The sequence below is a fragment of the Streptomyces sp. 63XJN7_1_ISO-PGPR-S23-121 genome, assembly GCF_056173025.1.
Genome location: NZ_CM149653.1, coordinates 4,823,674 through 4,877,911 on the forward strand (window position 1 = coordinate 4,823,674; position 54,238 = coordinate 4,877,911).

A 54,238-nucleotide genomic window follows, 5' to 3' on the forward strand; every position below is an offset into this window, starting at 1 on the left:
GCGACGATCTCCGAGTCGTTCACGCTCAAGAGCTTCAAGTCCGGCGCCGCGCGCCTGGCCCAGGAGGCCGGCGTTCCGCTGGTGCCCATGGCGTTGTGGGGCACGCAGCGGCTGTGGACCAAGGGGCACCCGCGCAACTTCAAGCGCAGCCACACCCCGGTCACCATCCGGGTGGGCGAGGCGATGGAGGCCTCCCGCGAGCAGTACGCGGGCGCCATCACCCGACGTCTGCGCGAGCGCGTCCAGGAACTCCTGGAGGCCGCCCAGCGCGCCTACCCGGTGCGCCCCAAGGGCGCCGAGGACACCTGGTGGATGCCGGCCCACCTCGGCGGCACCGCGCCGACGCCCGAGCAGCTGCGCACGGCCGAGGCCCACTGAGCCGGGCGCGTCCCCGGCGTCACGCCGGGAGGGCGGCGGGCAGCGTCGCCCAGAGGTGCGCGCGGTCGGTGGCCGCCCGCAGCGCGTTCAGCACGGCCGGATGCGGGGCCGCGTAGAGCTCCGGGCAGTCCGCCTCGCCCGCTGCGGGGTCCGGCACGAAGGCCAGCCGCTCCCGCCCGAGGGAGAACCGCGCGTCCACCCCGGGCTTGTTGCCGCGCGGGTCCTGGCGGTGCCAGGCGCCGTCGAACCGTACGGCGACCAGCCCGTGCACCACGTCGAAGCGCTGGTAGCACAGGGCCGTCGGGATGTCCTCGGCGCGCAGCAGCGCCGTCAGCGCGTGTGCCTTGGCGTAGCAGATGCCGGTGCGCTGCCGCAGGACGTCGGAGGCGCGCCAGGTGACGCGCGGATCGCCGGCGTCCTGCGAGTGCGGGATGGTGTCCCGCACGAACTCGAACGCCAGTCGCGCATAGTCATACGAGTCCTCCGCCTCCTTGGCGAGGCGTCCGGCCACGTCCCGTACGTACGGGTGGTCATGGTCGATGACCTCGTCGGCGGCCAAGTAAGCGGACAGGTCAGGGTTCTTCTGGATGAGCTCCATGCGCCGGAGCATAGGAATGCGATCACCCGTAAGTCAATGACCTTTCAGGTGACCGCATACCTATGCATCACTGCCTAGCGCGCCATCTCCTCCTTGAGCGCGGCGACGAAGGCGTCCACGTCGTCCTCCGTGGTGTCGAAGGCGCACATCCAGCGCACGTCGCCCGCGGCCTCGTCCCAGAAGTAGAAGCGGAAGCGCTTCTGCAGGCGCTCGCTCACCTCGTGCGGCAGCCGCGCGAAGACCGCGTTGGCCTGCACGGGGTAGAGGATCTCGACGCCGTGCACGGCGCGTACGCCCTCGGCCAGACGCTGGGCCATCTCGTTGCCGTGCCGGGCGTTGCGCAGCCACAGGTCCTTCGCGAGCAGGGCCTCCAGCTGCACCGACACGAAGCGCATCTTCGAGGCGAGCTGCATCGACAGCTTGCGCAGGTGCTTCATGTGGCGCACGGCGTCCTGGTCGAGGACGACGACCGCCTCGCCGAACAGCGCACCGTTCTTGGTGCCGCCGAGCGAGAGGAGGTCCACGCCGACCGCGTTGGTGAACGTCCGCATCGGGACGTCCAGGGAGGCGGCGGCGTTGGCTATCCGGGAGCCGTCCAGGTGCACCCTCATGCCGTGCGCGTGGGCGTGCTCGCAGATGGCCCGGATCTCGTCGGGCGTGTAGAGCGTGCCGAGTTCGGTGCTCTGGGTGATCGAGACGACCTGCGGCATCGCGCGGTGCTCGTCGTCCCAGCCGTACGCCTGCCGGTCGATCAGCTCGGGGGTGAGCTTGCCGTCGGGTGTCGGCACGGTGAGCAGCTTCAGGCCGCCCATCCGCTCGGGCGCGCCGCCCTCGTCGACGTTGATGTGCGCGCTCTCGGCGCAGATCACCGCCCCCCAGCGGTCGGTGACCGCCTGGAGCGCGACGACGTTGGCGCCGGTGCCGTTGAAGACCGGGAAGGCCTCCGCCGTCGGCCCGAAGTGGCTGCGGATCACCTGCTGGAGGTTGGCCGTGTAGTCGTCCTCGCCGTACGCCACCTGGTGCCCGCCGTTGGCCAGGGCCAGGGCGGCGAGCACCTCCGGATGGGCGCCGGCGTAGTTGTCGCTGGCGAATCCGCGGACCTCGGGGTCGTGGTGGCGACGCGCGTCGGTCTTCGGCGGGTTCACGGCTTGTCGGTCAGCCACAGACGGTTTCCGTTCACTTCCGCGGCGGGCTTCTCCCAGACTCCGGCGACCGCCTCGGCCAGGTCCTTGACGTCCGTGAAGCCCGCGAACTTCGCGTTGGGGCGCTCGGCGCGCATCGCGTCGTGCACCAACGCCTTGACCACCAGGATCGCAGCCGCGGAGGTCGGCCCCTGCTCGCCCCCCGCCTTGCGGAAGTAGTCGGCCATGGCCAGCGTCCACGCCTCGGCCGCGGCCTTGGCGGCCGAGTAGGCGGCGTTGCCCGCGGTCGGATGCGACGCTCCGGCGGCACTGATCAGGACGTAGCGGCCGCGGTCGCTGCGCTGGAGCGCCTCGTGGAACGCGAGGGTGGTGTGCTGCACGGTGCGGACCAGCAGCTTCTCCAGCAGGTCCCAGTCGCCGAGGTCGGTCTTGGTGAAGGTCTGGCTGCCGCGCCAGCCGCCGACGAGGTGGACCAGGCCGTCGACGCGCCCGAACTCCTTCTCCGTGCGGTCCGCCCACGCCCGGGCGGAGTCGAGGTCGAGCAGGTCGACCGTCTCACCGGTGACCGTGGCACCGCCGTGCGCATAGCGCGCCGCGTCCACCGCCTCCGCCAGCCGCTCCGGGTCGTTGTCCGAGCCGACGACGGTCGCGCCCGCCTCGGCGAGCCGCAGCAGCGCGGCCCGTCCCGCGGGTCCGCCCGCTCCGGCCACCGCGATCACCGCGCCGTCGAGCGCCCCGTTCCCCATGGTCCTCGCCTCCCGAGCCTGTACTGCCTGCTGTGGTTCCCGCGTGCCGCCGCCGTCGCTCACGCGGCGGCCCGCTCGGCGCCGTCCGCCGTGATGCCCTTCGTGGAGGCGATCACATTCTTCAGCTTCTTGGACAGGGCCTCGTAGAACATGCTCAGCGGAAACTCGTCCGGAAGCACGTCGTCGACGAGCTTGCGCGGCGGCAGGGTCAGGTCCAGGGCGTCGGGGCCCTTGGCCCACTTCGAACCCGGGTGCGGGGCCAGGTAGGCGGAGACCAGCTCGTACCCGGCGAACCAGTGGACGATCTTCGGGCGGTCGATGCCGTCGCGGTAGAGCGTCTCGATCTCGCCGCACAGCTGGTTGGTGACCTGCGGGGCGCGCTGCCAGTCGATGAAGAGCTTGTTGTCCGTCCAGCGCACGACGTCGTGCTTGTGCAGGTAGGCGAAGAGGAGCTGACCGCCGAGGCCGTCGTAGTTGCGCACGCGCTCGCCGGTGACCGGGAAGCGGAACATGCGGTCGAAGAGCACCGCGTACTGCACGTCACGGGCCTGCGGGACGCCGTCCGACTCCAGCTTCACGGCCTCCTTGAAGGCGGTGAGGTCGCAGCGCAGCTCCTCCAGGCCGTACATCCAGAACGGCTGGCGCTGCTTGATCATGAACGGGTCGAAGGGCAGGTCGCCGTGGCTGTGGGTGCGGTCGTGGACCATGTCCCACAGGACGAAGGCCTCCTCGCAGCGCTTCTGGTCGTGCACCATCGCGGCGACGTCCTCGGGCAGCTCCAGGCCCAGGATGCCCACGGCGGCCTCGGTGACGCGGCGGAAGCGGGCGGCCTCGCGGTCGCAGAAGATGCCGCCCCAGGAGAAGCGCTCGGGCGCCTCGCGCACGGCGATGGTCTCCGGGAAGAGGACGGCCGAGTTGGTGTCGTACCCGGCCGTGAAGTCCTCGAAGGTGATGCCGCAGAACAGCGGGTTGTCGTAGCGGGTGCGCTCCAGTTCGGCCAGCCAGTCGGGCCAGACCATGCGCAGCACGACCGCCTCGAGGTTGCGGTCCGGGTTGCCGTTCTGCGTGTACATCGGGAACACGACCAGGTGCTGAAGGCCGTCCGCGCGGTTCGCGGCGGGCTGGAAGGCCAGCAGCGAGTCGAGGAAGTCGGGCACCTGGAAACCGCCGTCGGCCCAGCGGCCGAGGTCCTTGACCAGCGCCTCGTGGTACGCACGGTCGTGCGGCAGCAGCGGGGACAGCTCGCGCACGGCCTCGGCGACACGGCGGACCGCGTCCTCGGCGGCGGTGCGCTCCGGGGCGCCGTCGGCGTCGAAGTCGATCGACCCGTCCTTGGACTGCCATGGCCGGATCCGCTCCACGGCATCCTTGAGCGCGGGCCACGCCGGGTGCTCCACCACCCTGCTCGCCGGAGGAACCTTCTCCCCCGCACCCACCTGCACAAGAATTTCCGTCATGTCCCATCCTCCACGGGAGAAGCTTGCGTCACGACACCGTATGCATACGAGGTTTCTCCCAGCAAGGGGCACTCCCGTAAATTATCCTGCCTCACCCGGCCTCTCGCCGCATTTTTTCCTGTGGGGTACCGAGATCCGTATACCACGCGCGGCTGTGGGGAAACGGTCCCGCAGGGCTGCCGGGCTGCCGCCCCGCACGCCGACGTCGACGAAAGCGAGTCGAGCCTTGAACTTTCTCACCATCGGTCACCGCGGAGTCATGGGTGTCGAACCCGAGAACACCCTGCGCTCGTTCGTCGCCGCCGAGCAGGCCGGCCTCGACGTCGTCGAACTGGACCTGCACCTGAGCAAGGACGGCGCACTCGTCGTCATGCACGACGCGGAGGTGGACCGCACCACGGACGGCACCGGGGCGATCGCCGACATGACGCTCGAGGATCTGCGCGCGCTGGACGCGGGCCGCGGGGAGCGGATCCCGGTCTTCGAGGAGGTGCTGGACGCCGTCTCGGTGCCGTTGCAGGCCGAGATCAAGGACGCGGCGGCGGCGCGGACCCTGGCCGAGGTGATGCGCCGCCGGGATCTGGTGGACCGGGTGGAGGTCATCTCGTTCCACGACGAGGCCATCACCGAGATCGCCCGGCTCGTGCCCGGGGTGCGGACGGCCCTGGTCGCGCAGTACTACGGGCCCGACGTCGTGGACCGGGCCGTCGCGGCGGGCGCCGCGACCCTGTGCCTGGACATCAACCGGATCACGCTGGAGGTCGTGGAGCGGGCCCGCGGGGCGGGCCTGCGCGTCTTCTCCTGGACGGTGAACACCCAGGACCAGCTGAGGCTGGTGCGCGCCCTGGGGCTGGACGGCGCGACGACCGACCACCCGGAGATCAAACGCACCGGCCGCTTCACGGCGTGAGGTTCAGACCAGCGGCTTGACCAGCAGCTCGAACCGCAGGTCGGCACGCTGCGGGACGCCGAAGCGCTCGTCGCCGTACGGGAAGGGGGTCATCTCTCCCGTGCGGCGATAGCCGCGCCGCTCGTACCAGGCGATCAGGTCCTCGCGCACGGAGATCACGGTCATGCGCATCTCGCCGACGCCCCAGGTCGCGCGGGCCTGGCGCTCCGCCTCCGCGATGATCGTCCTGCCGAGCCCGGCGCCCTGGAGCGCGGGACTGACCGCGAACATCCCGAAGTACGCGTGGTCGCCGCGGTGTTCGAGCTGGCAGCAGGCGACGATCCGGCCCTCGCGCTCGACCGTCAGCAGCCGGCTGTCGGGCGCCTTGATGACCTCCAGCACCCCCTGCGGGTCGGTCCGCTGCCCCTCGAGGATGTCCGCCTCGGTGGTCCACCCGGCCCGGCTTGAGTCCCCCCGGTACGCCGACTCCACGAGCGCGACGATGTCGTCCACGTCGGCGTCGGTGGCGTCGCGGAAGGCCGGAGCGGCGTCGGTGGCGGATTCCATGGGCGGGTTCCCCCTCTGTCGTGTGCGTCTTCGTCTGTGCGTCTTCGTCTGTGCGTCTTCGTCGGGCACGTCTTCGTCGTGTGCGTCGGCTTTCGGCGTGGCCGGAACGGGGTCGAGCGTATCCCGGCCGCTACCCTCGCCCGCATGGTGCATGTACTGAGCAGCCGCGTCCTGCTCCGCCCCACCGACCCGGACCGCTCCCGCGCCTTCTACGGCGAACAGCTCGGCCTCGCCGTCCACCGCGAGTTCGGCACGGGGCCGGAGCGCGGCACCGTCTACTTCCTGGGCGGCGGGTTCCTGGAGCTCTCGGGCCGTGCCGACGCGTCCCCGGCCGCCTCCCGTGGGGTTCGGCTGTGGCTCCAGGTCGAGGACGTCACCGCGGCGCACGAGGAGCTGGCGGCCGCCGGTGTCGAGATCGTCCGTCCGCCGGTCCAGGAGCCGTGGGGGCTGATCGAGATGTGGATCGCGGACCCGGACGGGACGCCGCTCGTCCTGGTCGAGATCCCGGCCGGACATCCGCTGCGGTACCGGCCGGGCATCTGACCGCCGGTCGTCCGGTCGCGCGCGGCGGCGGGAGCGGACGACGAGCGCGGCACGGAACGCGTCCGGGCGGGTACCCGCGGGGCCTCACGTGCGCAGGGCGCCCAGGCGTCCCTCCAGCTGCACCAGCAGCTCGCCGAGCAGGCCGGCGAGCTCTCCGAGTTCCGGGGCGTCCAGGCCGGACAGCACGGCGCTCTCGTAGGCGAGCTGCGCGGGCAGGATGCCGTCGACCGTGTCGCGTCCCGCGTCGGTCAGCCGGACGTGGGCGACCCTGCGGTCGCGGGCGTCGCCGCGGCGCTCCACCAGCCCCCGTTCACCGAGCTGCTTGAGGCGTTTGGTGACGGCGGCGCCGGAGGAGAACGTCTCGCGGGCCAGCTCGCTCGGGGTCAGCTCGTGGCCGGTGCGGCGCAGCGCGCCGAGCAGGTCGAACTCCGCGCGGGACAGCCCCGCCCGGCGCAGGGGGGCGTCCTCCGCCTGCTGCAGCAGGGCGGCGCAGCGGTTGATGCGGCCGATGACCTCCATGGGCCCGGTGTCGAGCCCCGGGTGGACGGCCCGCCACTGCCCGACGACCATGGCGACGGTGTCGCCCCGGCGGTCGGGCGGGGACGCACCGCCGGACCGGGGCTCTTCGTCGCCGGTCGCCGATGATTGCGCGGTCGCCGTCATGGCCGTACGTCCTCCGTGTCCGTGCCGGGGGCCGCGAGCGTTCCCCTGCGTCGTACCGTCGCCGCGAGCGTACGGTGTGCCGCCTGCTCGGCGAGCACCACCCGCTCCTGCGGCAGTGCGCGCTGCCACCATTCTCCGGCCGCGGCGTCGGCGGCGCCCCGCAGGTCGACGACCGCGGAGGCGAGGTTCCGGCGGGCGGACTCCAGGGCGTCGGGGGCCGCCTGCGGGTCGGCCAGCAGACGGGCGGCTCGCTCCCGGGCGTGGCCGACGGCGTCGAGCGCCCGCTCCACGCGCCGGCCCGCCCGCCGGTTGGTGACGGCCACGGCGGCGACGAAGCCGACCAGGGCGCCGATCAGGGTGTCCACCACGCGGTCGGTCACCAGGTCGCCGGTCGGCTGGTGGCCGGGAAGCTCGGTGACGAGCAGGGCCAGCGGGGTCACGCAGACACTGCCGAGCCAGTAGTTGCGGCCGATGAGCGCCTCGGCGCCGAAGTTGCAGACCAGGATGCACAGGACCAGGGCGAGCGGGCCGAGGTGGGCGATCGGGGTGATGGCCGCGAAGAGCAGGACGCCGACCAGGTTGCCGACGACGCGCTGCACGGCCCGGCTCCAGGTGAGCGTGATGTTGGCCTGGTAGAGCGAGGCCGCGGTGACCAGCGCCCAGTAGGGGCGGCCCACGCCGAGGGCGAGGGAGGCGTAGCCGGCGAGCGCGCAGCCGAGCGCGGTGCGGACGGCGATCGGGGCGAGCGGTCCGAGCCTGCTCCACAGCGGACGCGGCGCGGTGGCGCGTTCCGCGGCCACGCCCAGCAGTTCGCCGGCGTCCGCGCGGGAGTCGTCGGTGTGCGGGACCGGTCCCGTGCCGCGAAGGGCTCGGGCCCAGTCCCGCAGGCGTCCGGGGTCGGAGTCGGCCGGCGCGGCGAGTGTCACCTCGGCGCGGACGATGAGCCGTTCGAGGGCGCGGCGGGTGTCCGAGGGACGGTTCCCGGCCGCCAGCAGTGTCTGCCAGGCGGCCTGGACGGCGGCGTAGGCGGCGGACCGGGGCCCCGGGGCTCCCTCGCCGTCACCGTCGCCCGCAGCCTCGGCGTACGCGGCACTGGCGTTCAGCGCCTGGGCGGTGGCCCGGCGCTCCGGGCCGTGCCGCCGGACCAGTGCGGGGGCCATGCCGACCAGCCAGGCCCACGCGCCGGCCGCGGCGGCGAGCGCGAGGTGGCCGGGGACCTGGCCGAGGGTCTGCGGGACGAAGAGCGAGGCCGAGCTGACGAAGGTGAGGATCACGTTGGCGGGCGGCCCGACGCGAGTGGCGTCGCACAGCACCTTCTGGACGGCGGCCAGCACGGCGCCGACGGTGACCAGGACGACGGCTTCGTCGCTGAGGGACGCGGCGACCAGGGCCACCGCGAGACCGCCCAGCATGCCGAGCACCACGTACGCCAGCGTCCTGCCCCGGGCCGCGTACGGGCGGTTGTGGGCGTACAGGGCGCACAGGGACCCGGCCATGGTGTACGCCGCCAGGTCCAGCCGGCCGAGCGCCACCAGGAGCAGGCTGGGCGGCGCGACCGCGGCGACCACGCTGAGGGCCGGCTTGAACCAGATGTCGGAGGGTCGCCCGAGGCGCAGCGCACCGGCGACCGGGAGGCGCCGGGAACGTGTGGGGGTGGGGTTCGTACTGCTCATGAAGAACCATGTTAACAGGTGTTTTACTAGTAAAGGATTCTGTCCGGTCGGTCGCGCTCCCCCGAACGCCCCCTGAGTACCCCCTCGCGCTCGCGTGCACGCCGCCGTGCGGGGGCATCCCTTGACCGACCGTCGGAGCGGATCGAGGGGGATCGCGTGCACGGACCGGCGTCGTCCGGCTGGCTGCTGGTCGCGCTCTGCGCGGCGAGCGGGGCCTACTGCCTGCTGCGGATGCGCAGCAGCGTCGAGGAGCAGCGCCGCGCCGCGGGCGGTGAGGCGCTCATGGGCTTCGGCATGGCCGCGATGGCCGTGCCGGCGGCCGCATTCGTCCCGCCCTCGTGGGCCTGGCCCGTCTACGCGGTGGTGTTCGGCGCGGCCGGGCTGCACGCGCTGTGGACGGCCCGTACGAACGCACGTCACCTGCACCACCTGGTCGGGGCCGGGGCCATGGTCTACATGGCCGTGGTGATGGCCGCCTCCTCCGGTCACGCGCACGGCGGCTCGGGCGCTCCCCCGCTGACCGGGGCCCTGCTGCTCTACTTCACCGGATACGTGCTGGTGACGGGGGTCAGGCTGGTGCCCGTGCCCGCCGTGCCCGCCGTGGCGGGCACGGGCGGGTCCGCCCGGTGGGGCGACCGGCCGGAGCTCGCCCGGGCCTGCCGGCTCTCCATGGGGCTGGCGATGGTGGCGATGCTGCTGACGATGTGAGGCCGGGACACGGCGGGCCGGGGCGGGACCGTTGGCTGCGTCACTTCGCCCGAAGGTCCGTACCCCCGCGCGCCACCCCCCTCGTAGGCTGCCCCCATGCTTCTCCCCGCGGCACTGCTGCTGCTCGGCGCCCTGACCGCCGTCGCCGCCCCCCGGCTGCTCGCCCGGGCCGACTGGCCGGACCGCGAGCCGGTGGTCGCCCTGTGGGTGTGGCAGTGCGTGGTGGCGGCCGTGCTGGTGTGCTGCGCGCTGTCGATGACGCTCAGCGCGGCGGCGGCCTGGCACGCGGTCGGCGGTCATGTCTTCGCGACGGCGCCGCGCGCGGTGGCGGAGGCCTACGCGCTCGGCACGGCCGGCCTCTGGGCGGCGACGACCGCCGTCGCGCTGGCCTGCGGCGGACTCTGGAGCGCCGCGATGCTGGCCCGCGAGGTCGTCCGGGCGCGGGCGCGGCGCCGGCTGCGCCGGGCCGGACTGCGCGACCGGGCACCGCTGTTGCCCGGCGAGGCGCCGGGGCGCGACCGGCTCGTCGTGCTGGAGAGTGAGCGCGCCGACGCCTGGTGGCTGCCCGGCACTCCCCCGCAACTGGTCGTCACCACCGCCGCGTTGCGCCGCCTCCAGGGCCGGCAGCTGGACGCGGTGCTCGCCCACGAGCAGGGGCACGCCCAGGCACGGCACGACTGGCTGCTCCACTGCTCGGCCGCGCTGGCCGAGGGCTTCCCGCGGGTCCCGGTGTTCGCCGCGTTCCGCGACGAGATGCACCGCCTGGTCGAACTCGCCGCCGACGACGTGGCCTCCCGGCGCTTCGGCCGGCTGACGACCGCCCTGGCGCTGGTCGAACTCAACGAGGACCGCGGCGTGTTCGGGCCCTGCCCGGCCGCGCACGCCGATGTGCCGCGGCGGGTGCACCGGCTGCTCGCCCCGCGGAACCGGCTGACGGCGGCCCGGCGGCTGCGACTGACGGCGGCGGGCGCGCTGGTGCCGGTGGTGCCGGTGCTGGTGGCGTTCGTGCCGGGGCTGCGGGCGCTGGGCTGAGGCCTGGGCGGCTCCCCGCCCCCGACACCCCTGGCACACGGATCACTTGCGGAGGGAGTGGCCCCCCGCCCCCCGGGTCGGCGAGTATCGCAGCATGCACTCGCCGCCCGTCGACTCCCCGCCCCGTCCGCCGCAGCCCCGTACCGTCGTCCGCACGGCCTGGGGCCTCGCCCTGTGCTCCGTGGTGCTGCTCGTCCTGGTCGCCGCCGAGTGGCGCCCGTTGACCGGTCTGGACGCCGACATCGCGCGGACCACGCACCGCTGGGCGGTCGACGAGACGGGCGTCACGCATGTCATGCGCGTCCTCACCGACTGGGTGTGGGACCCCTGGACGATGCGCCTGTTGTGCGCCCTGGTGGTGGTGTGGCTGTGGTGGCGGCGCGGGGACCGGCGCACGGCCGTCTGGCTGGCGGTGACCTGCGCGCTGGGCAGTCTGCTCCAGCAGGTGCTGAAGGCCGCGGTGGACCGTCCCCGCCCCGTCTGGCCCGACCCCGTGGACTCCGCGCACTACGCGGCCTTCCCGTCTGGCCACGCCATGACGGCCGCCTTCGTGTGCGGCCTGCTGGTGTGGCTGCTCCACCACTACGGCGCCCCGCCCGGTCCGCGCCGGACCGCACTGGCGGTGGCGGTGGTCTCGGTGGCCGGCGTCGGCGTGACCCGGGTGTGGCTGGGCGTCCACTGGACGACGGACGTCGTCGCGGGCTGGCTCCTGGGCGCACTGGTGGTGGCCCTCGCGGTACTCGCGCAGGGGCGGTGGACGCGGTGAGCGCGAAGGCCGCCCGCGGGCACCGCACGGCCCCGTAGCATCGGCCCATGGCTGCCGTTCTGTTCGACTTCTCCGGGACCCTCTTCCGCATCGAATCCGCCGCGGCCTGGCTGCGCACGGTGCTGGACGACCGGGGAGTGGCGCTGTCCGGCGAGGAGTCGGCGAGGACGGCCCTGGCGCTCGAGGCGGCCGGCGCGCTGCCGGGCGGGGCACCTCCGCTGCGGGTGCCCGAGGAGCTCGCCGGTGTGTGGGAGGTGCGGGACGAGAGCGCCGCGCTGCACCGGGCGGCGTACACCGGGCTGTCCCGTCAGGTGCCGCTGCCCGATCCCGGGCTCCACGACGCGCTGTACGACCGGCACATGGCGCCGGGCGCCTGGAGCCCCTACCCCGATGCCGTCGAGGTGCTGAGCGCGCTGCGCGAGCGCGGGATCGCCGTGGGGGTGGTCAGCAACATCGGCTGGGACCTGCGCCCCGTCTTCCGCGAGCACGGCCTCGACCGGTACGTCGGCACGTACGTCCTGTCGTACGAGCACGGCGTCCGCAAGCCCGATCCCCGGCTGTTCGCGACGGCCTGCGCGGCACTCGGCGCCGATCCGGCGCGGACGCTGATGGTCGGCGACGACCGGCGGGCGGACGGCGGCGCGGCGGCCCTCGGATGCGGTGTGCACTTCGTGGACCACCTGCCGGTGGCGGAGCGGCCGGACGCGCTGCGGGCGGTGCTGGACCTGGTGCGCTGATCCGCCGGCGGTCTCATCCCCGCTCGCGCAGGTAGGCGTCGAGCTCGGCGGCTCCGGCCAGCATCGCCCGCCCGCGCGCGGACAGCCGGGCGTGCCAGTCGCCCAGTGCGCCCTCCAGCGGCTCCAGACCGCCGGCCGCCCGCACCTGGGCGATCAAAGGGGCGATCTGCTCCAGCAGGTAGCCGCCCCGCCTGAGCTGGTGGGCCAGCCGGGCGTCCCGTACGGCGGCCTCGTCGTAGACGCGGTACCCGGTCTGCGGGTCGCGGCGCGGGTGCACCAGCCCGGCGTGCTCCCACTTGCGCAGTGTCGCGGGCCGGATGCCGAGCCTTCGCGCCAGCGGCCCGATGAACATGTCGCCGGGCCCGGACGCCGCCGGTCCGGGTGCCGGGGCGGGTCCCAGGTCGCGGAGGGCGCCCTCGACGGCCTGGAGGGTCCGCCGGTCGTCGAGGAGCTGGGCGTGGCTCTCGTCGACGAGGCGGAACGCCGCGTCGTCCGCGCCCCGGTTGACGGCCTGCATGACCGACGTCGCCGTCCGGTGGCCGTGACCGGGCACCAGGGCCAGGAACGCGCGCAGGGCCCCCGCGTGCAGCGGGGTGTAGGTCCGGTAGCCGTGGGGCGTGCGTCCGGCGGCCGGAAGGATGCCGGCCTCCTCGTAGTTCCTGATCGCCTGCGTGGACAGTCCGTGCCGACGCGCGAGGTCGACCGGCCTGAGCCGTTCACCGTTTTGAAGGTTTCTCCCCATGGGCCGACGATATCGCGGGAGAAGTTTCCATCGAAAGTTCAACGATACGGTTGAATCCATGGCTACTGACATCGAGGACACCGTCCATGCCGTCGAGGCCGCCGCCCTCATGGGGCTGCTCACGTCCCGGCCGCGGTTGCTCGCGCTGGGCGAACCGACCCACGGGGAGGACTCCCTGCTCACCCTGCGCAACGAGCTCGTGCGGCAGCTGGTCGAGGAGGAGGACTACCGGACGATCGCGATCGAGAGCGACTGCATGGCGGCCCTGGCCGTGGACGAGTACGTCACCACGGGCACGGGCTCCCTCGACGAGGTCGTGGAGCGCGGGATCAGCCATGGGTGGGGCGCGTTTCCGGCCAATCGTGAGCTCGTGCGCTGGATGCGCGCCCACAACGCCGGCCGGCCCGCGTCCGAGCGGCTCCGCTTCGCCGGTTTCGACGGCCCGCTGGAGATCACGGCCGCCGCGAGCCCGCGGCAGGCGCTCACCGCGCTCCACGGCCACCTCGCCGCCCGGGTGGAGACGGAGCTGCTCCCCTGCACCCTGGAGACGCTCGACCGCCTGCTCGGCGCCGACGAGCGGTGGACCGATCCCGCGGCGATGACGGACCCGGCCGCGTCCGTGGGGCGGTCGGCCGACGCCGGCCGGCTGCGGCTGCTGGCCGACGACCTGGCGGCGCTGCTCGACACGGAGCGGCCCCGCCTGAGCACGACGGGCTCGCGGGACGACTGGGACCGTGCGTGCCTGTACGCGCGGACGGCGACCGGTCTGCTGCGCTACCACCACTGGATGGCCGACACCTCCCCGGCCCGCATGAGCCGCCTGCTGGCCGTGCGGGCGCAGATGATGGCCCACAACCTGTTCGCCCTCGCCGAACGGGGCCCGGCCCTCGTCCACGCCCAGAACGCCCACCTCCAGCGGGAGAAGAGCTCGATGCGGATGTGGCAGGGCCCGGTGGAGTGGTGGAGCGCCGGTGCGCTGGTGAGCGCCCGGCTGGGCGAGGAGTACGCCTTCGTGGCCACGGCACTCGGCACGCTGCGGCACCGGGGGGTGGACGCGCCGCCGCCGGACACCGTCGAGGGGCTGCTGTACGCGCTCCCGGAGGACCGCTGCCTCGTCGACGCCGCGCGGCTGACCGGCGCCCTCGGCGGCACCCTGCCCGGGCCCCGCGAGTCCCCCTGGTTCGGCTACGCCCCGCTCGACCCGGCCCATCTGACGGGCATCGACGGCATCGTGTTCGTCAAGGATGTCCCGCGGGGCTGAGGCCGCGGTGACGTGTCGGCCATGGGCGCCGGCGGGGCGGTAGCCCGAAGCAACCATCACTAGCGTCCGCCCGCCTTGGGCGATCCCCCGTGTCGCCCAAGGCAGACGGTAGCCGGACGGACCCCCGCCGGGGGCCGGTCCGTCTGCGCTGAGTATAGTTGGCTGTCCGCCAGTCAACGCAGGAGTACAGCATGTCCCCGCGCAGCGCCTCGGTCAATGAAGAGTTGCGGAGGCGTTCGAAGGAACGGCTCCTGCAAGCCGCGGTGGAGCTGGTGGGTGAGCGCGGATACGACGCGACGACGCTCGGCGACATCGCCGACCGGGCGGGGTCCGCACGCGGTCTGGTCTCGTACTACTTCCCCGGCAAGCGCCACCTGGTGCAGTCCGCGGTGCACCGGCTGATGCACCGCACGCTGGAGGAGGCCCTGGAGCGCGAGCCGCGCACCCCCGAGGGGCCGGAGCGGATGGCGCGGGCCATCGACGCGATCCTGGGGCTCGCCCGGGACCGGCCGGTGCTCATGCGCCAGCACATGGCGGGCCTGCTCCAGGCGGAGGGGTTCGTGCCGTGCCCCGAGCAGCGGCGGCTGGCCGAGCTGCTGCGGGACACCGTGGCCCGGCACGGCTCCCGGGACGTCGACAACGACTATCCGATGCTGCGGGCGCTGCTGATGGGCGCCGTCTTCGCCGCGCTGGTGCCGGGGGTGCCGATGCCCGTGCCGGCACTGCGCGCCGAGCTGTTCGAGCGCTACCGGCTGGACTGGGAACTGGGTGTCCCGCCGGAGGCCGAGGCCCCCGGCGGGACGTGCGACACGGATCTGTCGCGGTTCTTCGCGACCGGCGCGGCACCGAGGTGCCCGCCCCCGGCCGGCCCGACGGATCAGTCGGATCAGTCGGAGCGGCCGGATCAGTCTGCTCAGTCGAAGTAGTTCGGCTGCGTCTGCACGTTGAGCTCGCGCAGGTGCACCCGCTTGGCGGGGTCGGTGCGCCGGTCGCCGAGCTTCAGGACGTCGAAGCCCTTGGCGATGTCGTTCGAGTAGATGTAGCCGTTGTAGTAGTACGCCGACCAGGAGCCGCCCGTGGCGAGCGACGTGGTGCTCAGCGGGCCGCGCTCGAAGTAGGCGATCTCCTTCGGGTGCGCGGAGTCGGTGAAGTCCCACACGGAGACGCCGCCCTGGTACCAGGCCTGCACCATGAGGTCCTTGCCCTTGACCGGGATCAGCGAGCCGTTGTGGGCCACGCAGTTCTCGGTGTCCGCCTGGTGGCGGGGGATCTTGAAGTAGCTGCGGAAGACCAGCTTGCGGTGGTCGCCCTTGCCGACGATGTCGTAGATGCCGTCGGCGCCGCGGTTCGGGCCGATCTCCGCGTTGCAGGTGGGCGCGCCGCCGCCGCCCAGCTCGTCGGTGAAGACGACCTTGTCGGCCTTCTGGTTGAAGGTCGCCGAGTGCCAGAACGCGAAGTTGACGTTGTCCTGGACCCGGTCGATGACCTTCGGGTTCTCGGGGTCCTTGATGGAGAGCAGGATGCCGTCGCCCATGCAGGCGCCCGCGGCCAGGTCCTTCGAGGGCAGGACCGTCAGGTCGTGGCAGCCGGTGGTCTTGGAGACACCCGGGTTGGTGGGTCCGCCCGGGTTGCCGCCGCCGTCGGGGCCCTCACCCGGGAACAGCACCGGGAAGTTCACGACCGCCGCCCGCTCGGGCGCGTTGCGCGGCACCTTGATGACCGAGACGCCGTCGTGCGGCGGCCGGCAGTCGGGGTAGGCGGCGTTCGGGGAGTACGAGGAGACGTAGACGTAGACGTTCTTGCGCTCGGGCACCAGCGTGTGGGTGTGCGAGCCGCAGGCGGTCTCGACGGCCGCGACGTACTTCGGGTTCCGCTTGTCGCTGATGTCGAAGACCTTCATGCCCTCCCAGGAGGACTTCTCCGTCGCGGGCTGGGTGGTGCTGTCGCAACTGCTGTCGCTGCGCGAGGAGTCGGTCGACAGGAACAGCAGGTCGCCGGAGACCGACACGTCGTTCTGCGCGCCCGGGCAGAGGACCTGCGCGACGGTCTTCGGCTTCTTCGGGTTGCTGAGGTCGAAGATGCGGAAGCCGTCGTAGTTGCCGGCGAAGGCGTACGTGCCCTGGAAGGCCAGGTCGGTGTTGAAGCCGGGCAGCGCGTCCTTCGGGATGTTGGCCAGGTGCTGGATGTTGCCGGAGTGGACGACTTCGTCCTGGCCGGGGATCTCGCCGCTCGCGATGGCGTCGCGCGCCTCGGCGCGCGCACTCGAGGAGACCTCCTTGGACGAGGCCGGGCCGTCACCCGGGTCGGGGATCGCCGCGGCCGGGCCGGCCGTGAGCAGCGCTGCCATGAGTCCGGCGGCGGCCGCCGCGACTCCCAGGCGTCTGCGCCGTGTTCGCGGGTCGCTCAACAGGGTCACTGTTACCTCCCTACGTCCGTTCCGGTTGGAACGGTTCACGCACCTCCGCAGTATCGTCTTCGCCATGCACATACCAATAGGGGCGCAACAAAGTCGTCACGAAGTTTCTTGATCAGTAGGGCACGAAAACGTGCTAGGACGGTCATCCCACGCACGAGGTGTTCCGTGCCCCGCCCACCACAGGAGGTTGCCGTGCTCATTCGTCCCGCCTCGACACGGGCATCGCTCGTCACGGCGTCGCTGACCGCACTGGCCGTCCTCGGACTCGGGGCCTGCGACTCCGGATCGGACGCCGACTCGGCGGCGGCGGCCGGGCCTTCGGTGATCGTCCCGGGCGAACCCGGCGAGGCCAACCGCACGATCTCGGCCGAGGAGGCCGAGCGTCGGCGAGCCGACGACGACTCCCCCAACTCGGCGGACGTCGCCTACGCGCGGATGATGATCCAGCACCACGCCCAAGCGCTGGAGATGACCGAACTCGTGCCGGAGCGCGCCGAGTCCGGGCAGGTGAAGAAACTCGCCGAGCGGATCTCCGCGGCCCAGGGACCGGAGATCACCGCCATGAGGGGCTGGCTGACGTCGCACGGCCGCGAGGAGACGGGCGGCGGGCACGAGCACGCCACGATGCCCGGCATGGCGACCGAGACGCAGCTCGCGAAGCTGCGCGCGGCCGACGGCAAGGCCTTCGACCATCTGTTCCTCACACTGATGATCACTCACCACGAGGGGGCGATCACCATGGCCACCGACGTGAAGTCACAGGGGAACAACGTGCAGATCGAGGAGATGGCCGACGACGTGGTCGCCCAGCAGACGAGCGAGATCTCCCGCATGCGCGGGATGCTCTGACGGGTCTTCGGCGAGGCGTCAGCGGCGCGCGCGGCGCGGGGTCAGGAAGCCGTCGTCACGTGCCTGGCCGATCAGCCTGAGCGACTTGCGCCGGCTGTGCCCGGTCACGCGCATCACCGCGAGGACGGGGTCGGCACCCTCCTGCCGGGCCGCCCGGTACTCCTGCGCGACGAGCCGGCGTTCCTCGCTCCCGCGCGGCCGGGCGGGGCGGGCCCGCCGCGGGGCCGGATCGCGGTCCGCCGGGGGCCGCACACAGGCCTCGAAGAGCGGGTTCTCCAGCCACTCTGCGAGCACGGACAGGTCGTCGAGGGACAGGGCCGGCTCCGCCCGCACGTCCTCGACCCGGACCCCGTCACCGCAGAGCACGGCGAGCGCGTCGATGCGGGCGCCGTCGGGGAACATCCACCGGACGTCGAACCACGACGTGGTCGTGTCCCCCACCCGCACCGCCCATGTGTGCCGCACGGACATATCACCGTCGTCCGGACAGCGATCGGAAAGCTGAAGAGAACGATCAACAAAGGATGCTTCGAGCACATCCGCAACGTAACCGCACGATCACATTCCCCAGCAGCGACACACGCGCCCTCCCCCTCGGGCGGCACCCCGTCAGCGCAGCCGCGCACGCCCGAGGGGTGTGCCGGTGCTACGAGGGACCTACGGGCGATCCGCCCGGCCCGCTCCGCCCGCCGTCCGCCCGGACCCGCCCGGCCTGCTCCCGCTGGTAGTCGGTGTACGCGTCGCGCAGGGCCGCGCCCGGCCAGTCGGGCGGGAGGAGTTCCGGCGGCAGGACCGGGTCGGCGAGCAGATGGCGCACGACGGCCGCGAACGCGGTGAGCCGGCCGGCCGGCCCCTGCGCCCCGTCGACGTGGGCGAGCAGCGCCCGGGCCGTCGCGGACCAGGCGTCCAGCGGCCACAGCTCCGCGGCGAGCTCGCCGGGTGCCCGCTCGGGGCGGGCGGTGCAGCGCTCGGCGACCCCGTCGAGGGCGCCGGGCAGCGGGCGGCCCAGGTTGGCGGGGCGCAGCCACACGCCCTCGCGGAGCTCGGCCAGGCGCAGGCCCGCCAGCCGGGTGCGCAGCGCGGCACGTTCGGCGGGGCCGCGTCCGGTCGCGGTGATCACGACCATCTCCCAGTCGCCGTCCCACGCCCGCGTGTGCGGGCGCACGGCCTCGTCCTGGCGTCGCTGCCGCTCCAGCAGCCGCTCGCTGAGGCGGTAACCGGTGTCCGTGCGCCGCAGGTCACCGGCGCCCACCATCCGGCTGAGCGCCGCCCGCACGGTGGAGCCACCGACGCCGAAGCGCTCCACGAGCCGCGCCAGGTCCTTCACCGGCAGCTCGGCCGGGTGCGTGCCGAGCAGCAGGCTCAGCACGACCGACCGCGCGGACAGCGGACGCAGCGCGAGCCCGCCCGGGGGCACAGGGTCGTTCATCCGCGTGGACACGGCACGTACTGTACGTGCGCGCGCGGGCTGTTGCACTATTGCTACGGTTGTAGGAATGGTGCAACACTCATCCCATGACGACACTCGCGCAGGAGCCGTACGAGCACGAGGGAACCGCGGGCCGACGCGGGGGTTGCGCCACGCACGACGTCGTGAACCAGCCGCCACCCGCGGCGCCGTACGACGCGTCCGAGGACGCGGCCCTGCTGGAGGGGCTGCGGCGGGAGGGCGCGGGCTGGGCCGAGGAGGGGCTGCGGCGGCTCGGCCTGCGGGCAGGCAGCGCCCAGGCGCAGGAGTGGGGCGAGCTCGCCAACCGCCACGAGCCCGTACTGCGCACCCACGACCGCTACGGGAACCGCGTCGACGAGGTCGAGTACCACCCGAGCTGGCACCACCTGATGAGCGTGGCGGTCGGCGAGGGCCTCGCCGCCTCGCCCTGGGCTGACGACCGGCCGGGCGCCCATGTGGCGCGGACCGCGGGCGGACTGGTCTGGGGGCACACCGAGGCCGGACACGGCTGCCCCACCTCCATGACGTACGCGGCCGTGCCCGCGCTGCGCCGGCAGCCGGAGCTTCGCGAAGGTCTACGAGCCGCTGCTGACGAGCCGGGAGTACGAGCCGGGACTGCGCACGCCGGCGGAGAAGCGGGGCCTGCTGGCCGGCATGGGGATGACCGAGAAGCAGGGCGGCTCGGACGTCCGGACCAACACCACCTCGGCCGCCCCGACCGCCGAACCCGGCGTCTACACGCTGCGCGGGCACAAGTGGTTCACCTCGGCGCCGATGTGCGACGTGTTCCTGGTGCTGGCCCAGGCGCCCGGCGGACTCTCCTGCTTCCTGGTGCCGCGGGTCCTGCCCGACGGGACCCGTAACACCTTCCGCATCCAGCGGCTGAAGGACAAGCTCGGCAACCGGTCCAACGCCTCCTCGGAGCCGGAGTTCGACGGGACGGTCGCCTGGCTGGTGGGACCCGAGGGCCAGGGCGTCAAGACGATCATCGAGATGGTCAACTGCACCCGGCTCGACTGCGTGATGTCCTCGGCGACGCTGATGCGCAAGACGCTCGTCGAGGCCGGTCACCACGTACGGCACCGCAGCGCGTTCGGCGCCCGGCTGATCGACCAGCCGCTGATGCGCAACGTCCTGGCCGACCTGGCGCTGGAGTCGGAGGCCGCGACGACCCTCACCCTGCGGCTGGCCGGCGCCGCCGACCGGGCGGTGCGCGGGGACGCCGGGGAGGCGGCCTTCCGGCGGATCGCCACCGCCGTCGGCAAGTACTGGGTGACCAAGCGGGGTCCCGCGTTCACCGCGGAGGCCCTGGAGTGCCTGGGCGGCAACGGCTACGTGGAGGAGTCGGGCATGCCCCGCCACTACCGGGAGGCACCGCTGCTGTCGATCTGGGAGGGCTCCGGGAACGTCAACGCCCTCGACGTCCTGCGGGCGCTCGGCCGCTCGCCGGACACCGCGCACGCCCTCTTCGGGGAACTGGCCCTCGCGCGCGGGGCGGACGCCCGGCTGGACGCGGCCGTGGCCCGGCTGGAGACGGGGCTGACCACGGCGTCCGAGACCGGCGCCCGCCGCCTGGTGGAGCTGATGGCCCTCACCCTCCAGGCGTCCCTCCTGGTCCGGCACGCCCCGCCCGCCGTCGCCGACGCCTTCTGCGCGAGCCGGCTGGGCGGCGACTGGGGCCACGCCTTCGGCACGCTGCCGGACGGTGCCGACCTCGGCGGCATCCTGGGGCGGGCACTGCCGGGCGACGGCTGAGCGGCGCCGCCCGGGCGGGGCGTCCGGGCATCTCACCGGACCCGACACCACCGCTGCGACCTGCGGCGGAGCCCTTTCCGGAGGTGACTGTCAGTGGCGGGGTGCAGACTGGCCGGTGTCCGGGACGAAGGCGTCGACGACGACGCCGCGGAGGTGATCGGCATGACCGAGGTTCTGCTCGCCGTGGGCACCCGCAAGGGCCTGTTCATCGGGCGCCGGCGGGGTGGCACCTGGGAGTTCGACGAGAGTCCTTACTTCAACGCACAGGCCGTCTACTCGGTCGCCGTCGACACCCGCGGCGACACCCCGCGGCTGCTGGCCGGCGGCGACAGCGCGCACTGGGGCCCGTCGGTGTTCCACTCCGACGACCTGGGCCGGACGTGGACGGAACCGGCGCAGCCGGCCGTCAGGTTCCCGCAGGACACGGGTGCCTCACTGGAGCGCGTGTGGCAGTTGCACCCGTCGGCGGCAAAGCCGGACGTGGTGTACGCGGGCACGGAACCGGCCGCGCTGTACCGCTCGGAGGACCGTGGGGTGAGTTTCGAGCTGGTCCGGCCCCTGTGGGAGCACCCCACGCGGTCGCGGTGGGTGCCGGGCGGCGGCGGTGAGGGGCTGCACACCGTGCTCACCGACCGGCGGGACCCCCGGGCGGTGACGGTCGCCGTGTCCACCGCCGGCGTCTTCCGCACCACCGACGGCGGTGCGAGCTGGGCGCCGTCCAACTCGGGTGTCTCCGCGGTGTTCCTGCCGGACCCCGACCCGGAGTTCGGCCAGTGCGTGCACAAGGTCGCGCGGGACGCGGCCACCCCGGACCGGCTGTATCTGCAGAACCACTGGGGGGTGTACCGCAGCGACGACGCGGGTGGGCACTGGACGGACATCGGCGAGGGGCTGCCGTCCACGTTCGGTTTCGCGGTGGCCGCCCATCCGCACCGCGGCGACACGGCGTACGTGTTCCCGATCAACGCCGACGCGGACCGGGTCCCGGCCGACCGCCGCTGCCGGGTGTTCCGCACGGCCGACGCAGGCAAGAGCTGGGAGCCGCTGACGGCGGGGCTGCCGCAGGAGGACCACTACGGCACGGTGCTGCGCGACGCGCTGAGCACCGACGACGCGGAACGGGCCGGCGTCTACTTCGGCAACCGCAACGGCGAGGTGTTCGCGTCGGCCGACGACGGGGACAGCTGGCGGCAGCTGGCCTCGCACCTGCCGGACGTGCTGTGCGTCCGGGCCGCGGTCGTCGGCTGACCCGCCCCGGCAGGCCGGTGGACCGGCGTCGCTCCGCTCACGGCGGGGGGCGCCGGCTCCTGACGTCCTCGCCGGCACGGGCCGCCGACGGTCCTACGGCAGCCGCCAGTCCACCGGCTCGGCTCCCTGCCGCGCCAGCAGGTCGTTGGCCCGGCTGAAGGGGCGGGAGCCGAAGAAGCCGCGGTCCGCGGACATCGGCGAGGGATGCGCCGACTCGATCGCCGGGTAGCCCTCGAGCAGGGGGCGCAGATTGCGCGCGTCCCGGCCCCACAGGATGGATACCAGCGGCTTGCCCCGTGCGGCGAGGGCGCGGATGGCCTGCTCCGTGACCTCCTCCCAGCCCTTGCCGCGATGGGCCCCCGGCTTGCGCGGGGCCGTGGTCAGCGCCCTGTTCAGCAGCAGCACGCCCTGGCGGGTCCACGGGGTCAGATCACCGTTGGAGGGCCTGGGCAGGCCCAGGTCCGTGTGCATCTCGCGGTAGATGTTCTCCAGGCTGCCCGGCAGCGAGCGCACTTCGGGCGAGACGGCGAAGCTCAGTCCGATCGCCATCCCCGGTGTCGGGTAGGGGTCCTGACCGACGATCAGGACCCGTACGTCGTCGAAGGGCTGCTGGAACGCCCGCAGGACGTTCGCCCCCGACGGGAGGTACGTCCGGCCCGCCGCCACCTCGGCGCGCAGGAAGTCCCCCATGCCGGCGATGCGTCCGGCGACCGGGTCGAGGGCCTTCGCCCAGCCGGCTTCGACAAGTTCGTGCAACGGTCGTGGTGCCACGCTGCGTCACTCTACTGGCCGACACGGACAGTCCGTACCGGCGGCCCGTCACCGGGGTGCGCCGCGTCACGTGGCACTACTCTTCCTCCTCGTCGAGGCCGGCCGGCGGCGGAAGAGCCCGCCCGGCCGGTCGACGGGGAGGGGGGAACGCGGTGCGTACTGCGCCCGGTGCCGCGGCCGGTTCCGGATTTCTGGCCGTGGACTCCGGCGGTTCCGGGCTCCGCGTCGTCGTCGGCGCCGCCGGCGGGCGCGGTCCGCTGGGGCGGCGGGCGTCGCGGGAGCCCGTGCGCACCGGGGCGCGCGGCATCGACCCCGGCCACCTGCTGGAGCAACTGGTGCCCATGACAAGGTCGTTGACCGAAGAGACCGGTGTGGGCGAGATCGGCACCGTGGTGATCGGGGCCGCCGGCATGGCCACCCTGGGCGACGCCCTGCGCGCCGAACTGCCGGCCGGGCTGGGCCGGGAACTGGGCGCGCGGAAGGTCGCGCTCGTCGCCGACGCCGTGACCGCGTACGCGGGCGCCCTGGGTCCCCGCGCCGGGGCCGTGGTGGCCGCCGGTACGGGGCTGATCGCGATCGGCACCGACCTGGCCCACTGGCGCCGGGCGGACGGCTGGGGACACCTGCTCGGCGACTGCGGCAGCGGCGCCTGGATCGGGCGGGCCGGCCTGGAGGCGGCGCTGCGCGCCCACGACGGAAGACAGGACGGTTCCGCCCCGCTGCTGGCCCGCGCCGAGGAGCGGTTCGGTCCGGCCGCGGGACTGCCCGGGGCGCTGTATCCGCGCACCGACCGCCCGGCGGTCCTCGCCTCCTTCGCGCCCGAGGTGGCCGCCTGCGCGGACGGCGACCCGGTCGCCCGGGGCATCCTTCGCGCCGCCGCCCGGCACATGGCCGACTCGGCCGCCGCGGTGTGCCCGCCGCTGGGCACGCCGCGGGTCGCCGTCACCGGCGGCCTGCTGAAGCTGGGCGACCCCCTGGTCGTGCCGCTCGGGGAGGAGCTGGAGAGGCGGCTGCCGCAGGCCCGGCGGGTGGCGGCCGAGGGCGATCCGCTGGACGGTTCCGTGCGCATCGCGACCGACCTGGCGGCCGGTTCCCTCACCCTTCCGGGCGACGAACGGCTGCTGTGCGTGACGACGGTGCGGGGCGGCTGACAACAGCCCTTCGGGGAGGGGAATCGTACCGATGTCGTCCGATCCGTACATCACTCATCAGACAAAACAGGACGGATACCGCTCACCCGCACCCTCCCCGAACAGGGAAGCCCAGGAAACCAGTAACATGCGGCGCCATGAGCTCCCCCACTGGGCCCGCGTCCGGCCTGCCTGTACGAATGCCGCGCCCCCGCCAGCCCGGGCGGCACCGCCGACCCGAGCCCCTGGTGGCTCCCGAGGGCGCGCCCGCCCTCGTCCTCGCGGTGCCGGGCACGCCCAGTAGCGCCACCCGGGGCCTCGCCGAGGAGATCGTGAGCATCGCCCGCTCCGAGCTGCCCGGCATCGACGCCCGCATCGGATACCTCGACGGCGACGACGAGGAATTCCCGTCGCTGTCGACCGTACTGGTACGCGCCGCCGAGGAGCGCACCGCCCGCTACGAGCAGGCGCGCGCCGCCGGCCTCGAGGTGCGGGAGCCCGAGGGCCCCGTCGCCGTGGTCGTGCCGCTGCTCGCCGGCCCGGACGGAGCGCTGCTGCGCCGGATCCGGCAGGCCGTCATGGACAGCCGGATCGCGGCCGAGTTGACCGACGTGCTCGGCCCGCACCCGCTGCTGGCCGAGGCGCTGCACGTGCGGCTCTCCGAGGCCGGTCTGGCCCGTGCCGACCGCGCCCGCCTGTTCACCGTGGCGACCGCCGCGGACGGCATCGTCCTCGCCTCCGTCGGCGGCGACGAGGCGGTCCAGGCGGCCGGGATCACCGGCATGCTGCTGGCCGCGCGCCTCGCGGTGCCGGTGATGGCGGCGGCACTCGACCAGGAGGGCTCGATCGCGTCCGTGGCCGAGCAGCTGCGCTCCTCGGGCTCACAGCAGCTCGCGCTGGCGCCGTACCTGATCGGCCCGGAGATCGACGCGGCCCTGCTGGAGGAGGCGGCCAAGGAGGCGGACTGCTCCACCGCCGAGCCGCTCGGTCCCTACCCGGCGATCGGCAAGCTGACGCTGGCCAAGTACACGACGGCGCTGGGCATCTCGCCGCAGCAGCCGCAGGGCACGCCGGTCCGCTGAGGCGGACGGCACCCGCACCACCGAGCACGTACGGCCGAAAGGGCCCGCCTCCCACGGGAGCGGGCCCTTCGCCGTGCCGTACGGCGGCGGCAGGTCAGCCGAGGACCACGCAGGACGCCGCCGGCACCGCGAGCGAGCCGACGCGGCCGGGCATGCCGGTCGCCGGGTCGAGCGCGAACCACGTGACGTCTCCGGAGCGTTCGTTCGCCACGTAGAGGAAGCCGTCCGACACGGCGATCGCCCGCGGCCAGTGGCCGCCGCAGGGGACGGTGCCGGTCAGCCGGAGCGTGCCGGGTTCGACGGCGAAGACGGACAGCACGTCCTCCCCGCGGGTCGCGGTCCACACGAAGCGTCCGTCGGGCGAGACGGCGATGCCCGACGGGTAGGCGTCGCCGGCCGGGACGCCGGGCAGCGCCGCGACCTCGGTGAGCGGCCGCAGCGTGCCATTGGCGGCGTCCCACCGGCAGACGGTGACGGTCGGGGCGAGTTCGTTGGCCACGTAGGCGTGGCTGCCGTCCGGGTGGAAGGCCAGGTGCCGGGGTCCCGAGCCGGGGCGCAGCGCGATCTCCCGGTGCACGGCCGGGACACCGTCCGTGAGGGTGCAGACCCGCACCGAGTCGGTGCCGAGGTCGACGCTGACGGCCCACCGCCCGCTGGGGTCGGGCTGCACCTGGTGGGCGTGCGGTCCCTGCTGGCGCTGGGCGTGCGGGCCGGAGCCGGTGTGCCGGAGCACGCCGGACGCGGAGCGGGCGAGGGTGCCGTCGGAGCGGACCGGCACGGCGGTGACGCTTCCGGAGCCGTAGTTGGCGGTGAGGACGTGTCCGGCGAACAGGCTGAGGTGGGTCGGTCCGTCACCCCCGACCGGTACCGGCCGCCCGGCCGGCTCGGGCTTGTCCGTGCCGACGCGGTACGCGGCCACGGCCCCGTCGGCGGTCTCGCTGACGGCGTAGAGGGTGCCGCCGTCGGGGGCGAGGGCCAGGTAGGACGGGTCGGGGACGCCGTTCAGGCTGCTCAGGACCTTCAGCGCGCCCTCGCCGGGCGTGACGGCCGCCGTCACGATCCCGGGGCCCCCGGCCGCCGTGAACGATCCGATGAACGCCCGCCGCTGCCGCCTGCCGCCGTCCGTCATCGCTGACCCCTCTCGTCCCGTGCCGCGCCGGGCACCGCGTCGGGTGCCGACCGGTCGTCCGCCCCGGGGCGACGGTAGCAGTCGATCACTCGCGGTCTAGACCAAACGAGTGGCGCGTGACGGGGGTCAGGCCCCGACCAGCGGGGAGCCGGAGGGGCTGCGCAGGGGCGCGGCGAGTTCGGCCAGGGCGCGCTCCAGACCGTGCAGGTGGGCGAGCGCCGGTTCGGCGGCGAGCGGCCGCTCCTGGTGGGCGGGGACGGCTCCACCGCCGGTCAGCGCCTCGACAGCGGTCTCGACCCGCCAGCAGGCGGCGGCCAGCCGGGCGTCGTGCGAGGCCTCGGGATCGGCGGCGACGGCGACCAGACCCCGGATCTCCCGGGCGCAGTCGTCGAGCAGGGCGAGCACGCGCCGGGCGCGGCGCTTGCGGCCCCGCATGGGGTTGAGTGGGTGCACGAGCGGGGCGACCGAGAGCCGGACCCGGCCGAGCAGCTGCTCCAGTTCGGCCACCCGCGGCGCCGGGTCGGCGTCCTCCGTGCCGGCGAGGCGGGCGGCGGCCTCGGCGGTGCAGGCGTGGACGCAGCGCAGGGCCCGCTGGATCCAGGCGTCGGTGACGGCGTGGGTGGTGACGGGCAGGACGAAGAGCACCGCGAGGACGGCACCGAGCGCGCCGACACCTGTCTCGGCGACCCGCACGGCGAGCAGGCCCGGGCCGAGGACGCCGAGCAGGCCGTAGAGCAGCTCGGCGAGCACCGTCACGCAGAGCATCATCCAGGTGTAGGACACCGCGGCGGAGTAGAAGATGCCGAAGACGCAGACGGCGGCGAGCACGGCCGTGGGCACCGCGGCCCCGGCGGTCGGAACGGCGATCAGGAAGCCGAGGCCGATGCCGACGACCGTGCCGAGCACCCGCCGGAAGCCGCGGACCAGGGTGTCGCCCCGCGAGGTGGTGTTGACGAAGACCCACCAGGTGGCGCCGACGGCCCAGTACCAGCGGTCGCCGGACACCAGCTGGCCCACGACCAGGGCGAAGCCCGCGCCGGCCGTGGCCTGCACGGCCTGGCGGGTGGTGATGCGGGCGAGCCCGGTGCCACCGGGCGGGGCGGGAACGGCGGCCGGCGGCAGGCGGCGCTCGTAGCACCACAGGCCGAAGCGGACCGCCGCGGCGGTGGCCACGGACAGCAGGACGGCGGCGAACATCTCGGGCAGCCGGTCCGTGGTCGCGTGCAGGAACTGGGCGATGAAGAAGGTCATGAAGGCGAACACGCCGAGGCTGTGACCGCGCGGGCCCCAGCGCCGGGCGTACACGCCCGTGCCGACCACGGCGAGGAAGGCCAGGTCGCGGAGCATGGTGTGACCGTGCAGTCCGGCCGCGGCGGTCAGCACGGGCAGTCCCGCCACCGGCAGGAGCGCGGTGGTCACCGCCTGGCCGCGAACCGTGGCGTCGGTGACGGTGAACAGGGCGAGCAGCGCGGCGAGCCCGCCGATGACGGCACCCACGAGGGATAGGCCCGCCATGCCGCAGACGGCCACGGCCGCTCCGATGCCGACGACGGCCCGCGAGGCGAAGCGCAGCCGCACCCGCCCCGGATCCGGGCTCACGAACACCCTCTTCAGCACTGACCGCCCCCTCGCACACTGGCCCGGACATCACCGGCATGAAAAAGGCGCCGCGGGATCCGCAGCGCCATCGACCCCTCCATATCAGCATCCCTTCCACCAGTGGCTCAACTGCCGCTCCTGGAACTGAGCCATTGGTACAGTGATCACGGCATGTCCACGGCCACCCAAGAGCCATTGGCCGACGAGAGGAGCCAGGACGCCATGGCCGTCGACGAACTCGACACCCGCATCCTGCGTCTGCTGCTGGAGCAGCCGCGCACCAGCGTCCGGGAGTACGCCCGCGTCCTCGGGATCGCCCGCGGGACGCTCCAGGCCCGCCTGGACCGTCTGGAGCGCGACGGCGTGATCACCGGTGCCGCGCCGTCCCTCTCCCCCGCCGCGCTGGGGCATCCCGTGCTCGCGTTCGTGCGCATCGAGGTCACCCAGGGTCATCTGGACGAGGTGGGCGAGGCGCTGGCCGCCGTGCCGGAGATCGTCGAGGCCTTCTCGATCACGGGCGGCGGGGACCTGCTGACCCGTGTGGTGGCCCGGGACAACGCGCACCTGGAGGACGTGGTCCAGAAGCTGATCAGCCTGCCCGGCGTGGTCCGCACCCGCAGCGAGGTCGCCCTGCGCGAGCGCGTCCCGCACCGCCTGCTGCCGCTGGTGGAGTCGATCGGGCGCGCGGCGCGGAGATGAGCCTTGGCATCCTGGACCCATGAGCACTCTCGGCGGTATCTCGGTCGTCTTCGATCTCGACGGAACGCTCGTGGACAGCGAGCCGAACTATTTCGAGGCGGGCCGGCAGACCCTCGCCGAGTACGGCGTGCGGGACTTCACCTGGGCCGACCACGAGGAGTACGTCGGGATCAGCACCCAGGAGACGGTCACCGACTGGAAGCGGCGGTACGGCCTGCGCGCCCCGGTCGAGGAACTGCTCGCCGTCAAGAACCGCCGCTACCTGGAGCTGGCCCGCACCTCGACGCGCGCGTACCCGGAGATGCGGAAGTTCGTCGAGCTGCTCGCGGGCGAGGGGGTGCCGCTGGCCGTGGCCTCGGGCTCCTCCCCGTCGGCCATCGAGGCGATCCTGTCCTGCACCGGCCTGGACGCGTACCTGCGCACCGTCGTCTCGGCCGACGAGGTCGCGCACGGCAAGCCGGCCCCCGACGTCTTCCTGGAGGCGGCGCACCGGCTCGGGGCGTCCCCGGCCGACTGCGTGGTCCTCGAGGACGCCGCCCCGGGGGCCGCCGCCGCGCACGCCGCCGGCATGCGCTGCATCGCGGTCCCGTACGTCGCCGCGCAGGCCGACGCGCCGGAGTTCGCCACCGCCGGGCTGCTGCTGCGCGGCGGGCAGGCGGAGTTCACCGCGCGGGCGGCGTACGACTGGCTCGCGCACGGGGCCCGGCGCTCCTGACCGCCGACGGGCCACGCCCCCCCCCGCGAGCTTTTTGCCCGGTGCGGTGATCAGACCGCCGTCCGCGTCCGTATCTCCTGGTGTCCGAGCCTGTCGTCGCCCCAGGAGGCACGATGCGCATCACGCGCACCACGGCAGGGACGGCCTTCGTGGCCGCTTCCCTGGTCCTCACCCTCACCGCGCTCGCCTACCCGACCATGCTCGGCGTGCGGAACGCGGGCACCGACCAGGCACGCGTCGTCACCAACACCCGGTACGGGCCGCTCACCGAGGCCGACCGGGACTTCGTGGTGAAGGTCCGTGCCGCCGGGCTGTGGGAGCATCCGCTCGGGCTGCTGGCCATGGAGCGGGGGACGACACCGGAGATGAGGGAGGCCGGCGAGCACCTGGTCGTCGGCCACTCCCGGCTGGACGCGACGTGCCGCCGGATCGCTCCCGAGCTGGGCATCACCCTGCCCAACCTGGCGTCCCCCCAGCAGCAGCAGTTCGTGTCGACGGTGAGCGGGGCCACGGGCAGGCAGTTCGACACCACCGCGACCAACATCATGCGCGTCACGCACGGCCAGATCTTCCCGATGATCGCCAAGATCCGCGCCAACACCAAGAACTCCCTGGTGCGGCAGCTGGCGGACCAGGCCAACGACACGGTCCTGGATCACATCACGGTGCTGGAGAGGACCGGCCTGGTCAATTTCGACCAGGTCAACTTCCAGCAGTCGGCCCCGCCCGGCCTGCCCAAGGTCCAGCTCACCCCGCCGGCCCCGCAACCGGGCGAACCGGTGCTGTCCCTAACCGAGCCGCCCGGCCTGGACGTCGAGACGGCGGCTCCGGCACCCGGTCCCACGGTCCGCTGACCCGGGCGCCGCCCTGGCCGGCGGCGTCTCACCTGGCGCGGGGTTTGCCCCTCCGGGCACCCTTGGCGTTGCCGGCGGAGCCGCGCCGCGAGCCGCCGGCCTGCTTCCCGGCACCCTGCTTCCTCGCCGGCGCCGGTGTGCGCCGCGCCGACGCCGTACCGGTGCGCTCGTCCTTCCCCTGGGCCGGGGCGGGCCGCCGGCCGCGGGTGCTGTTGACGGTCCTGCCGCGGACGATCCCGATGAACTCCTCCACCAGGTCGGTGTGCGCGTCCTCCGGCCACGACAGGGCCACGCCCGACGCGGGGGCGTCGGTGACCGTCCGGTGGGTGAGGTCCTTGCGGTGGTGCAGGCGGGCCAGCGACAGGGGGACGACGAGGACGCCGATGCCGGCCGCCACCAGTTCGACGGCGTCCGCGGTGGTGGCGGGACGTTCGAGAGCGGGGCGGCCGGGCGGCCGGTCCCAGCCGAGCACGTCGTCGAGGGGGTGCAGGACGATCTCGTCGGCCAGGTCCTCGAGGGTCAGCTCGTCGGCCGCGGTCACCAGGTGGTCGTTGGGAACCACCACGACCGTGGTCTCGGTGTAGAGGGGGATCGCGCTGAGCACGCCGCGGTCGACGGGCAGCCGCACCAGTCCGGCGTCCGCGTCACCGCCCAGCAGCGCACCGCCCGCCCCGGCGGCGGTCACCTGGACCAGGGACAACGGGACGCCGGGCAGCCGCTCGTGCCAGATGCGCACCCATTTGTCGGGTGTCACCCCCGGGACGTACGCGAGCCGGAACGAGGGGGGTTCTTCCGAGCCTGTCACCCGGCCAGGTTACCGGGCGTGGTCGGGAGCCGCTCACACGCTCGATACCCTTGGACCATGACGTCGCACCAGAACACCCAGACCATGAAGCCCGCGACCGCGGCGAAGAAGCTGGGTGTGTACCTCGAGGCCACACCCGCCGAGTTCCGGGAGGGCGTCGTCACGCGCGCCGAGCTGAACGCGCTGCAGGCCGATCCGCCGGCGTGGCTGCGCGAGCTGCGGCGCGACGGGCCGCACCCGCGGCCGGTGGTGGCGGCCAAGCTGGGCGTGTCCATCGCGGGCCTGCGCCGCGGCGGTGTCGACGAGCCGCTGACCACGGAGCAGATCGACGCGCTGAAGCAGGAGCGTCCCGACTGGCTGGAGCGGGAGCAGGCCGTCCAGGCCGACGTCCGCAAGGAGACCGCCCGCGTGAAGCAGCTCCACGCGGAGCGCGCGGAGCGGGCGGCGGAGCGCTCCGAGCGCGGCTGACCGCCCGGGGACGCGGGAGTCCCCCGGGGCCTCAGCCCTCGGCCTTCTGCTCGGTCAGGCTCCACGCGTACTGAAGCCAGTCCGACAGCGCCACGGCGCTCAGGCCCGCGCTGAGCATCCGGCCGGCCCGGGGAGCGACCGCGTAGGTGCCCACCAGTCCGCCGGCCACCCAGGCCGAGGTGCAGAAGGGGCAGGACACCAGGTCGCCGACGGCGCGACGCAGCCCGCTGCCCCGCGGAGCGTCCATCACCTCGCCGGCCTCGCTGTCGCGTTCCCGGCGGGTGAACGGCGCGCGCACGAAGCTGGTGACCTTGTCCTTGGTCAGCAGCCGGGACGCCTTGAACGTCGCCGTCCCCAGCAGGGCCACGTCCCACGGCGGGACGGTGTCGGGCAGCCGGACTCCCCGGCGCCACGCCACCGCGGCGAACGTTCCGACGGCGGCCGCGAACGTCGTCGCGAGCGTCGCGTATCCCTTGAGCGGAGTGTCCTCGTCGGCGCCGTAGCGCTGCTCGTCGTCCGTCATGAATGCCTCCCGTTCGGGCGGCCACCCCGGGGCCGCCTCGTCGACCGGGGATGAGTGCCCTGTTCCGGCCGTGTGCAACGCGGTGGGCGCCGACCGCGTCGCACACCGACGCGGATCCTCGCGTCAGCCCGCAGCGGGACCTCCGAAGAGGTCCGCGCAGTCGGCCGGCAGCGCCTTGCGGAGGCCGTCGGCGGTGTCACCGGGCACGGCTTCGACGAGGGTGGAGAGCACCGCGCCCGCGTCCCATTCCGCCGTGCGCGGCCGGGCGCCGGTCTGCTGGGCCACGCGACTCAGGAACTCCTCGCGGCCGAAGGTCTCGGGGTGACCCCGTTCCAGGCGCAGCGCGTCGTCCAGGGGCGCCGGCAGGTGCGCGGCCAGTGCCGCGGCCTCCTCCGGCGCCACCCGGGACGCGATCACCCACAGCACGGCCCTGGTGACCTGCTCGGCCTCCTCGTCACCGTGGTACTCCCCGCGGTCACGGACCCGGGTCAGGAACTCGTCCAGCCGCACGGCGCCGCCTCCTTCCGCCGGTTCTCGCGTCCGGCCCGGGTGCCCCCGGCCCGGGCGGGGGAAACGGGCCCGCGCCGGTCCGCTCCCACCGGTGCGCACGCGACGCGTCGGCCGCGTCGGTCACCAGCGTCACGGCGTCGTCCCCGAACAGCGCGCGTCCGGCGGCGATCCGCTCCCGCCGGGCCGGGCCCGGGGCGGTCAGCCGTCGCAGCGCCCCGAGCAGCGCGGCGTCGTCCTCGGCGGCCTCCGACACGCCCAGTGCGGCCATCCGGCGGACGCCGTCCGCGCCGTGGCCCGGGATCGGGCGGTGCCCCACGACCGGCAGTCCCGCGGCGAGTGCCTGGACGGCGGTCTGGCCGGCGGCGTTGTCCACCAGGGCGCCCGCGGCGTGCAGCAGTCCGGGCATGTCGGTCACCCAGCCGAGGGCGACCACGCCCGGGAGGCCGGACAGCTCACGGCGCAGCCGCGCGTTGCCGCCGCAGAGCACGACCGGGAGAAAGCCGTGGTCCGACAGCAGCCGGACGGTGGCGCCCAGCCGCGAGCCGACTCCCCAGGCACCGGCGGACAGCACGACGGGGGGCCGCCCGGGGCCGTGCCGGTCGAACAACCGGCGCCACTCCTCCGCCCCGGGCGCGTCGGCGAAGAACTCCGGGGCCACCACCGGGCCGCACGTCCCGGCGGGCCTGCCGGTGCTCCGCCGCGCCTCGCGCGCCGCGTCCTCCGTGAGGCACAGACAGTGGTCGTTGCCGGGGTGGAGCCACTGCCGGTGGACGACGAAGTCGATCACGAGCACCACGCTGGGCACGGGCAGCAGGCCGCGGGCGCGCAGATGGCCGGTGAGCTGGGCGCCGAGGTGGAAGACGGGGACCACCGCGTCCGCTCCCGTGCGGTCGGCCAGCCGCCGCAGCCGGGAGCCGGCGAGCCGGGCCAGGGGCGTTCCGCCGGGCCGGCGCCCGTCGCCGGGGCGCAGGAACAGGCGGTACAGGGCGGCGTACACCCAGGGGAAGTGCCGTACCGACCCGCGGTAGAAGAGCCGCAGGGCGCCGCCGAGGCCGTACGGCAGCAGCGCGAGGACGTCGACCACCAGGGCCTCGCCCCCGCGTGCCCGGATCCGGCGGGCCAGTTCGGTGGCGACCGTGTCGTGTCCGGCGCCCATGCTCGCGCTGAGCACCAGCAGCCGCTTGGTGTCGCGCGGGGCACGCACGGGTGCGGTTCGGCGGGAGGCGGATGAGCTGGGAGGATGCACGGCGGTTCAAGTTGCCCACCCCGAATGTTCCAAACGGTGGCACAAGCGGTTGTTTCGGACGTTCCGCCAGGGATACTCCGTGACCGCCCGTCCGGCCGGACACCGGAAGGCCCGACCAGCCGGTCGGTCGCCTCCCGGCGCCCGCCCCGAGCCAAGGTGGTCCCCATGGTCGACGCGTACTCCCGCACCCGGTCCGCCCCCAAACCTCGGACCGCCGCACCCGACGCGGACCGCGCGAGGCCCCGCCGGCCGGTCCGCCAAGGGGGCACACGAACGCGGACGGCGCTCGTGACCGGGGCCTCCTCCGGCATCGGCGCGGCCGTGGCCCGCCGGCTGGCCGACGAGGGCGGCTGGCGGCTGGTGCTGAGCGGGCGCGACCCGTCCCGGCTGCGGGAGGTGGCGGAGGCCGCGTCGGCCGTCCCCTTCGCCGCGGACCTCACCCTGCCCGGCGCCGACCGGCGGCTCGCCGACTTCGCCCTGGCCACGGCGGGTCCGGTGGACCTCCTGGTGGCCGGCGCCGGGATCGGCTGGGCCGGCGAGTTCCGCGACATGCCGCCGCACCGCATCGACGAGGTCTTCGACATCGACGTGCTGGCCACGCTGCGGCTGGTGCGGCGGCTGCTGCCGGGCATGATCGAGGCGGGCTCGGGGCGGGTGGTGCTCATCGGATCGCTGGCCGGCTGCGTCGGGGTGCGCGACGAGGCCGTGTACTCCGCCGCCAAGGCCGCGCTGGGCGCCTTCGCCGACGCCCTGCGGTACGAGGTACGGGGCACCGGGGTCGGAGTGACCCATGTGGTGCCCGGTGTCGTCGACACGCCCTTCTTCGAACGCCGAGGTGCGCCCTACCGGCGGTCCAGGCCGCGCCCGGTGCCGGCGGAGCGGGTCGCCGACGCGGTGCGCCGCGCCGTGGTCCGCGGCCGGGACGAGGTGTACGTGCCCGGCTGGCTGCGGCTGCCGTGCCGGGTCCGCGGCGCGGCGCCCGGACTGTACCGGCGGATGGCCTCCCGGTTCGGATGAGCGGGAGCCCGCCGCGGTGAGTGCCCTCACCGTCGTCCTCGCCCTGTTCGCGGCCCTGTCCAACGCTGCGGCGTCGGTGCTGCAGCGCCGGGCCGCGGCGCAGGACGAGGACCGGGCCGGTGCGGTCCACACGGTGGTGCGCTCGCTGCTGCGGCTGATCCGCGACCCGTTCTGGGTGGGCGGCGCGGCGCTGCTCGCGCTGACGACGGTGCTCCAGGCGGCCGCGCTGGCGGTGGGCAGCCTGGCGGTCGTCCAGCCACTGATGGCCAGCGAGCTGATGTTCACGCTGGTCGTCGGCAGCGTCGTCTTCCACCGGCGGCCCGACCCGCGGACCTGGCTGGCGTTCGTCGCCCTGGCCGTGGGGCTGGCGCTGTTCCTGGGCGCCGCGTCCCCGTCGGCCGGGCACGACACCGCGGCCCCGGGCCGCTGGCCCTGGGCGCTCCTGGTGCTGTTCTGCGCGGTGGCGGGCTTCGCCGTCGTCGGCCGGCTGGTGCACGGAGCGCCCCGCGCCGCCCTGTTCGGGTCGGCGTCCGCGGTGGCGTTCGGCGGTACGGCGGCGCTGCTGAAGGAGGTCACCGGGCAGTTCCCGCAGGGGGCGGGCGCCGTATTGACCCAGTGGCCCCTCTACGCGACGGGAGCCGTCGGCGTGATCAGCTTCCTGCTCCTGCAGAGCGCGCTGCGGGCCGGGACCCTCGCCGCGTCGCAGCCGGCACTGACCCTCGGGGACGCGCTGACCAGCGTCGGCCTCGGCTGGGCCCTGTTCGGCGAGGAGATCGTCCTCGGCGTGCGGGTGGTGCCCGAGCTGATCGGCGTGGCGCTGATCGGGCTCGGCAGTATCGGGCTGGCCCGGGCGCCGTCGGTGCAGGGCGCCTGGGACGTCCCGCCGGCGGCGCGGGACGGACCGGGGAAGACGGGACGACGACAGGAGCAGCAGAAGTCGTGACCACCGGGACCGCCGGCACACCATGGGAGCACGGGACGGCACGGGAGGCGGAGCGGATGCGGGACGGGACAGGGGCCTGGGCCCGGGCCGGCCGGGCGGCGTACGGCGTCGCGCCGGTGGCCCTCGTGCCGGTGGCCGCCGCGCTGGCCCACATCGGCCCGGCCGCGACCTGGCTGCCGGGTCTGCGCCGCCGCTGGCTCCCCGCGCTGGCCGGACAGGGCCGGCCCGACCACGTCGCCCTCACCTTCGACGACGGCCCCGACCCGGCGTCCACCCCCCGCTTCCTCGACGCGCTCGACGCGCTCGACGCGCGGGCGACGTTCTTCGTACTGGGCGAGAACGTCGCACGGCACCCCCGGACGGCCCGTGAGCTGGTGGCACGCGGCCACGAACTCGGCGTCCACGGCTGGTCGCACGACCGGCCCTGGCTGCCGTCGCCGGCGCGGGACGCGCGCGAGCTGCTCCGGGCCGCCCGCTCGGTGGCCGAGGTCACCGGCCACGCGCCGCGCTGGTACCGGCCGCCCTACGGCATCCTCACCTCCGGCCGCTGGACCGCCGCCCGGCGCGCCGGCCTGCGGCCGGTCCTGTGGACGGCGTGGGGCAGGGACTGGCGGCACGACGCCACCCCCGCCTCCGTGCGGGCGGCCGTCGCGGCGGACCTCGGCCCGGGCGGCACGATCCTCCTGCACGACACCGACCACGCCTCCGCCCCGGGCAGCTGGCGGGCCGCCCTCGGCGCCCTCCCGGAACTCGTCGCCGACTGCCGCACGGCGGGCCTCACGGTGGGGCCGCTGGCCGCCCACGGGGTGGGCGGGTTCCGGCGGCGGCCGTCCCGGTGACACCGGCGGCGGACCGTTTCGGCCACCGGCGCCGGGATAGCCGTAGCGTCATGGAGCACCGCGCCGACCGGCCCGCGCAGGAGCCCGATCCGTCCTCTCCCCCCTGGGCGCTGCGCGACTACGCCGTGATCGCGGACGGGGAGCGCGGCGCGGTGGTGGACCCCCGGGGCAGGATCGTGTGGCTGTGCGCCCCGCGCTGGCACGACGACGCGGTGTTCTCCGCGCTCATCGGCGGCCCCGGGCACTTCACCGTAGGACCGGTGGACCCGTGGCACGTCTGGGGCGGCTCCTACGAGGAGGGCACGCTCATCCGGGTCAGCCGCTGGGTGACCCCCGACTGCGTGATCGAGTGCCGCGAGGCACTTGCCGTGCCCGCCCGCACGGACCGTCTCGTGCTGCTGCGCCGCATGCGCGCGGTACGCGGCGAGTCCCGGCTGCGGCTGGTGCTGGACGTGCGGCCGGGCTTCGGCACCGGCCGCACGACGGCCCCCCGCCGGGAGGGCGGGGTGTGGCGGGCGGAGGCCGAGGGGCTGCGGATGCGGCTGGGCGGCGCGCCGGACGCGGTACCGCGGCCCGGCGAGGGGCTGGTCGGCGAGTTCCGGCTGCGCGAGGGCGATTCGCACGACGTCGTGCTGGAGCTGTCCGCGGGGCCGGTGAGTGAACCGCTCGACGCGGACGCGCTGTGGCGGGCCACGGAACAGGAGTGGCGGCGGGTGGTCCCGGACTGCTCACGGCTGGTCGCGCCCCGCGACGCCCGGCACGCCTACGCCGTCCTGCGCGGTCTGACCAGCGTCTCCGGGGGCATGGTCGCCGCCGCCACCACGTCCCTGCCCGAGCGGGCCAACACCGGGCGCAACTACGACTACCGCTTCGCCTGGCTGCGCGACCAGTGCTACGCCGGTCTGGCCGTCGCCGCGCACGGACCGCATCCGCTGGCCGACGACGCCGTGCGTTTCGTCGCCGAGCGCGTCCTCGAGGACGGTGACGGGGTCCGTCCCGCCTACACCGTCGACGGCCGGCCGGTCGGCGGGGACCGTTCCCTGCGGCTGCCGGGCTATCCCGGCGGCGGCGACCACGTCGGCAACGACGCGGGGGCCCAGTTCCAGCTGGACACCTTCGGGGAGGCGCTCCAGCTCTTCGCCGCGGCGGCCGCGCACGACCGGCTGACGAAGGACGCGGAACGCGCCGCGGCCGTCGCCGTGGACGTCGTGGAGCGGCGGTGGCTGCGGCCGGACGCCGGGCTGTGGGAGCTGGAGGACCGCTGGTGGACGCACTCCCGGCTCAGCGTGGTGTGCGGACTGCGGCGCATGGCGCAGGTCCTGCCCGGCGGCGCGGGACGGCGCTGCGACGCTCTCGCGGACACCGTGCTGCGGGAGACCCGGCGCCGCTGCCTGCGTCCCGACGGGCGCTGGCGCCGGGCCGCCGACGACGACGGGGCCGAGGCCGCCCTGCTGGTGCCGATGGCCCGCGGCTGCGCGTTCGGCGACGACGGCGGGGCCGCCACCCGCGCCCACATCGAGTCCCGGCTCGGCGAGGACGGGTACCTGTACCGCTTCGAGCACCCGGGGGAGCCGCTCGGCGACGCGGAGGGGGCCTTCCTGCTGTGCGGGTTCGCGATGGCGCTCGCCACCCACCGGCACGGCGACCAGGTGGGCGCGTTCCGCTGGTTCGAGCGCACCCGGGCGGCCTGCGGACCGCCCGGGCTGTTCGCCGAGGAGTACGACGTGCGTCAGCGGCAGCTGCGCGGCAACCTCCCCCAGGCCTTCGTGCACGCGACGATGCTGGAGGCCGCGGTCCGCCTGGCCGGCGCCTCGACGCTGCCCTGACCCGCCGGCCCCACGCCCCGGACCGTCAGGCGGCCGCCCCGGACAGACCGCCGTGGATCGGTGCCGCTCCGCCGGTCAGCGGCCGGCCCGTTCCGCCGCGCCGGACGGAGACGATCTCCGCGGCGATGGACAGCGCGGTCTCCTCCGGTGTGCGCGCGCCGAGGTCCAGGCCGATGGGCGACCGCAGCCGGGCCAGCTCGCGCCCGCCCAGGCCCGCTTCGCGCAGCCGTCGCTCGCGGTCGTCGTGGGTGCGCCGCGAGCCCATCGCGCCGACGTACGCGACCGGCATCCGCAGGGCCTCGGTCAGCAGGGGTACGTCGAACTTGGCGTCGTGGGTGAGGACGCACAGCACCGTGCGCCCGTCGGTCGGGGTGCTGCGCAGATAGCGGTGCGGCCAGTCGACGACGACCTCGTCGGCCTCGGGGAAGCGGGCCCGGGTGGCGAAGACGGGCCGGGCGTCGCACACGGTCACGTGGTGGCCGAGGAACTTGCCGGCGCGCACCAGCGCCGCGGCGAAGTCGACAGCGCCGAAGACGATCATGCGGGGCGGTGGCACGCGGGACTCGACCAGCAGCGTGAGTCCGCCGGGGCAGTGCGAGCCGTCCTCCGACAGGCCGACCGTTGCGGTGCGCCCCGCGTCGAGCAGCGCCCGCGTCTCGGCCAGCGCGGTGCGGTCCAGGTCGGGGTGACCGCCGAGTCCGCCCTCGTGGGAGCCGTCGGCGCGGACGAGCAGCGCCCGCCCGAGGAGCCCGGCAGGGCCCCGCACGACCCGGGCGAGGGCGGCGGGTTCGTCCCGGACGGCGGCCGACAGCGCCGCCCGGAGCACCGCCCTCGACGGCGAGCCCGCCCCGACCGGGGTGACCAGCACGTCGATGACTCCGCCGCAGGTCAGCCCGACGGCGAAGGCGTCCTCGTCGCTGTACCCGAAGCGTTCGCGCACCGTCTCGCCGTCGCGCAGGGCCGCGGTGCACAGGTCGTACACCGCGCCCTCCACGCAGCCGCCCGAGACCGAGCCGAGCGCCGTGCCCTCGCTGTCGACGGCGAGGGCCGCGCCGGGTCCGCGCGGCGCGCTGCCGCCGACGGAGACGACGGTGGCGACGGCGAACTCCCGGCCCTCCTCGATCCAGCGGTGCAGCTCGCCGGCGATGTCAAGCATCCGCCGCTCCCCCGTCCACCGGCACCGCCGCCGTGAGCACGCGGTCGGGCCGGATCGGCAGGCTGCGGTGGCGGACGCCCGTGGCGTGCCAGACGGCGTTGGCGACGGCCGCGGCGGCGCCCACGATGCCGATCTCGCCGACGCCCTTGATGCCGACCGGGTCGTCCGGGTCGGGGTCGTCCACCCAGTCCGCCTCGATGTCCGTCACGTCGGCGTGCGTGGCGACGTGGTAGCCGGCGAGGTCGGGTCCGTAGAGGCCGCCGGTGGCCCGGTCGCGGACCGCCTCCTCGTGCAGGGCCATGGAGATGCCCCAGACCATGCCGCCGACGAGCTGGTTGCGGGCGGTGAGCGGGTTGACGATCCGGCCCGCGGCGAAGATGCCGAGCATGCGGCGCACCCGCACCTCGCCGGTGGTGGTGTCCACGGCGACCTCGGCGAACTGCGCCCCGAAGGAGTGCCGTTCCTTCTGCGCGAGGGCGCCGAGGGCGGCGGTGGTGTCGGAGCGCACGGTGATGCCCTCGGACGGGACGGCGGTGTTGAGGGCGAGCCGCTCGCGCAGTTCCGCGGCGGCGGCCGTGATCGCCCATGCCCAGGAGCGGGTGCCCATGGAGCCGCCGGCGATCATCGCGGGTCCGAAGTCGCTGTCCCCGATGCGGACGTGGACGCGGTCCGGCGTGACCTCCAGCGCGTCCGCGGCGATCAGGGTGAGGGCGGTGCGGGCGCCGGTGCCGAGGTCGGCGGCGGCGATCCGCACGGTGAAGGTGCCGTCGGCCTCCGCGGACAGCAGGGCCGTGGAGGGCCCGGCGCCGGCCGGGAAGGAGGCGGCGGCCGTGCCGGTGCCCAGCAGCCACCGGCCGTCGCGGCGCACGCCGGGGCGCGGGTCGCGGTCCGCCCAGCCGAACCTCCGGGCGCCCTCGCGGAAGCAGGCGGCGAGGTTGCGGCTGCTGAAGGGCTGCCCGGAGACCGGGCCCGCCCCGGGCTCGTTGCGCAGACGCAGTTCGATCGGGTCGACGCCGCAGCGCTCGGCGAGTTCGTCGAGCGCCGCCTCGATCGCGAACGACCCCGGCGCCTCGCCCGGCGCCCGCATGAAGGTCGGGGACGGCACGTCGAGGCGTGCGACGTGGTTGGCGGTGCGGTGGGCCTCGGCGTCGTACATCACCCGGGAGACTCCGGCGCCGGGCTCGACGAACTCGTACACCGTGGACGTCTGGTTCAGCGAGAGGTGCTCCAGGGCACGGAGCCGGCCGTCGGTGCCGGCGCCGAGCCTGATGCGCTGGACGGTGGGGCTGCGGTACCCGGCCAGGGAGAACATCTGACGCCGGGTCATGACGACGCGCACCGGGCGCTGCAGTGCGGTCGCGGCCATCACGGCGGCCACCTGGTGGGCACGCAGGCCCTTGCTGCCGAAGCCGCCGCCGATGTGCTCGGAACGCACCCGCACGGCCGACTCGTCGAGGGAGAACAGCTTCACGAGTTCGTCCTTGACCCAGGTGGTGCCCTGGTTGGAGTCGACGACCTCGAGCCGTCCGTCGTCCCAGAGGGCGGTCGCCGCGTGCGGCTCCATCATGCTGTGGTGCTCTTCGGGGGTGGTGTACTCGGCGTCCAGGACGACGGGGGACGCGGCGAGGGCGGCGTCCGGGTCGCCCTTCTGCGTCTCCGCCGGCATGTGCCCGCCGACGGGGTGCGCGTCGGGGTGGCCGGGGCGCAGCGTGGTGTCGTGCGGCTCCTCGTCGTACGTCACGACGAGGGCCTCGGCGGCCTCCCTGGCCTGCTCGGGCGTCTCGGCGACGACGAGGGCGACCGGCCATCCGGCGTGCGGCACCCGGTCGTGCTGGAAGACGGCGGCGGTCGGGTCCGGCGGGCCGCCCAGCAAACCGATGTAGTCGGTGTCGAGGCGCGGGGCGTTCTGGTGGTGCACGACGGTCAGCACGCCGGGCATGCCGAGGACCGCCTCCGTGCCGAGGGAGCGGATGCGGCCGCGCGTGACGGTGGACAGCACCAGCCAGCCGTGGGCGAGGTCCGCGAAGGGGATCTCGCCGGCGTAGCGGGCCGCTCCGGTGACCTTGTCGCGGCCCTCCACGCGGGTGTGCGCGGTGCCGACGGCGCCCTGCACCGGCGTACGGCCGGTCGTGGCGGTGGTCATCGGGCGGCCTCCTCGGCGAGTTCGGTGAGCACGGCGATCACGAGGTTGCGCATGAGGGTCACCTTGTACGCGTTGTCGGGCAGGGGGCTGGCCGCCGCCAGTTCGGCGTCCGCGGCGGCGGCGTAGGTGTCGCCGGTGGCGGGTGCGCCGGTCAGCACGGCCTCGGCCGCGCGGGCCCGCCAGGGACGGGAGGCGACGGCGCCGAGGGCCAGCCGTGCCTCGCGCACGACGCCGTCCTCGATGTCGAGCGCGGCGGCGGCCGACCCGATCGCGAAGGCGTACGAGGCGCGTTCGCGCACCTTGCGGTAGCGGGAACGGGCGGCGACGGGGGCGGGCGGCAGGGTGACGCCCGTGATGAGCGCGCCGGGCGGCAGGGCGGTCTCCCGGTGCGGGGTGTCGCCGACGGGGAGGTAGAGGTCGGCGAGCGGCAACTCGCCCGGCCCGTCGGCGGTCTCGTAGCCGACGACCGCGTCGAGGGCGGTGAGGGCGACGCCCATGTCCGAGGGGTGCACGGCCACGCAGTGGTCGGACGCGCCCAGGACGGCGTGGTTGTGGTGCTCCCCGGTGATCGCGGGGCAGCCGCTGCCGGGGACGCGCTTGTTGCAGGGCTTGCTGACGTCGGTGAAGTAGCCGCAGCGGGTGCGCTGGAGGAGGTTCCCGCCGACGGTGGCCATGTTGCGCAGCTGCCCGGAGGCGCCGGCCAGCACGGCCTGCGTCAGCACCGGGTAGCGGCGGCGGACTTCGGGGTGCGCGGCGAGGTCGCTGTTGGTGACGGTCGCGCCGATGCGCAGGCCGCCGTCGGCGGTCGGCTCGATCCCGTCCAGGGGGAGTTCGCGGACGTCGACGAGCAGCGCGGGCCGTTCGACGCCGGTCTTCATCAGGTCGACGAGGTTGGTGCCGCCGCCGAGGAACCGGGCGTCCGGGTCGGCGGCGAGCAGTGCCACGGCGCCGTGGACGTCGTCGGCGCGCCGGTAGCCGAATTCCCTCATGCGGCGGCCTCCTCGGCGTTCCCGGCCGCGGTGCCGTCGCCGCGGGCCTCGGCGGCACGGGCGACGGCCCGGACGATCGAGACGTAGGCGCCGCAGCGGCAGAGGTTGCCGCTCATGCGCTCGCGGATCTCGTCGGGGGTGAGGGGCGGTGGTCCGGCCTCGGGCCGCACGTCGTCGGTGACGGCGCTCGGCCAGCCGGCGGCGTGCTCCTCGATCACGGCGACGGCCGAGCAGATCTGGCCGGGTGTGCAGTAACCGCACTGGTAGCCGTCGAGGTCGAGGAAAGCCTGCTGCACCGGGTGCAGCCGGTCGGCCTCGGCCATGCCTTCGATGGTGGTGATCTCGCGTCCCTCGGCCGCGACGGCGAGGTTGAGGCACGAGACGGCGCGACGCCCGTCGACCAGGACGGTGCAGGCGCCGCACTGCCCCTGGTCGCAGCCCTTCTTGGTACCGGTCAGGTCGAGGCGCTCGCGCAGGGCGTCGAGGAGGGTGGTGCGGTGGTCGACGGTCAGCTGGTGCTTCTCGCCGTTGATGTTCAGGGTGATGGCACTGGACGTCGACGAGGGCGCTGGGGCCATGGTCAGCCTTCTCTGGTGTCTGGTGACAGGGAAAACGGGCTGTAGGCGGTGGATGTGTCCATGAGCGGCCACCGGACGGTCCGGCCGGCCGGCGTCCGCCGCTAGAGTGGACGGGAAACGGACAACTGTCCGCTCACTGGAAAACGTAACGGACAGCTGTCCGCTTAGCAAGAACGGGATTCGGCCACGGACCCGGGAGGAGGACGGGTGTCGCAGTCGAAGAGGGACAACCCGACCGGTCCCCTGCGCTCGGACGCGCAGCGCAACCGCGAGCGGATCCTGCGCGTGGCCACGGAGGAGCTGACGCGCTGCGCGGACGCGCCGTTGAGCGCCATCGCCAGGAAGGCGGGCGTCGGGCAGGGCACCTTCTACCGCAACTTCCCCAACCGCGAGGCCCTCGTCCTGGAGGTCTACCGGTACGAGATGCAGCAGGTGGCCGATGCCGCGCCCCACCTGCTGGCCACCCGGGAGCCCGTCCGGGCCCTGCGCGAGTGGATGGACCGCCTCGCCGGGTTCGCCATGACCAAGGCCGGCCTGGCGGACGCGATCCGGCTGGTCACCAGCGCGCCCGGCAGCCCGGAGAAGCCGCATCCCACCCCGGTCATGGACGCCGCCGCGCTCCTGCTCCGCGCCAACGAGGAGGCCGGCACCATCCGGGCCGGGATCACCGCGGACGACTTCTTCCTCGTCATCGGCGGTCTGTGGCTCATCGGCCCCGGCGAGGACTGGCAGCCGCGGGCCACCCGGTTCCTGGACTTCGTCATGGACGGGCTGCGGGCGGGAGCGCCAGGCCGGTGACCGCCTCCCGGAAGCGGTAGCGGCGTTCGGGGCGGCCCGTCGACCCGTAGCGCAGGGAGACCTCCGCGCGACCGACGGTGTGGAAGTACTCCAGGTAGCGGCGGGCACTGACCCGGGAGACGCCGGTCAGCGCCGCGCATTCGCTGGCGGACAGCGTGCCCTCGGCGTCACGGAGGGTGCGTTCGACCAGCCCGGCCGTCTCCACGCTCATTCCCTTGGGCAGCGCCGGGACCGGGGCGGCCGGTACCGCCGCTCCGGCCAGGACGCGGTCCACGTCGGCCTGGCCGCGTACCACGGTGCCGAGCAGCCGCCCCCGCCGGCCGGCGTAGCGCTCCAGCCGGACGCGCAGGTCCTCGAAGTCGAACGGTTTGAGCAGGTAGTCGACGACCCCGTGGCGGACGGCGCCGCGCACCGTGTCCGCCTCCCGGGCCGCGCTGATGACCATGACGTCGCAGTCGTGACCGGCGGCGCGCAGCCGGGTGACGACGTCCAGGCCGAAGAGGTCCGGCAGGTACAGATCGAGCAGGACGAGTCCGGGCCGGAGTTCGTCGACGGCCGCCAGGGCCTGCTCGCCGGTACCGGCGACTCCGACGACCCGGAAGGGCTCGACGCGTTCGACGAAGGCGCGGTGGACCCGGGCCACCATGAAGTCGTCGTCGACGACGAGCACGCCGATCGCGCCGGTCGTGGCGGTGGCGCGGCCGGTGCCGCTCGTCCCCTTCATGGTGCTGCTCCTTCCGCCACCGCGTCGGTGAGGTGGCTGACCGTCATGCGTGCGGTGAACACGGCCCCTTCACGGGTGTTGGTCACCGAGATCTCGCCGCCGTGGCGTTCGCAGACGAGCCGGGTCAGCGCCAGGCCGATGCCGCGCTCGCCCTGCCGGGCGGCCTTGGTGGTGAAGCCGTGCGAGAAGACCTCGCGGGCCAGTTCGGGCGCCACGCCGGGCCCCGAGTCGCGGACCACGATCTCCACGCTGGAGGCGTCCTGTCTGAGCTCGACCTCGACCCAGGCGGCGTCGCCGGCGGGCGTCGCGGCGGCGTCCACCGCGTTGTCGACGAGGTTGCCGACCACGGTCGCCACGTCGGCGGCGTCCTCCGGGGCGAGCCGGCCCAGGGCGGTGCGCTCGGAGACGCGCAGGGCGACCCTGCGCTCGGCCGCGAGGGAGGACTTGGCCGTCAGCAGCGCGGCGACGGCGGTGTCGCGGACCCGGCGGCTGAGGGTGACGTCGAGGGACTGGCGGCGCCGGCTGAGCGCGCGGATGTAGCGCACCACCTCGTCCTGCTCGCCGATCTGGATCAGCCCGGAAATGGTGTGGAGCTGGTTGGCGAACTCGTGGGCCTGGGCGCGCAGCAGCTCCGAGGTGCTGCGGAAGGCGCCGATCTCCCGTTCCAGGCGGGCCAGTTCGGTGCGGTCGCGCAGGGTGGTGACCGAGCCGAGCGCACGGCCGTCCTTGGTGACGGTCATGCGGTTCATGACCAGGACCCGGCCGTGGCGGACGACGACCTCGTCGCGCCGTCCGTCCGTCTCGCGCCGGTCCGCCGCGTCGGCCGTGGCGCCGGTCAGGACGTCCAGCAGCCGCCCGTCGATGCCCAGGCCGTCCAGGCTCTGGCCCACGCAGTCCCCGGGCAGGTCGAGCAGGCGCCGGCCCATCTCGTTGACCAGGGTGATCCGGTGCTGCGGATCGAGGGCGACCACGCCCTCGGCGATGCCGTAGAGCATCGCCTCCCGGTGCTCGGCGAGCCCGGTGATCTCGCGGGGTTCCAGACCGAGGGTCTGCCGTTTGACGCGCCGGGCGAGCAGCCAGGAGCCGGCCACACCGAGGCCGCTGGCGATGCCGAGGTAGGCGAGGAGGTAGGAGGAGGCACCGCCGAGCCGCTGCCACACCGTGGGGTCGGCCTCGCCGACCATCACCGTGCCGAGGTGCCGGCCGAGGGTCGCCCGGGTGTCCCCGAGCACCGGTACCCGCGCGACGAGTTCCCGGCTGCCGCCCAGGGTCAGCGCCCCCGACCAGCCGCGTCCCTCGGCGGCGCCGTCGGCGAGCGGCAGCCGGGTGCCGACCACCGTCGGGTCGGTGGAGCTGACGATGCGGCCGCCGGCGTCGGCCACCGTGACCGACGTGACGCCGGACTGGGTCTGCGTGGCGTTCACCAGCGGGGCGAGGGCCTCCTGCGGTACGGGGCGCGACAGCTGACTGCGGACCAGCGGGGTGGCGGCCAGCTGTTCCGCCAGGGCGGCGACGCGGCGGCCCTCGACCCGGTTGAACGTGGCCTTCGACTGGGCGAGGGAGACGGCGGCCACCGCGAGCAGCACCACCACGACGATGGCGAGCTGGAGGACCAGCATCTCGCCCGCGAGGGTGTGACGGCGGAAGGTGGGGGCCACGGCGTACTCGATCTCGGCTGACGGAGGCAGGAGGGTCGGGGCGGGGTGCCGGGTCGCCATCATGGCGCCCACCTGCGGCGAAGGAAAGGGATGTGCCGTCTTCGCAACGAACCGGCGATGTGCCGGTAATACGCGCCGCCCCGGCGGGCAGTGACCGGAGGCGACCGGTGACGCGGCGGACCGGCCGTCGGTGAGGCACCGGACAGGCGGTGAGTAGGGCGCCGGACAGGCCGCCGGTGACGCGCCGGACGGCGACCGATGACGCGCCGGGCAGGCCGCCGCCGGTGAGGCGCTGGACGGCGGCCGGTGACGCGAGGGACCGGCGAACGCAAAGACCACAACCTCCCTTGGTTCCGCAAGGAGGACACACCGCCGGACCGGGGGCACCATGTGGCCCACGTCACCCTCTCCCACAGGGCTTCCCGTACCGACCTACCCAACCGACAGGTGGTGGCATTCGTGCGCCTGCGCACCCCCCTTGCCGTGCTCGGGGCCGCCGTGCTCGTCCTCGCCGGTCCCCCGCTGCTCTCGACGGGCAGCGAGTCCGGGGCCGGCACGCAGATCCCCGGCCTGCGCTTCATGGTCCCCAACACGCCCGGCGGCGGCTACGACATCACCGCCCGCACGGCCGCGAAGAACGCCGAGGACGCCGGACTCACCCACGACATCGAGGTGTTCAACCTGCCCGGCGCGGGCGGCACCGTGGGCCTGAGCCGGCTGGTGAGCGAGCACGGCAACGGCAAGCTCGGCATGTCCATGGGACTCGGCGTCGTGGGCGCCGCCCGCTCCAACCACGCGCCCAAGACCCTCGCCGACACCACGCCGATCGCGCGGCTCACCGAGGAGCAGGACGTCGTCGTGGTCGCCAAGAACTCCCCGTACCGGACGATCGACGAGCTGATCACCGCCTGGAAGGAGAATCCCGGCAAGATCCCCGTCGGCGGCGGCTCGTCCCCGGGCGGGCCCGACCACCTCGCGCCGATGCTGATGGCGCAGGCCGCCGGGATCTCCCCCAGGTCCGTCAACTACATCCCCTTCGACGGGGGCGGTGAGCTGCTCGCGTCGATCCTCGGCAACAAGGTCGGTTTCGGGGTCTCCGGCGTCGGCGAGTACCTGGACCAGATCAGGGCGGGCGAGCTGCGGGTGCTCGCGGTGACGGGCCCGGAGCGTGTGGCCGAGCTCGAGGACGCCCCGACGCTCAAGGAGTCCGGCTACGACGTGGACTTCACCAACTGGCGGGGCATCGTGGCCCCGCCCGGCCTGACCGACGCGGAGCGGAACAAGCTGACCCGCCTGGTCGAGGAGCTGCACGACTCCCCCGAATGGAAGAAGTCCCTGGAGCAGAACGGCTGGGACGACGCCTTCCTGACGGGTGCGGAGTTCGGCTCGTTCCTGGAGGCCCAGGATCAGCGTGTGGTGTCGGTACTGAAGGAGCTGGGACTGTGACGACACGGACCGAGACGTCCACGGAGCCGGCCGCCGTGCGGCGTTCGTGGCTGCGCGACCACTCCGAACTGGGCGTGTGTGTCCTGCTGCTGGCGCTCGGCGTGCTGGTACTGACCGACGCCCTGACCATGGACGTCGACATCACCCAGCGGGGTCCGGTCGGACCGAAGACGGTCCCCGTCGTCGTCGGCGCGGGCCTGCTGGTGATCGCCGCGCTGCTCGCCGTCGACGTCCTGCGCGGCGGCCGGGGCGAGGCCGAGGGCGGTGAGGACGTCGACCTGTCCGAACCGGCGGACTGGCGCACGGTGCTGCTGCTGGCCGGGATCTTCCTGGGCGCGGCGGTGCTGATCGAGCCGGCCGGCTTTCCCGTCGCGGGCGCGCTGCTGTTCTGGGGGGCCGCGTTCGCCCTCGGCAGCCGGCGCGTCGACCGCGATCCGCTGATCGCCGCGGTGCTGTCCCTGATCACGTACGTCGTCTTCGACAAGCTGCTCGGAGTTCCGCTGCCCGGCGGTCCGCTGATGGGAGTGCTGTGACATGAACGCTCTGAACTCCCTCCTGGACGGCTTCGGCACGGCCCTCACTCCGCTCAACCTCCTGTGGGCCGCCCTGGGCGTCCTCCTCGGCACGGCCATCGGCGTGCTGCCCGGCATCGGCCCGGCGATGGCCGTGGCGCTGCTGCTGCCGGTGACGTACGGGCTGGATCCGGTGGCCGCGTTCATCATGTTCGCGGGCATCTACTACGGCGCGATGTTCGGCGGGTCGACCACCTCCATCCTGCTCAACACCCCGGGCGAGAGCGCCGCGGTGGTCGCCGCCATGGAGGGCAACCCCATGGCCAAGGCGGGGCGCGGCGCACAGGCGCTGGCGGCCGCAGCCATCGGTCACTTCGCGGGCGGCATGATCGGCACGATCCTGCTGGTGGTGCTGGCGCCGACGGTCGCCGACCTGGCGGTGGACATCGGTGCCCCCGACTACTTCGCCATCATGGTGCTGGCGTTCATCGCGGTGACCTCGGTGCTGGGCTCGTCGCGCATCAGGGGCCTGGCCTCCCTGCTGATCGGCCTGACGATCGGTCTGGTGGGTCTGGACCAGATGACCGGCCAGCAGCGGCTGACCTTCGGCTCGCTGCAACTCGCCGACGGCATCGACGTGGTGATCGTCGCGGTCGGTCTCTTCGCGATCGGCGAGGCGCTGTGGGTCGCGGCGCACCTGCGGCGCGGCGCGGCCGAGCCGATCCCGGTGGGGCGCCCCTGGCTCGGCCGCGGCGACGTGCGGCGGACGTGGAAGTCGTGGCTGCGCGGCCCGTTCATCGGCTTCCCGTTCGGCGCGATCCCGGCGGGCGGCGCGGAGATCCCCACCTTCCTCTCGTATGTGACGGAGAAGCGGCTGTCGAAGCACAAGGACGAGTGGGGCAAGGGTGCCATCGAGGGCGTGGCCGGTCCGGAGTCGGCGGCGTCGGCCTCGGCGGCGGGCACGCTGGTGTCCATGCTGACCCTGGGGCTGCCGACCACGGCCGTCGCGGCGGTCATGCTGGCCGCCTTCCAGCAGTACGGCATCCAGCCGGGCCCGCTGCTCTTCGAACGGGAACCCGAGCTGGTGTGGGGCCTGATCGCCTCCCTCTTCGTCGGCATGGTGCTGCTGCTCGCGCTCAATCTGCCGCTGGCACCGGTGTGGGCCAAGCTGCTGCGCATCCCGCGGCCCTACCTCTATGCCGGGATCATGTTCTTCGCGGCGGTCGGCGCGTACGCCGTCGGCGGCGAGGTCGTCGACCTGGTGATCCTGCTGATCATCGGCCTGGTCGGCTTCGGCATGCGGCGCTACGGCCTGCCGGTCCTGCCCGCGGTGATCGGCGTCATCCTCGGCCCCAACGCCGAGCAGCAGCTCCGCCGCGCCCTGCAGATCAGCGACGGCAGCGTCTCGGGCCTGGTGAACACGCCGTTCGCGGTGACCGTGTACGCGGTGATCCTGCTGCTGCTGGCGTGGCCGGTGCTCAAGGGGGCGGTGCGGCGCGTCCGCGCGTGAGGTGTTCCCCGCGGCACCGCACCCGGAGTCCCGACGGGGCCCCGGGTGCGGTGCGTTCCGGGCGGTGCCCGGGACCCGGCTGGCCGGATCTCAGCCGGCCCGCTCCAGGTCGCGCACTCCCCGGGCGGCCAGCGCGACGAGCGACACCCCGGAGATCACCGCCGCGACGACGAGCAGCCACGTCTCGAAGCCGACGGCGGTGGCGACCGGACCGGTGAGGGCCAGGCCAACGGGGCGGGCCACGAAGGAACCGACCGTGTCGAAGGCGTAGACCCGGGCGAGTTTGTCCTCCGGCACATGGCTCTGGATGGACTGCTCCCAGTACACGTCGAACATCTGCAGGCCCAGTCCGTGCAGGAAGGCGCCGAGCAGGACGGGCCACAGCGTGTCGGAGAGGGCCATGGCGAGCGGGAAGAAGCCCGTGAACGCCAGCAGGACGACGCCGGCCCGGAGCGGGTACCGCGGCCGTATGCGGAGGCAGAGCAGGCCGCCGGTCACGAAGCCGGCCATCAGGACCGACAGGGCGAGTCCCCAGGCCGACCGGCCGAGCCCCTGGCCCACGACGACGGGACCGAGCACCGCCTGGGCCCCGCCGTAGAAGAGGTGGTAGAGGAGGGCCTGGAGGATCAGCAACCAGAGCCAGCTGTGCCGCATCACCTCCCGCAGGCCGTCCCTGAGGTCCGCCACCGCCGACGCGGCCCGGGGCGTGCGGACGTGGGGGACGCGGAGACGGGCGAAGGCCGCCGCGGCGAAGGCGAAGGTGCAGGCGTCGGCCACGATCGCCCATCCCGACCCCACGGCGGCGACCAGTACTCCCGCCACGGCGTAGCCGACGGTCGAGGCGCCGGTCTGGAGCAGCGTGCGCAGGGCCACCGCGTCGCCCAGTTCGTCCTGCGGCACGACCAGCCGGGTCATCGCCATGGCCGAGGGGCGTCCCAGCGCGGAGACCACGCCGCCGAGTCCGCCCAGGACCGCGATCAGCGGGATGGTGGCGACGTCCAGCAGCAGCGCGCCGGCCAGCCCGCCCATGACCAGGGCGCTGACGACCGACGCCCCCGTCATCATGAGCTGCCGCGAGACCCGGTCGCCCAGGACGCCGCCGGCGAGGGTGGTGACGACCTGGCAGGCCGCGAAAGCGGCTTCCACCAGGCCGAGCTGGACGACCGATCCCCCCAGGTCGAGGACGGCGAACGCCAGGGCGACCGGCGTGATGGCGTTGCCGAGCGCGTTGACCGCGGTGCCGGCCACCAGGTACCGGAAGCCGGGGTGGCGCAGGACTCGATGACTTCGTCGCTTCACAGCGGGGAAGGTATTTCGGCACCGAAATTCTCGTCAACCAGTTATTCGGCAGCGAAGGGAATGTCTAGAATCCTCGCATGGAGCAACCTCGCCCCGACCTGCCGCACGACTGGGCGGACGGCCACGTCGACCGCTGGCGGGACCACTGGATCGGCATCGACTTCGACGACGAGGTGGAGGCGATCACGGTCCGGCTGGACCGGATCCGGCGCCACCTCAAGCGGACCACGCGCCGCGCCGTCGAAGGGGCCGGGCTCCAGATCCACGAGTACGAGACGCTGCACCACCTGATGATCCGGGACACCCCGGGCCGGGCGACCCCTTCCGCGCTGGCCGCCGATCTCGGGGTGAGCGCCGCCGGGACGACCGGCCGGCTCGACGCGCTGGAGAGGGCCGGCTGGGTCCGCAGGGCACCGTCCGCCGACGACCGGCGGCGCGTCGACGTCGAGGTGACCGACACCGGCCTCGCCGTCTGGAAGCGCGCGATGGCGCTCCGCGGCCGGGCCGAGGACGAGCTGTTCGCCGCCCTCACGGCACGGGACCGCGCCTGTCTCGCCGCGCTGCTCAAGCAGTTGACCCTCCGCATCGAGGGCACCGGCTGACCGGCCCTTCCCGGGCGCCCCTCCGGCACGCGCCCGAGCGGCCCGGGGACCCGGGCCGGCCCAGGAGGGAGAGCCGCCCACCGGGTCCGTGCGTTTCCGGTGGAAGGTGGCCCCACGGGGCCTTGGAACGTCCGGTCCGGTGGGCGGCAGGGCAGCGGGGTACGGAGGTCACGCACGGCCTGCGAGCAGTACCCGGTGCATCGGCGTGTCCAGCAGGGCCGTGCGGCGCAGGCCCGCGTCAGCGAGCCACTGGTCGTAGTCCTGGATCGTGTAGGCGTCGCCGCCGCCGGTGGCCAGCATGGACGCGGCGAACAGCCGGGAGAAACGGTTCTGGGTGTTGGCGCCGCCGGCGTCCTCGTCGACGATGTGGTCGACGATCGCGATGAGGCCGCCGTCGGTGAGCCCCTTGGCGGACTTCAGCAGCAGCTCGTGTGCCGACTCGGGTGTCTGCAGGTGGAAGATGTTGACGAACAGGGCGAGGTCGGTGCAGCTGCCCCAGTCGTCGGCCCAGAAGTCGGCGGTGAGCGGCTCGAACCGGTCGGCGACGCCGAGTCGTTCGGCCTGTGCGACGGCGATCTCGATGATCCGCGGGGCGTCGAGGCCCCGCGCCGTCAGCCGCGGAAACGCCTCGAGGAGCAGGTGGCTGTAGATGCCGGTGCCGCAGCCGACGTCCAGCAGGGTGGCCTCGGCGTCCTGGCCCCAGCCGTGCTCGCGCAGGGCCGCGGCGAGCACCGCGACGACCGGCGGGGCCCAGAAGTTGATGCCGCGGGCAAGGGCGGCGTAGTCCTCCTCGGATATCTGGTTGACCTGGGCGCCGCCGAGAGCGCCGCGGGCGCCGTCGCGCACGTTGTCGGCGAGGTGACGCCATGCGTGCCAGGCGATGTTCCGGTCGTGGGTGATCTTCCCGGCCAGACTGAAAAGACCGTCGGGCGCGAAGACGCCGCGCAGGGCGGTCGGCAAGGTGTAGACGGCCTGGCCGTCGGCACCCCGCTCGCGCTGGAGGATGTCATAGGCGTGCAGCCCGTCCAGCAGTACGCGGGTGGCGCGCAGATCGGTACCGAGGGTCTCGGCGAGGTGAGCGGCGGTGTACGGGCCGGCACCGAGAGCAGTGAACACGCCGAGGTCCTGGGCGGCCTCGATGACTCCGGGCGCCCACATGCCGATCAGGTGCTCGTAGACACGGTGGGTGGCGCGGGCCTCGGAGTCGTCCACGGACAGCAGTCGCGTGTCGACGAGCGGGGTGTGGTTGACGGAGGCGGTGAGGTCGACGGGCCCGGTCATGTCGGGTCAACTCCTCTGGCCGGTGGAGTGTTCCGGCCCGTGATGTGGCGTGCCGTTCATGGAGGAAGCTCCGTTCTGCTGCATGACGTTTTGTTCATCCGTGGGATTTTGCCCACCCATGGCGACTACCTTTTGTGGCCGATCACCAAGTGCTTCTCGCCACCGGCCCTGCGCACTTCGCAGTCACGGAACCCGGCCCGCTCCAGCAGGGCGATGAACTCGGCGCCCGTACGGTGCTTCCCGGCCATCTCGATGTGCATCACCAGGTTCATCGCGGCGGTGGCCAGCGGACCGCTGTGGTCGTCCTCGAAGAGGCGGTCCATGATGAGGACCCGGCCGGGCCTTTGGCACGCACGGTATGCCTTCTCCAGCAGCATGACGCAGGTGGCGTCGTCCCAGTCGGAGAGGATGTAACCGAAGGCAAGGCAGTCACCGTGCGGGAGTTCGTCCGTGAAGAAGTCGCCGCCGACGAAGTCGAGGCGGTCGGCGACCGGTTGTGCCTGGGCGTCCTCGCCGATCAAGGGGCCGACCACCGGCATGTCGAAGACCGTGGCCCGCAAGGTCGGGGCGCCGAGCAGCGCCGCCACGGCGAACGGGCCGGTGGCCCCGCCGACGTCCACCAGATGCGTCGTCCCCGCCATCCCGGCCAGGGCGGCGAGCTCCTGCGACATGCCGAAGCTCAAGTCCCACATGGCGCGCATGAAGGCCCGCAGCGACTCGGTGTCGCGGTATACGTCGTCGAACGGGGACGCCTCCGTGGCGGGCTTTCCTTCGGAGAGGTAGGTGTCCAGGCGGCCGAGGCGGCCCGAGGTCTCCAGCGTGAGGTGCTCGATGAAGCCGCCCAGGTACCGGGTGCTGCGGCGGTCGAGGAACGGCGCCGCGTCGGAGGTCAGGGCATATTCCCCGCCCGCCGCGCGTTCCACGACGCCGAGGGAGGTCATGACCAGCAGCATGCGCTCCAGGGTGTCCTGGTCGATGCCGAGGCGCTCGGCGAGGCACTCGACGGTGCCCGGGCCGTCCTCGATGAGGGATGTGAACACCCCGTGCTTGACGGCGCTGTGGAGCACCGGAGTGGAGATGAGTCCGTAGACGGCGTTCTCAAGCGCACTGGGCATCATCGGTCTTGCTCCTCGATCACGTCGATTTCTTCCACCAGTTGGGCCAGCTCTCGCGGATGGCTGACGTGCGAGGCGTGACCCGCGCCGGAGATCTCGGCGAAGCGGCCGTGCGGCAGCAGCTCGGCGAGCCGCTGTGCCACGACCCTGTGGTGCGTGGCTGACCGGGAGCCGGCCGCCACCACGGCAGGGGTGGGAAACGTCGCCGGGTCGAAGCCCGGGACGTCGACGGCGGGATCCGTCATCTCGGAAATGAGGGCCGTCCCGTCCGCGGCAAGGTCGGACGGCCGTGCGCGTGCCACGTGCAGCCGGCCTGCCGGGCCCAGGACTTCGGCGAGCATGGCCCGTGTCGCCTGCTCCGGCCCACCCTCCGCGGCGCTGCGCACGGTCTGCTCCCACGGGTCCTCGGCGGGCCACCAGGGCAGCCAGCGCACCGGGGGTTCCACGGCGACGATCCCGGCGACGCGCGACGGGTCCGCGGCGGCGGCGGCCATCGCCACCAGGGCGCCGTAACTGTGGCCGAGTACGATCGGCGTCACGTCCAGCTCGGCCAGGGCCGTGCGAAGGTCGTGCACGTGCACCTGGTAGTCGACGTCCGCGCCTCCGAGCGGGCGGGATCTGCCCCAGCCGCGCCGGTCGTAGCCGAGGACC

General features: G+C 74.0%; 54 protein-coding genes and 1 pseudogene (2 of these 55 running past the window's edge). 27 read left to right on the forward strand and 28 right to left on the reverse strand.

Annotation, left to right across the window (positions count from 1 at the left end; translation table 11 throughout):
- A protein-coding gene (locus tag AC0VYN_RS21480; RefSeq protein ID WP_475532278.1) for a lysophospholipid acyltransferase family protein crosses the window boundary here: on the forward strand, window positions 1-378 show its 3' portion. It extends 351 nt beyond the left edge of the window; 378 of the gene's 729 nt are visible here — the last part of the coding sequence; its start codon lies off the left edge, out of view; the stop codon is at window positions 376-378.
- Between the two features lie 19 nt (window positions 379-397).
- Here AC0VYN_RS21480 and AC0VYN_RS21485 read toward each other — a convergent pair whose 3' ends face one another.
- From AC0VYN_RS21485 to AC0VYN_RS21500, 4 genes are all read right to left on the reverse strand, one after another.
- Complete coding sequence (locus AC0VYN_RS21485; RefSeq protein WP_475532279.1) at window positions 398-976, reverse strand: transglutaminase-like domain-containing protein; 579 nt, start codon at window positions 974-976, stop codon at window positions 398-400.
- A 74-nt stretch (window positions 977-1,050) separates the two neighbouring features.
- The gene (locus AC0VYN_RS21490) at window positions 1,051-2,121 is read right to left on the reverse strand and encodes a threonine aldolase family protein (RefSeq protein WP_385464069.1); all 1,071 of its coding nucleotides are present in this window, start codon (window positions 2,119-2,121) and stop codon (window positions 1,051-1,053) included.
- Entirely contained in the window at window positions 2,118-2,864 is a 747-nt protein-coding gene (locus AC0VYN_RS21495) for an SDR family NAD(P)-dependent oxidoreductase (RefSeq protein ID WP_385464001.1), read from the reverse strand. The genes AC0VYN_RS21490 and AC0VYN_RS21495 overlap by 4 nt, the downstream gene beginning before the upstream one ends.
- Window positions 2,865-2,923: 59 nt before the next feature.
- The gene (locus AC0VYN_RS21500) at window positions 2,924-4,321 is read right to left on the reverse strand and encodes a DUF6421 family protein (protein ID WP_385464004.1); all 1,398 of its coding nucleotides are present in this window, start codon (window positions 4,319-4,321) and stop codon (window positions 2,924-2,926) included.
- A 226-nt stretch (window positions 4,322-4,547) separates the two neighbouring features.
- On the opposite strand from AC0VYN_RS21500, the gene AC0VYN_RS21505 reads away from it, so the two are divergent.
- Window positions 4,548-5,231, forward strand: a complete 684-nt coding sequence (locus AC0VYN_RS21505) for a glycerophosphodiester phosphodiesterase (protein WP_475532280.1) — start codon at window positions 4,548-4,550, stop codon at window positions 5,229-5,231.
- 3 nt (window positions 5,232-5,234) lie between these two features.
- Here the strand turns inward: AC0VYN_RS21505 and AC0VYN_RS21510 are convergent, their stop codons facing one another.
- The gene (locus AC0VYN_RS21510) at window positions 5,235-5,777 is read right to left on the reverse strand and encodes a GNAT family N-acetyltransferase (protein ID WP_475532281.1); all 543 of its coding nucleotides are present in this window, start codon (window positions 5,775-5,777) and stop codon (window positions 5,235-5,237) included.
- Window positions 5,778-5,921: 144 nt separating this feature from the next.
- Here AC0VYN_RS21510 and AC0VYN_RS21515 point away from each other — a divergent pair, with 144 nt between their 5' ends.
- Window positions 5,922-6,320: a VOC family protein gene (locus AC0VYN_RS21515; protein WP_475532282.1), complete on the forward strand. Its 399-nt coding sequence runs from the start codon at window positions 5,922-5,924 to the stop codon at window positions 6,318-6,320.
- Window positions 6,321-6,404: 84 nt separating this feature from the next.
- Here AC0VYN_RS21515 and AC0VYN_RS21520 read toward each other — a convergent pair whose 3' ends face one another.
- On the reverse strand, window positions 6,405-6,983 hold the full coding sequence (locus AC0VYN_RS21520) for a MarR family winged helix-turn-helix transcriptional regulator (RefSeq protein ID WP_475532283.1): 579 nt from the start codon (window positions 6,981-6,983) through the stop codon (window positions 6,405-6,407).
- Window positions 6,980-8,656, reverse strand: a complete 1,677-nt coding sequence (locus tag AC0VYN_RS21525) for an FUSC family protein (RefSeq protein ID WP_475532284.1) — start codon at window positions 8,654-8,656, stop codon at window positions 6,980-6,982. The genes AC0VYN_RS21520 and AC0VYN_RS21525 overlap by 4 nt, the downstream gene beginning before the upstream one ends.
- A gap of 156 nt (window positions 8,657-8,812) precedes the next feature.
- Between AC0VYN_RS21525 and AC0VYN_RS21530 the strand changes: the two genes are divergently transcribed.
- From AC0VYN_RS21530 to AC0VYN_RS21545, 4 genes are all read left to right on the forward strand, one after another.
- A complete protein-coding gene (locus AC0VYN_RS21530; RefSeq protein ID WP_475532285.1) occupies window positions 8,813-9,364 on the forward strand; it encodes a DUF5134 domain-containing protein in 552 nt (183 codons plus the stop codon).
- A gap of 96 nt (window positions 9,365-9,460) precedes the next feature.
- Complete coding sequence (locus AC0VYN_RS21535; RefSeq protein WP_475532286.1) at window positions 9,461-10,396, forward strand: M56 family metallopeptidase; 936 nt, start codon at window positions 9,461-9,463, stop codon at window positions 10,394-10,396.
- Between the two features lie 94 nt (window positions 10,397-10,490).
- A complete protein-coding gene (locus AC0VYN_RS21540; protein ID WP_475532287.1) occupies window positions 10,491-11,162 on the forward strand; it encodes a phosphatase PAP2 family protein in 672 nt (223 codons plus the stop codon).
- 47 nt (window positions 11,163-11,209) lie between these two features.
- On the forward strand, window positions 11,210-11,899 hold the full coding sequence (locus AC0VYN_RS21545) for an HAD family hydrolase (protein ID WP_475532288.1): 690 nt from the start codon (window positions 11,210-11,212) through the stop codon (window positions 11,897-11,899).
- Window positions 11,900-11,912: 13 nt separating this feature from the next.
- Here the strand turns inward: AC0VYN_RS21545 and AC0VYN_RS21550 are convergent, their stop codons facing one another.
- Window positions 11,913-12,641: a TioE family transcriptional regulator gene (locus AC0VYN_RS21550; RefSeq protein WP_475532289.1), complete on the reverse strand. Its 729-nt coding sequence runs from the start codon at window positions 12,639-12,641 to the stop codon at window positions 11,913-11,915.
- Between the two features lie 58 nt (window positions 12,642-12,699).
- Between AC0VYN_RS21550 and AC0VYN_RS21555 the strand changes: the two genes are divergently transcribed.
- Complete coding sequence (locus AC0VYN_RS21555) at window positions 12,700-13,902, forward strand: erythromycin esterase family protein (RefSeq protein WP_475532290.1); 1,203 nt, start codon at window positions 12,700-12,702, stop codon at window positions 13,900-13,902.
- 191 nt (window positions 13,903-14,093) lie between these two features.
- On the forward strand, window positions 14,094-14,828 hold the full coding sequence (locus tag AC0VYN_RS21560; RefSeq protein WP_475532291.1) for a TetR/AcrR family transcriptional regulator: 735 nt from the start codon (window positions 14,094-14,096) through the stop codon (window positions 14,826-14,828).
- Here AC0VYN_RS21560 and AC0VYN_RS21565 read toward each other — a convergent pair.
- The gene (locus tag AC0VYN_RS21565) at window positions 14,816-16,318 is read right to left on the reverse strand and encodes an LVIVD repeat-containing protein (RefSeq protein WP_475532292.1); all 1,503 of its coding nucleotides are present in this window, start codon (window positions 16,316-16,318) and stop codon (window positions 14,816-14,818) included. The genes AC0VYN_RS21560 and AC0VYN_RS21565 overlap by 13 nt on opposite strands.
- Window positions 16,319-16,510: 192 nt before the next feature.
- Here AC0VYN_RS21565 and AC0VYN_RS21570 point away from each other — a divergent pair, with 192 nt between their 5' ends.
- Entirely contained in the window at window positions 16,511-17,167 is a 657-nt protein-coding gene (locus tag AC0VYN_RS21570) for a DUF305 domain-containing protein (protein ID WP_475532293.1), read from the forward strand.
- Between the two features lie 18 nt (window positions 17,168-17,185).
- On the opposite strand, the gene AC0VYN_RS21575 is transcribed toward AC0VYN_RS21570, so the two are convergent.
- The gene (locus tag AC0VYN_RS21575; RefSeq protein ID WP_475532294.1) at window positions 17,186-17,638 is read right to left on the reverse strand and encodes a DUF6214 family protein; all 453 of its coding nucleotides are present in this window, start codon (window positions 17,636-17,638) and stop codon (window positions 17,186-17,188) included.
- A 175-nt stretch (window positions 17,639-17,813) separates the two neighbouring features.
- Window positions 17,814-18,596, reverse strand: coding sequence for a PaaX family transcriptional regulator C-terminal domain-containing protein (locus AC0VYN_RS21580; RefSeq protein WP_475536947.1), 783 nt, complete (start codon window positions 18,594-18,596; stop codon window positions 17,814-17,816).
- Between the two features lie 86 nt (window positions 18,597-18,682).
- On the opposite strand from AC0VYN_RS21580, the pseudogene AC0VYN_RS21585 reads away from it, so the two are divergent.
- Both AC0VYN_RS21585 and AC0VYN_RS21590 read left to right on the forward strand, forming a co-directional pair.
- Window positions 18,683-20,372: pseudogene (locus AC0VYN_RS21585) on the forward strand (DNA alkylation response protein).
- A 93-nt stretch (window positions 20,373-20,465) separates the two neighbouring features.
- A complete protein-coding gene (locus tag AC0VYN_RS21590; protein ID WP_475532295.1) occupies window positions 20,466-21,620 on the forward strand; it encodes a WD40/YVTN/BNR-like repeat-containing protein in 1,155 nt (384 codons plus the stop codon).
- Between the two features lie 93 nt (window positions 21,621-21,713).
- Here the strand turns inward: AC0VYN_RS21590 and AC0VYN_RS21595 are convergent, their stop codons facing one another.
- On the reverse strand, window positions 21,714-22,391 hold the full coding sequence (locus AC0VYN_RS21595) for a uracil-DNA glycosylase (RefSeq protein ID WP_351013549.1): 678 nt from the start codon (window positions 22,389-22,391) through the stop codon (window positions 21,714-21,716).
- A 152-nt stretch (window positions 22,392-22,543) separates the two neighbouring features.
- On the opposite strand from AC0VYN_RS21595, the gene AC0VYN_RS21600 reads away from it, so the two are divergent.
- On the forward strand, window positions 22,544-23,542 hold the full coding sequence (locus AC0VYN_RS21600) for an N-acetylglucosamine kinase (protein WP_475532296.1): 999 nt from the start codon (window positions 22,544-22,546) through the stop codon (window positions 23,540-23,542).
- 137 nt (window positions 23,543-23,679) lie between these two features.
- The gene (locus tag AC0VYN_RS21605) at window positions 23,680-24,603 is read left to right on the forward strand and encodes a sirohydrochlorin chelatase (protein ID WP_475532297.1); all 924 of its coding nucleotides are present in this window, start codon (window positions 23,680-23,682) and stop codon (window positions 24,601-24,603) included.
- Window positions 24,604-24,697: 94 nt separating this feature from the next.
- Here the strand turns inward: AC0VYN_RS21605 and AC0VYN_RS21610 are convergent, their stop codons facing one another.
- Together AC0VYN_RS21610 and AC0VYN_RS21615 are read right to left on the reverse strand one after the other, a co-directional pair.
- Window positions 24,698-25,732, reverse strand: coding sequence for a lactonase family protein (locus tag AC0VYN_RS21610; protein WP_475532298.1), 1,035 nt, complete (start codon window positions 25,730-25,732; stop codon window positions 24,698-24,700).
- 126 nt (window positions 25,733-25,858) lie between these two features.
- The gene (locus AC0VYN_RS21615) at window positions 25,859-27,349 is read right to left on the reverse strand and encodes an FUSC family protein (RefSeq protein WP_475532299.1); all 1,491 of its coding nucleotides are present in this window, start codon (window positions 27,347-27,349) and stop codon (window positions 25,859-25,861) included.
- A 204-nt stretch (window positions 27,350-27,553) separates the two neighbouring features.
- On the opposite strand from AC0VYN_RS21615, the gene AC0VYN_RS21620 reads away from it, so the two are divergent.
- The 3 genes from AC0VYN_RS21620 (at window position 27,554) to AC0VYN_RS21630 (ending at window position 29,599) form a co-directional block, all read left to right on the forward strand.
- The gene (locus AC0VYN_RS21620; RefSeq protein ID WP_475536948.1) at window positions 27,554-28,030 is read left to right on the forward strand and encodes an Lrp/AsnC family transcriptional regulator; all 477 of its coding nucleotides are present in this window, start codon (window positions 27,554-27,556) and stop codon (window positions 28,028-28,030) included.
- A gap of 19 nt (window positions 28,031-28,049) precedes the next feature.
- Window positions 28,050-28,745: an HAD family hydrolase gene (locus AC0VYN_RS21625; protein ID WP_475532300.1), complete on the forward strand. Its 696-nt coding sequence runs from the start codon at window positions 28,050-28,052 to the stop codon at window positions 28,743-28,745.
- Window positions 28,746-28,858: 113 nt separating this feature from the next.
- Complete coding sequence (locus AC0VYN_RS21630) at window positions 28,859-29,599, forward strand: DUF4142 domain-containing protein (RefSeq protein WP_475532301.1); 741 nt, start codon at window positions 28,859-28,861, stop codon at window positions 29,597-29,599.
- Between the two features lie 28 nt (window positions 29,600-29,627).
- Here the strand turns inward: AC0VYN_RS21630 and AC0VYN_RS21635 are convergent, their stop codons facing one another.
- Window positions 29,628-30,404, reverse strand: coding sequence for a LysR substrate-binding domain-containing protein (locus tag AC0VYN_RS21635; protein WP_475532302.1), 777 nt, complete (start codon window positions 30,402-30,404; stop codon window positions 29,628-29,630).
- 57 nt (window positions 30,405-30,461) lie between these two features.
- Between AC0VYN_RS21635 and AC0VYN_RS21640 the strand changes: the two genes are divergently transcribed.
- The gene (locus tag AC0VYN_RS21640; RefSeq protein ID WP_475532303.1) at window positions 30,462-30,872 is read left to right on the forward strand and encodes a DUF5997 family protein; all 411 of its coding nucleotides are present in this window, start codon (window positions 30,462-30,464) and stop codon (window positions 30,870-30,872) included.
- Window positions 30,873-30,903: 31 nt separating this feature from the next.
- Here the strand turns inward: AC0VYN_RS21640 and AC0VYN_RS21645 are convergent, their stop codons facing one another.
- The 3 genes from AC0VYN_RS21645 to AC0VYN_RS21655 form a co-directional block, all read right to left on the reverse strand.
- Window positions 30,904-31,395, reverse strand: coding sequence for a DUF1360 domain-containing protein (locus tag AC0VYN_RS21645; protein ID WP_385467174.1), 492 nt, complete (start codon window positions 31,393-31,395; stop codon window positions 30,904-30,906).
- Between the two features lie 123 nt (window positions 31,396-31,518).
- Entirely contained in the window at window positions 31,519-31,905 is a 387-nt protein-coding gene (locus AC0VYN_RS21650; protein ID WP_475532304.1) for a DUF2267 domain-containing protein, read from the reverse strand.
- On the reverse strand, window positions 31,871-33,061 hold the full coding sequence (locus AC0VYN_RS21655; protein WP_475536949.1) for an MGDG synthase family glycosyltransferase: 1,191 nt from the start codon (window positions 33,059-33,061) through the stop codon (window positions 31,871-31,873). Before AC0VYN_RS21655 ends, AC0VYN_RS21650 begins: the two co-directional genes overlap by 35 nt.
- Window positions 33,062-33,316: 255 nt before the next feature.
- Between AC0VYN_RS21655 and AC0VYN_RS21660 the strand changes: the two genes are divergently transcribed.
- The 4 genes from AC0VYN_RS21660 to AC0VYN_RS21675 are packed head-to-tail and all read left to right on the forward strand — an operon-like array spanning window position 33,317 to window position 37,776.
- A complete protein-coding gene (locus AC0VYN_RS21660) occupies window positions 33,317-34,168 on the forward strand; it encodes an SDR family NAD(P)-dependent oxidoreductase (protein WP_475532305.1) in 852 nt (283 codons plus the stop codon).
- Between the two features lie 16 nt (window positions 34,169-34,184).
- Window positions 34,185-35,111 (forward strand): DMT family transporter, encoded by a 927-nt coding sequence (locus tag AC0VYN_RS21665; protein WP_475532306.1) that lies wholly within the window; start codon window positions 34,185-34,187, stop codon window positions 35,109-35,111.
- A 56-nt stretch (window positions 35,112-35,167) separates the two neighbouring features.
- The gene (locus AC0VYN_RS21670; RefSeq protein ID WP_475536950.1) at window positions 35,168-35,950 is read left to right on the forward strand and encodes a polysaccharide deacetylase family protein; all 783 of its coding nucleotides are present in this window, start codon (window positions 35,168-35,170) and stop codon (window positions 35,948-35,950) included.
- 50 nt (window positions 35,951-36,000) lie between these two features.
- Window positions 36,001-37,776, forward strand: coding sequence for a glycoside hydrolase family 15 protein (locus AC0VYN_RS21675; RefSeq protein WP_475532307.1), 1,776 nt, complete (start codon window positions 36,001-36,003; stop codon window positions 37,774-37,776).
- Window positions 37,777-37,801: 25 nt separating this feature from the next.
- On the opposite strand, the gene AC0VYN_RS21680 is transcribed toward AC0VYN_RS21675, so the two are convergent.
- Genes AC0VYN_RS21680 through AC0VYN_RS21695 form a run of 4 tightly spaced genes read right to left on the reverse strand, consistent with a single transcriptional unit; the run spans window position 37,802 to window position 42,642 of the window.
- A complete protein-coding gene (locus tag AC0VYN_RS21680) occupies window positions 37,802-38,932 on the reverse strand; it encodes an XdhC family protein (RefSeq protein WP_475532308.1) in 1,131 nt (376 codons plus the stop codon).
- Window positions 38,925-41,075 carry a xanthine dehydrogenase family protein molybdopterin-binding subunit gene (locus AC0VYN_RS21685; protein ID WP_475532309.1) on the reverse strand — a complete coding sequence of 717 codons (2,151 nt, stop codon included), beginning with the start codon at window positions 41,073-41,075 and terminating at the stop codon, window positions 38,925-38,927. Before AC0VYN_RS21685 ends, AC0VYN_RS21680 begins: the two co-directional genes overlap by 8 nt.
- Window positions 41,072-42,064 (reverse strand): FAD binding domain-containing protein, encoded by a 993-nt coding sequence (locus tag AC0VYN_RS21690; RefSeq protein ID WP_475532310.1) that lies wholly within the window; start codon window positions 42,062-42,064, stop codon window positions 41,072-41,074. Before AC0VYN_RS21690 ends, AC0VYN_RS21685 begins: the two co-directional genes overlap by 4 nt.
- Entirely contained in the window at window positions 42,061-42,642 is a 582-nt protein-coding gene (locus AC0VYN_RS21695; RefSeq protein WP_475532311.1) for a 2Fe-2S iron-sulfur cluster-binding protein, read from the reverse strand. The genes AC0VYN_RS21690 and AC0VYN_RS21695 overlap by 4 nt, the downstream gene beginning before the upstream one ends.
- A gap of 207 nt (window positions 42,643-42,849) precedes the next feature.
- Here AC0VYN_RS21695 and AC0VYN_RS21700 point away from each other — a divergent pair, with 207 nt between their 5' ends.
- Window positions 42,850-43,440 (forward strand): TetR/AcrR family transcriptional regulator, encoded by a 591-nt coding sequence (locus tag AC0VYN_RS21700; RefSeq protein WP_475532312.1) that lies wholly within the window; start codon window positions 42,850-42,852, stop codon window positions 43,438-43,440.
- On the opposite strand, the gene AC0VYN_RS21705 is transcribed toward AC0VYN_RS21700, so the two are convergent.
- Together AC0VYN_RS21705 and AC0VYN_RS21710 are read right to left on the reverse strand one after the other, a co-directional pair.
- Window positions 43,403-44,164 carry a response regulator gene (locus AC0VYN_RS21705; RefSeq protein WP_385467208.1) on the reverse strand — a complete coding sequence of 254 codons (762 nt, stop codon included), beginning with the start codon at window positions 44,162-44,164 and terminating at the stop codon, window positions 43,403-43,405. The genes AC0VYN_RS21700 and AC0VYN_RS21705 overlap by 38 nt on opposite strands.
- Window positions 44,161-45,822 (reverse strand): sensor histidine kinase, encoded by a 1,662-nt coding sequence (locus tag AC0VYN_RS21710; RefSeq protein WP_475536951.1) that lies wholly within the window; start codon window positions 45,820-45,822, stop codon window positions 44,161-44,163. The genes AC0VYN_RS21705 and AC0VYN_RS21710 overlap by 4 nt, the downstream gene beginning before the upstream one ends.
- A 459-nt stretch (window positions 45,823-46,281) precedes the next feature.
- Here AC0VYN_RS21710 and AC0VYN_RS21715 point away from each other — a divergent pair, with 459 nt between their 5' ends.
- Genes AC0VYN_RS21715 through AC0VYN_RS21725 form a run of 3 tightly spaced genes read left to right on the forward strand, consistent with a single transcriptional unit; the run spans window position 46,282 to window position 49,290 of the window.
- The gene (locus AC0VYN_RS21715) at window positions 46,282-47,268 is read left to right on the forward strand and encodes a Bug family tripartite tricarboxylate transporter substrate binding protein (RefSeq protein WP_475536952.1); all 987 of its coding nucleotides are present in this window, start codon (window positions 46,282-46,284) and stop codon (window positions 47,266-47,268) included.
- Window positions 47,265-47,801 carry a tripartite tricarboxylate transporter TctB family protein gene (locus AC0VYN_RS21720; RefSeq protein ID WP_385467211.1) on the forward strand — a complete coding sequence of 179 codons (537 nt, stop codon included), beginning with the start codon at window positions 47,265-47,267 and terminating at the stop codon, window positions 47,799-47,801. The genes AC0VYN_RS21715 and AC0VYN_RS21720 overlap by 4 nt, the downstream gene beginning before the upstream one ends.
- A 1-nt stretch (window position 47,802) precedes the next feature.
- On the forward strand, window positions 47,803-49,290 hold the full coding sequence (locus AC0VYN_RS21725) for a tripartite tricarboxylate transporter permease (protein ID WP_451689789.1): 1,488 nt from the start codon (window positions 47,803-47,805) through the stop codon (window positions 49,288-49,290).
- A 90-nt stretch (window positions 49,291-49,380) separates the two neighbouring features.
- On the opposite strand, the gene AC0VYN_RS21730 is transcribed toward AC0VYN_RS21725, so the two are convergent.
- Window positions 49,381-50,589 carry an MFS transporter gene (locus tag AC0VYN_RS21730; protein WP_475532313.1) on the reverse strand — a complete coding sequence of 403 codons (1,209 nt, stop codon included), beginning with the start codon at window positions 50,587-50,589 and terminating at the stop codon, window positions 49,381-49,383.
- A gap of 77 nt (window positions 50,590-50,666) precedes the next feature.
- Here AC0VYN_RS21730 and AC0VYN_RS21735 point away from each other — a divergent pair, with 77 nt between their 5' ends.
- Window positions 50,667-51,191, forward strand: coding sequence for a MarR family winged helix-turn-helix transcriptional regulator (locus AC0VYN_RS21735; RefSeq protein WP_475532314.1), 525 nt, complete (start codon window positions 50,667-50,669; stop codon window positions 51,189-51,191).
- 168 nt (window positions 51,192-51,359) lie between these two features.
- On the opposite strand, the gene AC0VYN_RS21740 is transcribed toward AC0VYN_RS21735, so the two are convergent.
- The 3 genes from AC0VYN_RS21740 to AC0VYN_RS21750 form a co-directional block, all read right to left on the reverse strand.
- Window positions 51,360-52,472: a methyltransferase gene (locus AC0VYN_RS21740; protein WP_475532315.1), complete on the reverse strand. Its 1,113-nt coding sequence runs from the start codon at window positions 52,470-52,472 to the stop codon at window positions 51,360-51,362.
- Window positions 52,473-52,597: 125 nt separating this feature from the next.
- The gene (locus tag AC0VYN_RS21745) at window positions 52,598-53,590 is read right to left on the reverse strand and encodes a methyltransferase (protein WP_475532316.1); all 993 of its coding nucleotides are present in this window, start codon (window positions 53,588-53,590) and stop codon (window positions 52,598-52,600) included.
- Window positions 53,587-54,238: the 3' portion of an alpha/beta fold hydrolase gene (locus AC0VYN_RS21750; protein WP_475536953.1), read on the reverse strand. 71 nt of this gene lie beyond the right edge of the window; only the last 652 of its 723 coding nucleotides appear in the window; its start codon lies off the right edge, out of view; the stop codon is at window positions 53,587-53,589. The genes AC0VYN_RS21745 and AC0VYN_RS21750 overlap by 4 nt, the downstream gene beginning before the upstream one ends.

Excerpts from the sequence above, each read along its gene's own strand:
- AC0VYN_RS21485 (WP_475532279.1), bottom strand. The coding sequence starts at position 976 with ATGGAGCTCATCCAGAAGAACCCTGACCTGTCCGCTTACTTGGCCGCC.
- AC0VYN_RS21495 (WP_385464001.1), bottom strand. The coding sequence starts at position 2,864 with ATGGGGAACGGGGCGCTCGACGGCGCGGTGATCGCGGTGGCCGGAGCG.
- AC0VYN_RS21500 (WP_385464004.1), bottom strand. The coding sequence starts at position 4,321 with ATGACGGAAATTCTTGTGCAGGTGGGTGCGGGGGAGAAGGTTCCTCCG.
- AC0VYN_RS21510 (WP_475532281.1), bottom strand. The coding sequence starts at position 5,777 with ATGGAATCCGCCACCGACGCCGCTCCGGCCTTCCGCGACGCCACCGAC.
- AC0VYN_RS21515 (WP_475532282.1), top strand. The coding sequence starts at position 5,922 with ATGGTGCATGTACTGAGCAGCCGCGTCCTGCTCCGCCCCACCGACCCG.
- AC0VYN_RS21520 (WP_475532283.1), bottom strand. The coding sequence starts at position 6,983 with ATGACGGCGACCGCGCAATCATCGGCGACCGGCGACGAAGAGCCCCGG.
- AC0VYN_RS21525 (WP_475532284.1), bottom strand. The coding sequence starts at position 8,656 with ATGAGCAGTACGAACCCCACCCCCACACGTTCCCGGCGCCTCCCGGTC.
- AC0VYN_RS21535 (WP_475532286.1), top strand. The coding sequence starts at position 9,461 with ATGCTTCTCCCCGCGGCACTGCTGCTGCTCGGCGCCCTGACCGCCGTC.
- AC0VYN_RS21540 (WP_475532287.1), top strand. The coding sequence starts at position 10,491 with ATGCACTCGCCGCCCGTCGACTCCCCGCCCCGTCCGCCGCAGCCCCGT.
- AC0VYN_RS21545 (WP_475532288.1), top strand. The coding sequence starts at position 11,210 with ATGGCTGCCGTTCTGTTCGACTTCTCCGGGACCCTCTTCCGCATCGAA.
- AC0VYN_RS21550 (WP_475532289.1), bottom strand. The coding sequence starts at position 12,641 with ATGGGGAGAAACCTTCAAAACGGTGAACGGCTCAGGCCGGTCGACCTC.
- AC0VYN_RS21555 (WP_475532290.1), top strand. The coding sequence starts at position 12,700 with ATGGCTACTGACATCGAGGACACCGTCCATGCCGTCGAGGCCGCCGCC.
- AC0VYN_RS21560 (WP_475532291.1), top strand. The coding sequence starts at position 14,094 with ATGTCCCCGCGCAGCGCCTCGGTCAATGAAGAGTTGCGGAGGCGTTCG.
- AC0VYN_RS21575 (WP_475532294.1), bottom strand. The coding sequence starts at position 17,638 with ATGTCCGTGCGGCACACATGGGCGGTGCGGGTGGGGGACACGACCACG.
- AC0VYN_RS21580 (WP_475536947.1), bottom strand. The coding sequence starts at position 18,596 with ATGAACGACCCTGTGCCCCCGGGCGGGCTCGCGCTGCGTCCGCTGTCC.
- AC0VYN_RS21605 (WP_475532297.1), top strand. The coding sequence starts at position 23,680 with ATGAGCTCCCCCACTGGGCCCGCGTCCGGCCTGCCTGTACGAATGCCG.
- AC0VYN_RS21610 (WP_475532298.1), bottom strand. The coding sequence starts at position 25,732 with ATGACGGACGGCGGCAGGCGGCAGCGGCGGGCGTTCATCGGATCGTTC.
- AC0VYN_RS21620 (WP_475536948.1), top strand. The coding sequence starts at position 27,554 with ATGGCCGTCGACGAACTCGACACCCGCATCCTGCGTCTGCTGCTGGAG.
- AC0VYN_RS21625 (WP_475532300.1), top strand. The coding sequence starts at position 28,050 with ATGAGCACTCTCGGCGGTATCTCGGTCGTCTTCGATCTCGACGGAACG.
- AC0VYN_RS21630 (WP_475532301.1), top strand. The coding sequence starts at position 28,859 with ATGCGCATCACGCGCACCACGGCAGGGACGGCCTTCGTGGCCGCTTCC.
- AC0VYN_RS21640 (WP_475532303.1), top strand. The coding sequence starts at position 30,462 with ATGACGTCGCACCAGAACACCCAGACCATGAAGCCCGCGACCGCGGCG.
- AC0VYN_RS21645 (WP_385467174.1), bottom strand. The coding sequence starts at position 31,395 with ATGACGGACGACGAGCAGCGCTACGGCGCCGACGAGGACACTCCGCTC.
- AC0VYN_RS21655 (WP_475536949.1), bottom strand. The coding sequence starts at position 33,061 with ATGGGCGCCGGACACGACACGGTCGCCACCGAACTGGCCCGCCGGATC.
- AC0VYN_RS21660 (WP_475532305.1), top strand. The coding sequence starts at position 33,317 with ATGGTCGACGCGTACTCCCGCACCCGGTCCGCCCCCAAACCTCGGACC.
- AC0VYN_RS21670 (WP_475536950.1), top strand. The coding sequence starts at position 35,168 with ATGCGGGACGGGACAGGGGCCTGGGCCCGGGCCGGCCGGGCGGCGTAC.
- AC0VYN_RS21675 (WP_475532307.1), top strand. The coding sequence starts at position 36,001 with ATGGAGCACCGCGCCGACCGGCCCGCGCAGGAGCCCGATCCGTCCTCT.
- AC0VYN_RS21680 (WP_475532308.1), bottom strand. The coding sequence starts at position 38,932 with ATGCTTGACATCGCCGGCGAGCTGCACCGCTGGATCGAGGAGGGCCGG.
- AC0VYN_RS21685 (WP_475532309.1), bottom strand. The coding sequence starts at position 41,075 with ATGACCACCGCCACGACCGGCCGTACGCCGGTGCAGGGCGCCGTCGGC.
- AC0VYN_RS21690 (WP_475532310.1), bottom strand. The coding sequence starts at position 42,064 with ATGAGGGAATTCGGCTACCGGCGCGCCGACGACGTCCACGGCGCCGTG.
- AC0VYN_RS21695 (WP_475532311.1), bottom strand. The coding sequence starts at position 42,642 with ATGGCCCCAGCGCCCTCGTCGACGTCCAGTGCCATCACCCTGAACATC.
- AC0VYN_RS21705 (WP_385467208.1), bottom strand. The coding sequence starts at position 44,164 with ATGAAGGGGACGAGCGGCACCGGCCGCGCCACCGCCACGACCGGCGCG.
- AC0VYN_RS21725 (WP_451689789.1), top strand. The coding sequence starts at position 47,803 with ATGAACGCTCTGAACTCCCTCCTGGACGGCTTCGGCACGGCCCTCACT.
- AC0VYN_RS21735 (WP_475532314.1), top strand. The coding sequence starts at position 50,667 with ATGGAGCAACCTCGCCCCGACCTGCCGCACGACTGGGCGGACGGCCAC.
- AC0VYN_RS21740 (WP_475532315.1), bottom strand. The coding sequence starts at position 52,472 with ATGACCGGGCCCGTCGACCTCACCGCCTCCGTCAACCACACCCCGCTC.
- AC0VYN_RS21745 (WP_475532316.1), bottom strand. The coding sequence starts at position 53,590 with ATGATGCCCAGTGCGCTTGAGAACGCCGTCTACGGACTCATCTCCACT.